Here is a 57,054-nt window from a genome sequence, read left to right as displayed (position 1 = left end):
TGATCGCAGGCTTTCCGCTGGCATTGGCGCGCTCGAAGGCGGGCGCGAAGGCATCCGTCGTCTCCACCGTCTCGCCATGGCCGCCATAGGCGCGGGCAAGTGCGGCGAAGTCGGGGTTGCGCAGGTCGGTTCCCTCGACGCGGCCGGGGTATTCGCGCTCCTGGTGCATGCGGATCGTGCCGTAGATGCCGTTGTTCACGACCACGACAATGATCGGCAGGTCGTACTGCACGGCGGTGGCGAATTCCTGACCGTTCATCAGGAAGCAGCCGTCGCCGGCAAACGCAACCACTGTGCGCTCGGGGAAAGTGGCCTTGGCGGCGACCGCCGCTGGCGTGCCGTAGCCCATCGAGCCCGAGGTCGGCGCCCCTTGCGTGGCGAAGCGGCGGAAGCGGTGGAAGCGATGCACCCAGGTGGCGTAGTTGCCCGCGCCATTGGTGAGGATCGCGTCCTCAGGCAGAACGCTTTCCAGATAGTCCATGATCGGGCCCATCTGCACCGCGCCGGGGCCGGTTTTCGGCGGCGTCGACCAGGCAAGATAGCTTTCGTGCAGCGCGGCCGTGTCGTCGGCCCATGCAGGCGTATTGCCCGGCTTGCGGGCGGCGAAGGCTTCCGCAAACGCGGCCGGCGAGGCGTTGATGGCGACCGTGGGGCGGTAGACGCGGCCGAGCTCGCCCGAATCCGGATGCACATGCACCAGCGTCTGGTCCGGATAGGGGCTCTTCATCAGCGTGTAGTCGGACGAGGGCATTTCGCCGAAGCGGCCACCGACCAGCAGGATGAGATCCGCCTCCTTTATGCGGGTGGCGAGCTTGGGATTGATGCCGATGCCCACGTCGCCGGCATAATTCGGATGCAGGTGATCGAAAAGCATCTGGCGGCGGAACGAACAGCCGACCGGCAGAGACCAGGCTTCGGCAATGGCGCGGAAATCGGCCACCGCTTTCTCGTCCCAGCGCGAGCCGCCAAGAATGGCGAAGGGCCGCTTGGCGCCGGCAAGCAGCCTTTCCAGCTCGGCCAGCTCCGCTTCGCCCGGACGTGCTTCTACCGGCGTGAAGGGCAGGGCTTGCGGTGCCTCGACCAGCGAGGTCAGCATGTCTTCCGGCAGCGAGATCACCACCGGGCCGGGGCGGCCGGAAGTGGCCACCGAGAAGGCGCGGGTGAGAATTTCGGGAATGCGCGCCGCGTCGTCGATCTCGGTCGCCCATTTGGCGATGGGGCCGAAGAAGGCGCGGTAGTCGACCTCCTGGAACGCCTCCCGCTCCTTGGCGTGGCTGGCGACCTGGCCGATGAACATGATGAGCGGGATGGAATCCTGCCTGGCGATGTGGATGCCGGGCGAGGCATTGGTGGCGCCGGGCCCGCGCGTGACGAAGCAGATGCCGGGCTTGCCCGTGAGCCGGCCGGCGCAGTCGGCCATCATCGCAGCGCCGCCTTCCTGGCGGCAGACGATGGTCTGGATGGGCGAGTCATGCAGCGCGTCCAGCACAGCGAGGTAGGACTCGCCCGGCACGCAATAGACACGCTCGACGCCATTGGCCTCGAGTGCTTCGACGATCAGCTTGCCGCCGGTTATCATGATCCCGTTTTCTCCAGTTCCCTGAGTATCTCTTCTGTGTGCTCGCCAAGGCGCGGCGAGGGCCGTTCGTAAGTCAGCGGTGTTTCGGAAAGCACCATCGGCGCGCGCACCGAAGGCAGCATGTTGCCGTGGCCGTCGTCGAGGTCGAGACGCATGCCGCGCGCGATGACCTGCGGGTCGGCGAAGGCCTGGCCGATATTGTTGATCGGGCTTGCCGGCACGTGCGACTTTTCCAGCGCGTCCAGAAGCGGCGCGCGCTCGAAGGCGGCAAGGGCCGCCACGATCTTCTCGCGCAGCGTCACGCGGTTGGCCACGCGCGCCGAATTGGTGGCGTAGAGCGGATCGTCGGCCAGTTCCTCGAGGCCAATGACGGCGCAGAATTTCCGGAACTGTCCGTCATTGCCGACAGCGAGGATGAAGTGGCCATCCTTCACCGGCAGTACCTCATAGGGTGCGATGTTGGGGTGGGCATTGCCCATCTGCACCGGCGGCACGCCGGAGACCAGATAATTCAGGTTCTGGTTGGCGAGCACCGAAACCTGCGCGTCGAACAGCGCCATGTCGATGTGCTGGCCCTGGCCGGTGGCTTCGGCGTGGCGAAGTGCTGCCTGGATCGCGATCACCGAATAGAGGCCGGTGAAGATGTCGGTGACGGCCACGCCAACCTTCTGCGGCTCGCCGCCGGCAGGCCCGGTGATCGACATCAGGCCCGACATGCCCTGCACGATGAAGTCGTAGCCCGCGCGCGGCGCGTAGGGGCCGTCCTGGCCGAAGCCGGTGATCGAGCAATAGACGAGCTTCGGATTGATTGCGCGCAGGCTCTCATAGTCGAGCCCGTATTTCTTCAGGCCGCCGAGCTTGAAATTCTCGATCAGCACGTCGGCGGTGGCAACGAGCTTGCGGATGGTCTCCGCGCCTTCCGGTGTCGAAAAATCGATGGCGATGGAGCGCTTGCCGCGATTGCAGGAATGGTAATAGGCGGCCGAAAGGTTCTCGCCGTCATGGCCTTCCACAAAGGGCGGGCCCCATTTGCGGGTGTCGTCGCCGCCGTTCGGGCTCTCGACCTTGATAACGTCGGCGCCCAGATCGGCCAGCAACTGCCCGGCCCAGGGCCCGGCGAGAATGCGGGCAAGCTCGATGACCCGGATGCCGTGAAGTGGAGGATTAGCCATGAAACGCCCTGGAGAGAATTGAGGGGATGCAGATGCTCTAGCAACATTCGGCCCGGCGTGTCACGGGCGATGCGCTGTGCCAGCTTTCGGTTGGGCTCAATTTGCCACAGTTCGTTCCGCCCAGTCGGCGAATTGCGCCATGATGATGTGGCGATTCACCTCGTTCAAGCTTTCGTGGCGGGTATCGGCGTAAACCTTTGCAAACAGATTCGAAAACCCTTGCCGGTCGAGTCGGATCGCGAGATCGGTGATGGCCTTGCCGCCATTGGTTGCCGGGTCCTTCTGGCCGCCCACGAGGTGGAAGGGAAGGTCGCGGCGAAGCCCGGCGAAGTTGCGGTCATCGGCGCCGTAGAAGATCATCTCGAAAACGTCCTGCCACATCGACACCGAGGCATCCCAGCCGCAGAGCGGGTCGGCGACATATTTGTCGACCTCGGCCTCGTCGCGCGACAGCCAGTCGAAGTCGGTGCGGTGGTTTGGCACCTTCTTCGCCCAGTCCTGGAAGGTCAGTTTTGGCAGGATGCGCGACGGCACGTCGGAGCCCATGCGGAAGCGCTCATAGGCCAGCAGGGCCTGCGCCAGCCGGCCGAGCATGCCGGCGGAGAAATTGGCGTTCCAGATCGCGGCGGCGCGCACGCCTTCGGGGTAGCGCAGCAGATAGTTCAGCGCAACGACGCCGCCCATCGAGTGGCCGAACACGATGACGGGCTGGCCGGGGGTTTCCTCCGCGATCAGCCGATGGATGGCGGCGACATCTGCGATCACGTTTGCCACGCTGTCCGTTGCTCCGAACACGCCGCGCGGCGCATCCGGCGCGGAGGAAAAGCCATGGCCGCGATGGTCGTGGGCGTAAACGTGGAAGCCGCGCCCGGCGAGGAAGTCGGCGAAACGCGCATAGCGCGCGGCGTGCTCGGCCAGGCCATGATTGATCTGGACCACGCCCAACGGCCGTCCCTCGGCGCGGCGCGTATAGAGGTTGATCTTCGCGCCGGTCGGCGACTGGAAAAGCAATTGTCTGTCGAACGGCATGGCCTTCTTCCCCCAGCCGACTGTGGCGATGGCCGGGGAGGGCGTCAAGGGAGGCATGCCTTACGGGCTGGCTGTCAGGAGGCGGCCGGGCCGCTCTTGTGTGTCACGAGGCTGCCCATATACTGCGCTGACTTCCGTCTCGGCTCGGAGACTTTCGCCGCGTTTTCACGAAAGCGCCACCGCCAACCGCACCGCAAGTCGTCGCCATGCAGCCGATCATTTCCGTCTCGAACCTGTCCAAGACCTATGCGTCCGGCTTCCAGGCGCTGAAGAACATCAATCTCGATATTCGGCGGGGCGAAATCTTCGCGCTGCTCGGCCCCAACGGCGCCGGCAAGACCACGCTGATCAGCATCATCTGCGGCATCGTCAATCCGTCCGAGGGCAGGGTGCTGGCCGACGGCCACGACATCGTCAGGGACTTCCGCGCCGCCCGCTCGCGCATTGGCCTGGTGCCGCAGGAGCTGGCGACTGACGCGTTCGAGACCGTCTGGAACACCGTCAGCTTCAGCCGCGGCCTGTTCGGCAAGCCGCGAAACCCGGCCCACATCGAGAAGGTGCTGAAGGAGCTCTCACTCTGGGACAAGAGAAACAACCAGATCATCACGCTTTCCGGCGGCATGAAGCGCCGCGTCATGATCGCCAAGGCGCTTTCGCATGAGCCGCAGATCCTGTTCCTCGACGAGCCGACGGCAGGCGTCGACGTCGAGCTTCGCCGCGACATGTGGGAGGTGGTGCGCGCGCTGCGTGACACCGGCGTCACCATCATCCTCACCACGCATTACATCGAGGAGGCCGAGCAGATGGCCGACCGGGTGGGCGTCATCAGCCATGGCGAGATCATCTTGGTCGAGGAGAAGGCCGAGCTCATGCGCAAGCTCGGCCGCAAACAGCTCACGCTGCAGCTCCAGGGCCAGCTCGAGCGGGTGCCGCCAGCGCTGGCCAACCACGGGCTGGAGCTGGCCGATGGCGGGCACGAGCTCGTCTACACCTATGACACGCAGGGCGAGCGAACCGGCATCACCTCGCTGCTCAAGGACCTCAACGATGCTGGCATCCGGTTCAAGGACCTGCAGACCCGGCAGAGTTCGCTGGAAGACATCTTCGTCAATCTGGTGAGGGAACGGCGATGAATTTTTACGCGATCCGCGCGATCTACCTGTTCGAAATGTCGCGCACCTGGCGCACGCTTTTGCAAAGCATCGTCTCGCCGGTCATCTCCACCTCGCTCTATTTCGTGGTCTTCGGCGCCGCCATCGGCTCGCGCATCAGCGAGATCAACGGGATCAGCTACGGCGCCTTCATCGTGCCGGGCCTCATCATGCTCTCGCTGCTTACGCAAAGTATCTCCAACGCCTCCTTCGGCATCTATTTCCCGAAATTCGTCGGCACGATCTACGAGATCCTCTCGGCGCCGGTGTCCTATCTGGAGATCGTCATCGCCTATGTCGGTGCGGCGGCCTCAAAATCCACGATCCTCGGCCTGATCATCCTGGCAACCGCCTCGCTGTTCGTGCCGCTGCACATCGAGCACCCGTTCTGGATGGTTCTGTTCCTGGTGCTGACGGCAGTGACCTTCAGCCTGTTCGGCTTCATCATCGGCATCTGGGCCGACAATTTCGAGAAGCTGCAACTGGTGCCGCTGCTCATCGTCACCCCGCTGACCTTCCTTGGCGGCAGCTTCTATTCCATCGAGATGCTGCCACCGTTCTGGCAGAAGGTCACGCTGTTCAACCCGGTGGTTTATCTGGTCAGCGGCTTCCGCTGGAGCTTCTTCGGCATCGCCGACGTGAATGTCGGCATCAGCCTAGGCATGACGCTGGTGTTTCTTGCCATCTGCCTGACAACGGTGTGGTGGATTTTCAGGACCGGCTGGCGGATCAAGGCGTAGCTTGCTCGCCACCCTTGAGGCCGCGAGATCGGGGGCGTCCCATTGCCTCAGCAGGCCGGAAAAGCCGAAAGCATTTGCCGTTTGGGCCCGTATCGCCTACATAGCGCTCAACCTGAAGAACCCAATCCTCACAATCGATTCATGGGATAAGCGCGCGTGGCACGCCAGTTCATCTATCACATGGCCGGGCTGAACAAGGCCTATGGCACCAAGAAAGTCCTCGAAAACATCCACCTGTCCTTCTACCCCGACGCCAAGATCGGCATCCTGGGCCCCAACGGCGCCGGTAAGTCGACGATCCTCAAGATCATGGCGGGCATAGACAAGGAATACACCGGCGAAGCCTGGCTCGCCGAGGGCGCGACCGTCGGCTACCTCGCGCAGGAGCCGCATCTCGACCCGACCAAGACCGTGTTCGAAAACGTCATGGACGGCGTGAAGAAGAAGACGGCCATCATCGAGCGCTACAACGAGCTGATGATGAACTACTCCGACGAGACTGCCGATGAATCGGCGCATCTCCAGGACGAGATGGACCGCCTGAACCTGTGGGATCTCGAACAGCAGGTCGAGATGGCGATGGAGGCGCTGGCCTGTCCGCCCAAGGACGCCGACGTGACCAACCTTTCGGGCGGTGAGCGCCGCCGCGTGGCGCTGTGCCGTCTGCTGCTCGAAGAGCCCGACCTGCTGCTGCTCGACGAACCGACCAACCACCTCGACGCCGAGACCACGGCCTGGCTTGAAAAGCACCTGCGCGCCTACAAGGGCTCGGTGCTGCTCATCACCCACGACCGCTACTTCCTCGACAATGTCACCGGCTGGATCCTTGAGCTCGACCGTGGTCGCGGCATCCCCTACGAGGGCAACTACACCGCCTATCTGGAAGCCAAGGCCAAGCGTCTCAAGCAGGAAGGCCGCGAGGACGATGCCCGCCAGCGCGCCATCAGCCGCGAGCGCGAGTGGATCGCGTCTTCGCCCAAGGCGCGCCAGACCAAGTCCAAAGCCCGTATCAAGGCCTTCGAGGATCTGCTGGAGGCCGCCGACAGCCGCCGCCCGAGCGACACGCAGATCGTCATCCCGCATAGCGAGCGCCTCGGCAATGTGGTCATCGAGGTCGATGGCATCAGCAAGGGCTTCGGCGACGAGCTGCTGATCGATGACCTGTCCTTCAAGTTGCCGCCCGGCGGCATCGTCGGCGTCATCGGCCCGAACGGCGCCGGCAAGACCACGCTGTTCAAGATGATCACCGGACAGGAAAAGCCCGATTCCGGCACCATCCGCGTCGGCGAGACCGTCAAGCTCGGCTATGTCGACCAGAGCCGCGACGCGCTCGACCCGAACAAGACCGTCTGGGAAGAGATTTCCGGCGGCGCCGAAGTGGTCAAGCTCGGCAAGTTCGAGGCCAACACGCGCGCCTACTGCTCGTCGTTCAACTTCCGCGGCGGCGACCAGCAGCAGAAGGTCGGCAACCTCTCCGGCGGCCAGCGCAACCGCGTGCACCTGGCCAAGATGCTGAAGACCGGCGGCAACGTGCTGCTGCTCGACGAACCGACCAACGACCTCGACACCGAGACGCTGGCGGCACTTGAGGACGCGCTGGAAAACTACGCCGGCTGCGCCGTCATCATCTCGCACGATCGTATGTTCCTCGACCGTCTGGCCACGCACATCCTGGCCTTCGAGGGCGATAGCCATGTGGAGTGGTTCGAGGGCAACTTCGAGGACTACGAGAAGGACAAGGTCCGTCGTCTCGGGCCCGATGCGCTGACCCCGCACCGGATGACCTACAAGCGCCTCACCCGCTAAGGCGGTTTCACCAGCGCCCCGCCCACAAAGGCGGGGCGTTTCGTTTGGAGGTTTGCGCGATGAAAGACTGGTCCGCCTCGCAATATCTGAAGTTCGAGGACGAGCGCACGCGCCCGGCGCGGGACCTGCTGGCGCAGATTCCGCTCGACGCGCCGCGTCATGTGGTCGACATCGGCTGCGGGCCGGGCAACTCCACTGAGCTTCTTGCCGCACGCTGGCCCGGCGCAAAAATCTCCGGCTTCGACACCTCGCCGGCGATGATCGAGGAGGCGAAGAAGCGGCTGCCTTCGCTCGATTTCCGCATCGCCGATGCCGAAAGCTGGACGCCGGACGAGCCGGTCGACGTCATCTTCGCCAACGCCGTGTTCCAGTGGCTGCCCGATCATCAGGCGGTTCTGGCGCGCCTGCTGAGCCTGCTTGCGCCGGGCGGCTTTCTTGCCGTGCAGATGCCCGACAATATCGGCGAACCCTCGCATGTGGCCATGCGCGAGACGGCCGCCGCCATGCCGTTTGCCGAAAGGATCGCCGGCGCGGCGCGGGCGCCGCTGCCGGCGGTCTCCTCCTATTACGACCTCCTGGCGCCGCTTTCGGCTCGGCTCGACATCTGGCACACGATCTACAATCACCCGCTGGCCGATGCTTCCGCGATCGTGGAATGGGTGAAGGGAACCGGGCTGAAGCCTTTTGTCGATCCGCTCGAGGAGAACGAGAGGCAGGCGTTTCTGGAAGCCTACACCGCGCGCATCGCCGTGGCCTATCCGCCAGCGGCAAACGGCAAGGTGCTGCTGCCCTTCCCGCGCCTGTTCATCGTGGCCCAGCGAAACTAGGCATCAACCTGCTTGGCGCGGCAAGTTAATCTGGCGTAAACTGCCGCACTGCAACAATATTGGCTGACGATCTTGAAGACGTGCGCACAAAGATCGTTGAGGGAATGCGCACGGGACAATCAAAAGCATGCATCGCGTAATCATCAGCGGCATCGGCGTCGAAATCCCCGAGGCTTCCATTACCAATGAAGAGCTGGTCGCAAGCTTCAACAGCTGGGTCGATTTCGAAAATTCTGACCGTGCCGCGCGGGGACTGGAGCTGCTTTCGAAATCGGATGCCGATTTCATCGTCCAGGCCTCGGGCGTGAAGAAGCGGCATGTGATCGAACGCGAGGGCATTCTGGATCCGGCCCGCATGGCGCCACGCATTCCCGCCCGTGCCGACGAGGAGCTTTCGCTCGAAGCCGAGTTCGGCATCGCCTCGGCGCGCAAGGCGCTGGCCCATGCCGGCGTGGAGCCTGGCGAGGTCGATCTTGTCATCTGCTCGGCCTCGCACCACCAGCGGCCCTATCCGGCGATTGCCATCGAGATGCAGCAGGCCATGGGCACGCAAGGCGCGGGCTTCGACATGGGGCTTGGCTGCTCCTCCGCCGCCGCAGGGCTGCACGTGGCCGCCGGCCTGGTGCGCTCCGGCGTGCAGAAGCGGGTGCTGGTCTCGACGCCGGAGATCATTACCGGGCATCTGAACTTTCGCGACCGCCAGACGCATTTCATCTTCGGCGATGCCTCCGCCTCCATGGTCGTGGAAGCGATCGGCGAAGACGAGGTGCGCCCCGGCTGCTTCGAGGTGCTGGACACGCGGCTTTGGACGCATCTTTCCAGCAACATCCGCACAAATCTCGGCTATCTCACCCGCACGGCCCAGGACGATCCCTACATGATCGAGCTTGAGGGCAACATGATCAAGCAGGTGGGCAACCGGGTGTTCAAGGATGTCACCGTGGCCGGCCACCGCTTCATCGTCGACTTCCTGGCCGAGCACGGCCAGACGCCCGACGACATCCGCCGCTTCTGGCTGCATCAGGCCAATGCGCGCATGAACGCCATGATCCTCAAGCTCTCCTTCGGCCACGAGGTCGGCCACGATCGCGCGCCAATGGTGCTGGAGCGGCTGGGCAACACGGCAGGCGCCGGCGCGGTTATTGCGCTTGAGGAAAACCATGCCGACATGAAGCCCGGCGACTACGGTCTGCTCTGCGCCTTCGGCGCCGGCTATTCCATCGGCGGCGCGCTGCTCAGGATGATGTAGGGGCCTCGAGGGGCCCTGCGCTCGGCACCTCGCTCCGCTAGCAGGTGATCGCATAGGGCACGACTTACCCCCACTCCGCCTCGCTTCGCTCGGCACCTCTCCCCCTCAAAAGGGGAGAGGAAGGGCGCCAGGCTCGCGGACGGCGTTTCCTCTCCCCCGTCGAGCGGGGGAGAGGTGGTTTGCGAAGCAAACCGGAGTGGGGGTCGAATTCTATGTGCCGATCGTCCTGCTCTTGCCGGCGAGGGCGCATTTTAACGGGCGCAATCACTCTAGCCGTTCGCCACCAATCATCTTCGCTCATCCACCGATCAGGCTTTTTGGCTGGACGCGGGGCGGTCGGGGCGGCATGTTCGCGCCGAATCCCGAGGACATCCCATGCTCGACCTGCTGACACCTGCCCAAGACATCGAAATCCTGCCCGCCCGCAAGCTCGCCGCCAGGGTGGCCGGCGTCTACATCGCCGAGAACGATGACTTCGAAACGCGCGCGACCGAGGCGCTGGAGCTGGATTTCCGGGGCATCCTCAATGACTATCATGCCGGACACACGCGCCGCTCTGGCGGGCGCGAGCCTTGGTATCCGCGCGGCACCGAGATGCGCAACGAGCGCCAGCTCTCCATCCTCGCGCCGGACGAACTGGCCCTGGCGGCGCACGGGATGGGCCTTGCCGAGATCAAGCCGGAATGGATCGGCGCCAATCTCGTCCTCGACGGCCTGCCCCACCTTTCCATGTTGCCGTCCGGCACGCTGCTGTTCTTCAAGGGCGGCGTGACGCTGAAGGTAGACTCGCAGAACGGCCCGTGCCGCATCGCCGGCCGCCGCATCGCCGAGCGCGCCGACATGGCCGACCTCGATGCCGGGGCGCTGCTGTTCCCCAAGGTGGCAAAACGCCTGCGCGGGCTTGTCGCCTGGGTGGAAAAGCCCGGCCGCATCGAAACCGGCGAGGAGGTCTCGGTGCGCGTGCCCGAACAGTGGCTCTATCGGGCGTGAGCCCGGCGCCGCACCGCGCGCTCGCGCCTCAAGGATAGCGCACGGGGCTCGACCACGCCGGGTCTTCGTGCCTTTGCCAGTAGAGACCCTTCAGGCGCTTGGTCATCGGGCCGACCTTGCCGTCGGCTATCGCCACGCCATCGATCCTTGTCACCGGCATGATGCCGCCGGCGGTTGACGTGATGAATACCTCGTCGGCCCCGCGCAGGGCCCCGACGCTGACGGCCGTGGCGGCAGCTTCGATCCCCAATTCCGCGCAGAGGTCGAATACGGTGCGCCGCGTGATGCCCGGCAGCACGCCGGCCGCGGGCGTCGCAAGCCGGCCGTCCTTCACGGTGAACACGTTGAAGCCGGGGCCCTCGGCGACATTGCCATCGAAATCGAGCAGCAGCGCCGTCTCGGCGTTGTTGTCATAGGCGTCATAAAGGCCGCGCACGAGATCGAGCCAGTGATAGTTCTTGATCGCCGGGTCGACCGACGCCGGCGGAATGCGCACTCGGTGGCTGATGGCCACATGCAGGCCGCGCTCCATCTGCTCGGCATTGGCGACCGAGCCGAGGGGAATGGCAAACGCCATGAAGCGGTTCACCGCATCGCGTGGGTCGCGGCTGAAGGTGGGCGAGGCGCCGCGCGTGCACAGCATCTCGACATAGGCCGAGCGGTGGCCGGAAAGCGCGACGCAGTTGTGCAGGATCTCGGCCACGGCGTCCCGGTCGTAGGGGATGCTCATGCGCAGCCGCTCCAGCCCGCCGAAGAAGCGCTCGATATGCAGGTCGAGGCGGAAGAAGCGGCCGTTCCACACATGCACCGTGTCGTAGGTGGCATCGGAGTGCAGGAAGCCGTAATCCAGCACCGAGACCTTGGCCTCCGACATCGGCACATACTGGCCGTCGAGATAGGCGACGCCGCTTGGATAGCTGTGCGGGTCCACATGGCGGCTGCCAACTTCCGGCAGCGCAGAAACCTGTCGGTCCATTTCCGTCCTCCTCTGTTTTGGCCCGATGCTGTCGGGCGAGGAGGGATCAGGCCATATTCCATCGGCCACGGACTATGGGGCCAGCCGAGGCCCGGAAAAACCTATTCTTCCTCCTCGTCCGGGTCGAGCAGGCGCGTCGCGCGCCAGCCGGTCAGCACGCCATTGACCTGGTCGATGACGAAGAAGCGTGCGGAGTCGCGGTCATAGCCTTCCTCCAGCAGCTTCTCATAGTCGGTGTGCTGGTGGCGCACATGCGCCACCGTCGCCAGCCACACGGCGATTGACGGCGGCAGGGTCTTCAGGTGCGGCGCGCCGGCGTCGGCGCGGATGCGCTCGGTGTCGGCATAGGGCGCCATCGGCAGCAGCGCCGTCAGCGCCTTGGCGATGGCGCGCTGGCGGCGGGTGGAGGGTTTCATTGGCAGGACCGCTCGAACACCGCGTCGGGATAGGCGTCGACGTTCGGGATATATGGCTTCAGGTCTATGACAGGGGTTCCGTCGAGCACGTCGATCGCCTCCAGCGTGAGCACGCCGGCCTCGATGTCCAGCCCGACCATGCGCACGACATGCAGGCCCACGGGGTTCGGCCGGGCCGGCGAGCGCAACGCGAAAACGCCTCTGGCTTCGGAGGCATGGCGCGGCTTCTGGATAATCAGATTGCGCGGCGCGTGCTGCAGCCAGGTCAGGATCACGACATGGCTGGCGCGGTCGAGCCCTGCCAGCCCCGGCCGGTAGGGCGCGTCGATCTCGATTGTCGCGCCGCCGCCCTTTTCGCGCGCCGCGCCCATGTTCTTCGGGCAGTCCTCGCGCGTGGTCCAGGGCGAGCGGATGCGGCCGATGAACACGATGTGGTCGTCTCCCGACATTGCGGCGGGGTCCTCGGGCAGCGCCTGCTCGCCCTCGCGTGTTTCGAACATGCCCATTTTTCCGACCATCCTGCTGTTGAGCCGCCTTTGCCGTTGCAAAACGGATCGACATCACATAAAGATATGTTTATGTCTTTCTGCAAGGGGCCAGCATGCGTGTAACCCTCGATATTCTCGTTGATACATTGAAGGCGGCGGCCGAATCCAGCCGCCTGCGCATTCTGGCGCTGTTGTCGCACGGCGATCTCACCGTGTCCGACCTTACCGAAATCCTCAACCAGTCGCAGCCGCGCGTTTCGCGCCACCTGAAGCTGCTGCTGGAGGCGGGGCTGATCGAGCGCTATCAGGAAGGTTCCTGGGCGTTCTTTCGGGTCACGGATTCCGATGGCGGCCGCGAATTCGTGCAAGGGCTGGTCTCGCGCGTGCATGACGGCGACCCGCAGATCGAGCGCGACCTGGAGCGGCTGGCCGCCGTGAAGCGGCGGCGGCAGGAGAGGGCGCGCGAATATTTCAACGAGAACGCCGCGAGCTGGGACGAGATCCGCTCGCTGCACGTGCCCGACAAGGCGGTGGAGACCGCGCTGCTGAAGCTGGTCGGCAAGCGCCCGTTCCAGACCATGCTCGACCTTGGCACCGGCACCGGGCGCCTGCTGGAGATCTTCGCGCCGCTCTACCGGCGCGGCATCGGCATCGACATGTCGCGCGAGATGCTGACGGTGGCACGCGCCAATCTCGACAAGGCCGGCATTTCCAATGCGCAGGTGCGGCTGGGCGATATCTATGCGCCGCCGGTCGAGCGCGATTCCTTCGACCTCATTACCATTCACCAGGTGCTGCACTATCTAGATGATCCGGCACTGGCGATCCGCGAGGCCGCGCGGCTGCTGAGGCCCGCCGGCCGGCTGGTGATCGTCGATTTCGCTGCGCACGCGCTGGAATTCCTACGCGAGGAGCATGCGCATATGCGGCTCGGCTTCTCCGACCGCCAGATCGCCGACTGGTTCACCGAGGCCGGGCTCGACCTGGAGGAGACCCAGGATTTCGAACCGCGCGGCGGCGCGGAAGCCAAGCTCACCGTCAAACTCTGGCTCGGCCGAGATCGCCGCCTGCTGATTGCCGATCCTACCCCAAGTACCGCAAGGGAAACTGCCTGATGAACAATTTCGGATTTTCGCGTCGACCGGGTATAGGGGGCAAGATCAGCGTTTCCTTCGAATTCTTCCCCCCGAAGACCGAGGAGATGGAGGCGCGGCTGTGGGATACGGTGACGCGGCTTGAGCCGCTGCAGCCGGAATTCGTCTCGGTGACCTATGGCGCCGGCGGCTCGACGCGCGAGCGCACGGCGCGCACCGTCAGGCGCATCCTGACCGAGACGACGCTGACGCCCGCCGCGCACCTGACCTGCGTCGATGCCGTGCGCGGCGAGATCGACAAGGTCATCGGCGAATTCGTCGAGATGGGTGTGACCCGCTTCGTGGCATTGCGCGGCGACCCGGTGGAAGGCGTGGGGGCGTGCTACCGGCCGCATCCGGGCGGCTATGCCAATGGTGCCGAACTGGTGGGCGCGCTGAAGAGCGTCGGCGATTTCGACATCTCGGTCTCGGCCTATCCCGAAAAGCACCCCGAGAGCCCCGATTTTGCCACCGACATCGACATGCTGAAGCGCAAGGTCGACAATGGCGCCACGCGCGCCATCACCCAGTTCTTCTTCGACAACGATCTCTATGAACGCTACGTCGAGCGTGTGCGCCGGGCCGGCATCTACATTCCCATCGTGCCGGGCGTGCTGCCGGTGCACAACTTCGCGCAGGTGGCCAATTTCTCGGCGCGCGCTGGCGCGCATGTGCCGGCGTGGCTGGTCGAACGCTTCGACGGGCTGCAGAGCGACCCGCAGACCCATGCGCTGGTGGCCGCGGCGGTGGCGGCCGAGCAGGTGCTGGACCTAGTGGAACGCGGCGTGGACGACTTCCACTTCTACACCATGAACCGGGCAGAACTTTCTCTGGCCATATGCCATATGATCGGCATTCGCGCCCAGGCGCCGGCGGTTGTTCCAAGTTCGGCCGCGGCCTGAGGGCTGTCGTCGCGAAGCCTCAAAAGGAAAGGCCGGGCGCGCTTGGCCCGGCCTTTCGAATGTTGCCGGCGGTGCCGGCCCCCAACAGCTCTGGGCCTAGGGAAGAACTCCCATGATCAGGGCGCCTATAACAGCGAATGCAGCGCAAATCATCAATGCGTTGATCGGCCGTGCAAGTCCCATAACTAGCCTCCTGTTTGAGCTAATGGGGCCGGAGTCTAGGGGACTTTGAGCCACAGGCAAGCACAAATCATGCTGCAATGCGACACATATGGCCCGAATGCGACCCCACCTGTCGGCCTTAGCCTTTGAAAAAATTGATCAAAAGCCGCCTTTGGACTTGTGAATAAATTGTGGCGGAGTGTCGTCTTTTTTGCGTCGAATCCGCTCCAGAACCCTGCCATCGATCGTCAGCAGGCCGATGCCGATCAGCGCCATGCCGGCCAGTTCGACTGCTTCCAGCCGCTCCCCGAGGAACATCATGCCGAGCAGGGCAGCACTTACCGGCACGACCAGCGTGACCAGCGAGGCGTTGGTGGCGCCGGCGGAGGCCACGAGATTGAAGAACAGGATGTAGGCGAATGCGGTGGACAGCAGCGCCAGCGCCAGCACCGCGGCCCACACCGGGGGGCTGGCAGCGAACAGGCCGGAAGTGCCGTGTACCAGCGCCACCACCGGGACCATGATGACGGCCGAGGCGGCAAGTTGGCCTGTGGCGACCACCGGCGGAGGTAGCACGCGGAAGCGCCGCGCCACGATCAGCGCCACGGCATAGGAAAGGGCGGCGCCGATCAGCGCGAATTTCGCCCACACCGGGCCGCCCAGCCCAGCCAGCAGGCCGGGGCCGATCATCACCGCTGTGCCGGCAATGCCAAGCAGAATGCCGGCCAGCTTGTTGCGCGTCAGCTTCTCGTCGTCGGTGAACAGGTTGGCGACGATCAGCGTCCAGAACGGCGTAGTGGCGTTGAGAACCGCAGCGAGCCCGGCGCCGAGCTCTGTCTGGCCGAGGAAGATCAGCGAGAAGGGGATGATGTTGTTGAGCAGCGCCAGCGCGAAGAACGGGGCGATGTAGGGCAGCGCGAGCCGGATCGAAGGCCCGCGCAGGCCCAGATAGACGAGCAGCGCAACAGCGGCGATCGTCACGCGGAACAGCACCAGCACCAGCGGCTGGATTTCGGCGACCGCGATGCGGGCGAAGAAGAACGAGCCGCCCCAGATCGCGCCGAGCAGCAGCAGCTGCCCCCAGTCGCTTGCGTTCATCGTCGTCCGCGCCCTGCCGGCGATGGAACCTGTGCCCATTAAAAATCCCCTCGGAGCTGCGCCGGTGCAATGAAACTCGCTCATCCCGATGCAATTGGGATGGAGCAGGCGCCACTTTCTGCCGGACCAGAATCCCGGTCTCGCTTCAGCGCGCCGGGCTGGGCGAGGTCTAGGTGGCTGGGGTCTTGCCCGCCACCCGTTTCTTGCCCGCCGGCGCTTCCTTCCCGATCAGGTCCAGAAACTCGGCCTGGGCGCGGGTCAGGTGCCGCTCCTTGTGGCGTATGGCCAAAAAGCGCCGCTTCGGGAAGCAAAGCGGCATCTGCACCAGCCGCCCTGCGGCCACCGCCGCCTCGGTGACGAAGCGCGACATGGCCGTCGCGCCCGCGCCAGCGATGACGGCGGTGCGCACCGCCTCGTTGGAGGAAAGCTCCAGCGCCACGTCGAGTTCGCCCGGTGCGATGCCGAGCCCCTCCAGCGCCTCCTCGAACGCGGCGCGCGTGCCCGAGCCCGGCTCGCGCAGCACCCAGCGGGTAGCCGTCAGGTCGGCGGGGGCGATTTCCGCGCGCTTTGCCCAGGCATGGCCCGCACCGACCACCAGCACCATCTCGTCCTCGGCAGCCGGCATGACCGAAAGGGCAGGGTCGTCGATCTCGCCTTCCACGAAGCCGAGATCCGCAAAACCATCGCGCACGCTTGCCGCCACCTGCTCGGTATTGCCGATGGTCAGTTTCAGGGAGATGCCGGGATATTGCGTCTGGAAGCGATGCATGAAGGGCGGCAGCCAGTAGTTTGCCACAGTCTGGCTGGCGGCCAGATGCAGCGAGCCGCGCTTCAGCCCGGCGAGATCGGCCAGCACGGCTTCGGCGGAGGCAGCGCGTGCCAGCACCGCGCGGGCCTCGACCAGAAACAGCCGCCCTGCCTCGGTGAGCTCGATGCGGCGGCCGACCCGGTCGAACAGTCTTGTCGCGTGCCGCGCCTCGAGTGCCGCGATGGCCGCGCTGGTGGCCGACTGGGTCAGGTTCAGGTCGCACGCGGCGCGGGTCACATGCTCGCGCTCGGCCACGGCAACAAAGATGCGGAGCTGCTCCAGTGTCATGGGCGCAGCTCCGGGTGGATCACCCCACCAGCTTGATCAGCGTCAGGCTGAAGCCGGCGATGAAGATGAAGGCAGCCAGACCCAGCAGCAGCGGGCGCAGACCTTTTGCCCGTAGCTTGCGGATGTCGGTCTCCAGCCCCATGGCGGCCAGCGCCACGCTGAGCATGAAGGTCGTGGCCATCACGATGACGCTCCTGGCCTCGGCCGGGATGGATACCACGCTGTTGATGCCGACCAGCGCGATGAAGCCCAGCACGAACCACGGCACCGGCGCCTTGGCGGCTGCATGGTCCTGGCCAAGCTTGGCCGCGCGGCGCGTGGCCATGAAGCCGAGCGACAGCACGACGGGCGCAAGCAGCATCACGCGGCTGAGCTTTGCCACCGTGCCGAACTCGCCGGCAGACTGGCCGCCCTGGAAACTTGCCGCCACCACCTGCGCGATCTCGTGGATCGAGGCGCCGGCCCACAGGCCATATGCGTGGGCGTCCAGCCCCAACAGCGCCGGCAGCAGCGGGTAGGCGAACATGGCGATCGAGCCGAATACGGTCACGCAGGCCACCGCATAGGCCACGTCCTCGTCCGGCGCGCGCGTCACCGTGTTGGTCGCGATCACCGCCGAGGCGCCGCAGATCGACGTGCCGGCGGCGATGAGTTCGGCAAGCTTCGGCTCCACACCCATCGCCCGGCCGAGCCGCACGGTGAAGGCGAAGGTGGCGACCAGCGTCGCCACGATGATGGTGATGCCGGCAGCGCCCACTTCCGCGACCTGCGCCGCCGTGAGCTGCAGGCCAAGCAGGATGATGGCCAGCCGCAGCACGCGACGCAGCGAGAACACCACGCCAGCCTTGGCGCGTGCCGGCGTGCCGACGAGATTGTGAAACGCGATGCCGATGAGAATGGCGAGGATCATGGGGCTGAATAGGGCCACGCCCGGCACCTGCCGCAGTCCGAAGGCGGCCGCTGCGATTGCCACCGTCAGTGCCAGCCCCGGCACTACGCCCAACGCTCGCTGCCCCATGCCTGGTGCAGCTTGGGTCGGCATCAAGGCGGCGGGCGCGGCAATGGGCGTGTCGTGGGTGGAAAGCGCGGTCATGGCTGAAAATCCGGTTTGTTCTGGCCATGGTCTCGCTCAATCCAATCAATCGATCCAACGCATTGTATCGTAGAAACCGTTCGTTAAAAACGAATGATGGTGGCAAGGAAGTGGTTTCCCTTCACTGGACGCATGCTCTAAGTTTTCACCCGGGGGCGATCCGGGAGGACGCATGCAGCAATTCGAGAATGCGAAGGCCGCCGCTCTGGCCCTTCGTCCCGACGATCCGGTCTATTGCTTCCGGCCGGAGGTGCTGAAGGCCGACGCGCGCGGCTTCATGGGCATGTTTCCCGGCAAGACCGCCTATGCGGTCAAGACAAATGGCGAGCAGCTGGTGCTGAAGACACTTGTGGAGGCGGGCGTCACCGCCTTCGACGTCGCATCGCCCGGCGAGTTCGCTGCCGTGCGCGCGGTCTCAGCCGACGCCGAGATGTTCTACATGCATCCGGTCAAGGCGCAGTCCGACATCAGGCTGGCGCTGGAAAAGTACGGCATCCGCTCAATCGCTGTCGATCACGAGGACGAGGTCACCAAGCTTGGCCGCATCGTGCAGGCGCTCGACATCGATCCGGGCACGCTCACCGTCTTCGTGCGCATCCAGACCAAGGGGCAGGCGGCCTATGAGCTGTCGAAGAAATTCGGCGCCGGCCCGGCCTATGCGGTCGAGCTCGGCCACCGCCTGCACCGCCACGGCTACCGGGTCGGGCTCTGCTTCCATGTCGGAAGCCAGATCGAGGACCCGGACGTGTACGAGCGGGCGCTGGCCTCCGCCGACTGGGTGCGCAACCGGCTGGGCTTCGAGATCGCCGCGCTCGACGTCGGCGGCGGCTTTCCGGCCGAATACGGCGAAGACCCTCGCCGCAAGAAGCGCGAAATGCCCTCGCTCGGGCAGATCATGTCACGCCTGCGGGGCGATCTGCGCGAATATGGTTTTGACGAGGTGCAGCTGGTGGCCGAGCCGGGCCGGGTGATCGTGGCGCGCGCCTTCTCGCTCATCGTGCGGGTGCTGTTGCGCAAGGGCCGTCGGCTCTACATCAACGACGGCATTTGGGCTTCGCTGTCGGACAGTTGGACCGGCAAGATCACCCTGCCGGCGCGTTTCATACCGGATCCGGCCATCCGCTCGCGCAACGGGCTGGAGCAGAACATCGTGCCATTCAAGGTCTGCGGCGCGACCTGCGATTCCGTCGACATACTGTCGCGGCCGTTCTGGCTGCCGGAAACCATCGACACCGGAGACTGGATCGAGATTGGCCATATCGGCGCCTATTCGCTGTCGCTGCGCACGCGCTTCAACGGTTTTTATCCCGACACTTTCGTGGAAGTGACCACACCCTTCGAAGAGGGCGAGGCGCCGCAGGGCCTCGCCAGCCTCGAAACCATGGCGGATTAGCGCACCGCGCCTCCGCCGTTGGGATCAGTCCATGTCGTCCTTGTCGGGTGCGGCGGCGTGGTCGCGCCGGCCCAGCAGGATCTCGCGCTTGCCGACATGGTTGGGCGCGCCGACGATGCCTTCCTTCTCCATGCGCTCGACCAGCGAGGCGGCGCGGTTGTAGCCGATGCCCAGGCGGCGCTGGATGTAGGAGGTGGAGCACTTCTTGTCGCGCAGCACCACCTTCACCGCTTCGTCATAGGTGGAATCGCCGTCCTCGGCCGCCACCGATCCCTTGTCGAAGACGGCCTGGTCGGCCTCGGCCTCTTCCTCTTCCTCGTCCGCCGTCACGGTCTCGAGATATTCGGGGCGGCCCTGCGTCTTCAGATGCGCCACCACCTGCTCGACCTCGTCGTCGGAAACGAAGGGGCCGTGCACACGGGCGATGCGGCCGCCGCCGGCCATGTGGAGCATGTCGCCCTGGCCGAGCAGCTGTTCGGCGCCCTGTTCGCCCAGGATGGTGCGGCTGTCGATCTTCGATGTCACCTGGAAGGAGATGCGGGTGGGGAAGTTGGCCTTGATCGTGCCGGTGATGACGTCGACCGACGGGCGCTGCGTGGCCATGATCAGGTGGATGCCGGCCGCGCGCGCCATCTGCGCCAGGCGCTGGATGGCGCCTTCGATCTCCTTGCCGGCGACCATCATCAGGTCGGCCATCTCATCGACGATGACGACGATGTAGGGCATCGGCGCCAGGTCGATTTCCTGCTCCTCGAACAGCGGCGCGCCGGTGCCCTTTTCGAAGCCGGTCTGCACCTGCATCACCACCGTCTCGCCCTTGTCGCGGGCAACGGCTGCGCGCTGGTTGTAGCCGTCGATGTTGCGCACGCCCAGCCGTGCCATCTTGCGATAGCGGTCTTCCATTTCGCGCACGGCCCATTTCAGCGCCGTCACAGCCTTCTTGGGGTCGGTCACCACGGGCGTCAGCAGGTGCGGGATGCCGTCATAGACCGACAGCTCCAGCATCTTGGGGTCGACCATGATCAGCCGGCATTCCTGAGGCGTCATGCGGTAGAGCAGCGACAGGATCATGGTGTTGATCGCCACCGACTTGCCCGAGCCCGTGGTGCCGGCCACCAGCAGGTGGGGCATCTTCGCCAGCTCGGCGATCACCGGCTCGCCGCCGATGGTCTTGCCCAGGCACAGCGCCAGCTTGCAGCCGGTCTCACGGAAGTCGTGGGATTCGATCAGCTCGCGGAAATAGACCGTCTCGCGCGTCTCGTTCGGCAGTTCGATGCCGATGACGTTGCGGCCGGGCACCACTGCAACGCGTGCGGAGATGGCGGACATCGAGCGGGCGATGTCGTCGGCCAGGCCGATAACGCGGGAAGACTTTACGCCCGGCGCCGGCTCGAATTCATAGAGCGTGACGACGGGGCCGGGGCGGACATGGATGATCTCGCCCTTGACGCCGAAATCTTCCAGCACGCTTTCCAGAAGGTCGGCATTCTGCTCCAGCCGCTCCTGCGACATGTAGAAGCCCTGGCCAACAGGCGGCTCCTGCAGCAGTTCCTCGGAAGGGAATTCGTAGCAGTCTTCCGTGCCTGACTGCTCCGCGCCCACGGTGATGGTCCGGGGCGAAGTCGCGCGGGCGACTGGAACCGGCATGGTCACGCTCGCCTTTTTGGCGGGCTCGAATGCGACGACATTCGCGTTTGCCGCCACCGGCGCCACGACGTACTTCGGGGCTGGGGCTGCACCAGCGGTCACGGCTGGCGTCGCAACTTCCGCTGCGGGAGCGGCAACGACAGCCTCGGCCACCGGAGCAGCAGCATCCGCGGCGGGGGCAGCCGCGGCATCCGCTGGCGAGGCGGCAACGGCGATTGCTTCCGCGGGCGTGCTGGCAGTTTCAGCTGCTGGGGCGGTGGCGACCGCCTCCACAACGGGTGCCGCTGCAACGATTTCCTCTGTCCGAATCGCAGCGGCGACCTGCGTCTCCTGCACCGTGGCGTTCGTGGAAACCTCGACGTTCTTCTCGCCCTCGGCCGGAATGGCTGCGGCGACCGCCGCCTCCGGCAGGGCAGGGGAGGCCTGCGCGGCGGGGGTGCATTCGATGATGCGGAACAGCGAGGTGATTTCCGCCACCTGAGCCGGGCGCGTTTGCTGCGGCAGTGGGGTCGCTGGAGCCGCGGCGACAGCAAAACGGCTCGGTTCGATGGTCGGCAAGGGCGTAAGTTCCACCATGCCTTCCGGCGGCAGGAACTCGAAGAAGGCGTGGTCCGACAAGCAGGACCAGAACGCGCCGTTGCTGTCCGCCTGGATTTCCACCTCGACAGGCTGCGAGACGGGCGCTTCCTCGGCTACCTGCGGCGCAACAGGCACTGCTACATTGGCTGCGGAAGACAGCACCTGCGCCTTTTCCACGACGCGCTCCAGCGAAGGGGTCTTGGCGGCTGGCATCGTGCGCGTTTCACGCCTTGCCGCCGCGTCCGCAGCCGCGGGCTGAACGGTTGCCGCGCGGGGAGCCAGTCCATTCGTCGGCGCCGCGGTCCGGGCGACGCTCGGCGCAGGCGAGGCGGCCTGTGCTGCCGGCCGCTGGGCTGCGGCCATATTCGCTGTCGATTCGCGCTGTCCGGCATTCTCCTCGCTACCCTGCTGCTCTGCGCGGCGCTTCGGCATTTCGCGCTCGGGCGTGCGAGTGAAGCGCACATTGGGCGCCAGGAAGAAATGGTCCTGCAGCGGCGAGCGGGTGAAGAATTCGTCCGTTCCAGGTTTTGAATGGGTCTGCGTGGCCTGCCACGCCGCGCCCCACGAATCCCGGCCGGGTGCCGCAGCCGGGTGTGGCTGCCTGGCAGTGGCCGTGTTGTTGCGCGCGCTTTCGAAGCGATCTGCCTCGCCTTGTTCGTGCGAATTCAGGTTCGAAAAGTTTGTGCGGGGAAAGCTCATGGATCCTGTACTCAAGACTCGGGCGGGGAGACGTCTGAAGAGCAATAGGAACCGAGTGGTTAACAGTTTCTTCTAGTCGGATGCCTGGTCGAGCGAAGGCGGTCATGCACTTCGCTTAGGCCCTCCGGTGTGCGGAAAATGGCACGGTCTTTGACGGGAGCAGCCGGAAACGAAAGAGGCCACGCGTTGCACAACGCGTGGCCTCTGGGAAAAGCGATTTCTGCCTTCTGGCCTAGAGATTTGCCAGCAGCTCTTGCGTCGGCCAGCCGTCAACGGGCAGGCCCAGCCGAATCTGTTCCTGGCGGATCGCTTCGCGGGTGTTGGTGCCCAGAATGCCGTCGATGCCGCCGACGTCGTAGCCCTTGTCGTGCAGCTTCTGCTGCAGCGCCTTCATCGCCTCGCCCGTTAGGCCTTCCTGCGGGGTACGCTTGTCGAAGGGAGGCTCCCCGGCCAGCCGGGCGGCCAGGTGCGCGGCCGTCAGCGTGTAGGTGATCGACTGGTTCCACTCGATGTAGATGTCGAAATTGTCGTAGCCGATGAAGGCCGGGCCCTTGTGGCCCATGGGCAGGATCACGCCGGCTTTCAGCCCGTTGTCCTCGAGCGGGTTGCCATCGCGGTCGGTCACGCCCCAGGCAGTCAGCTGCGAGATCGGCAGCTTGTTGGTGCGGCCGGTTTCTTCCCAAGGCATGTTGTCGGGCACGCGCACTTCCTGCAGCCAGGGCTCGCCGCGCTTCCAGCCGCGCGCCTGGATTTTCTTGGCTGTGGTCATGATCACATCGGGCGCGCTGTTGCGCAGGTCGACGATGCCGTCGCCATCGCCGTCGACGCCGTTCTCCAGATAGTCGATGGGCAGGCTCTGGGTCTGGCCGATCTCGCCTGCCCATGCGCCCTTGACGTCGGCCGGCACCACGCCGCGCTCGATCAGCGTCAGCAGCGGCACGATCTGCTTGCGGAAGAGTTCCGGCCGGCGGCAATCATGCGCCAGCGTCACCAGCGCGTTCAGCGTCGGAAAATCGCCCTGCACGGCGCCGAAGTCGGTCTCCAGCGCCCAGAAGGCGGCGATCACCGGACCCGGCACACCGAACTCCTGCTCCGCGCGGGCAAAGACATCGGCATATTTCTGCAGGTTGGCCGCGCCGTGCTTGAGCCGGTAGTCCGAGATCATGCGGGCGGAAAATTCCAGGAAGGTCTGGGTGAAGACGCCCTGGGCGCGGTCGCGCTGCAGCACCTTCGGGTTGAGCTCGGCCTGTTCGAGCGCCGCCAGCCCCTTGCCGCCGATGCCGGCCGCAACCGCTTCGGCGCGCATGGCGCTTTTCCAGGCATTGAAGTCGCCGCCGCATTCCTGCGCCATGGCCGGCCCCGCCGCAAATGCGACCAGCGCCACAGCCAGCGCCTTCATCCGCACCATCATCATGACCACTCCATTCATGCCCATGATTTCGCGTCATTGTGTGCCCGATGGACATGGCAAAATGCGGGCAGCCGGGCCATACCTCCGGTTGCGCGCGGAGGGAAGCGGGATTTCGCGGATCCGTAGGCTCGAGGCCGCATTTTCGCAGCCTAGCGGGCGTTTTCCCTCAGCCACTTCTTCCAGGCGGCCTCGGAGCCGTTGAAGACGTTGACGTCGGCCTTGCCACGAATGCCGGGAACCACCCCTGTGCCGGTGTACTGCCAGAAGGTGAAGGGGTGGCTGCCATAGCGCTCGCTGGGGTGCCCGGCCACCGAACGCAGCCAGTAGGGATAGCCGCGGAAGCCGGCCAGCTGGTTGTCATCGAAGAAGTCGATCGAGGTGTAGATGATCGGCTTCTTGCCGTAGTGCTTCTCCACGATCTCGAGGAAGGCCCTCATCTCGCTGCGCACCGTGGCCGGGTCGGGCCTCAGCTTGCAGGTGGGCGATTGCGGGTTCCATTCCATGTCCAGAACCGGCGGCAGGGAAGAGCGCTCGCGCGGGACGTTGCGGATGAACCAGGCCGCCTGCTCCGTCGCGGGGCGGCAGAAATAGTAGAAATGATAGGCCGCGCGTGGCACGCCGGCCGCCTTGGTGGCGTTCCAGTGCTCCTCGAAATAGTCGTCCACGCGGTCGCCGCCCTCCGTCGCCTTGATGAAGGCAAAGGAGATGCCACTGGCCTTGGCCTGCCGCCAGTCGACCGAGGTCTGGTATTTCGACACGTCGGTGCCGTGCACCGGGTGCTCCCACGGCGTGCGCCCGCTCCAGTCGTGCGGCTTGATGTCGTCGAAGCGCGGATAGCGCACCATCACCTCGCCTTGCGTGATGGTCTGCGAGGTGAGGCGCTGGTTGCCGACTGGCGCAAGATCGTCGACCGAGGTGCATGCGCCGAGCGCGCCAAGCAGGATGAGGGCCGCAAGACGGCGCATCGCTTCTCCTTCGGGCCCGGCGGGCAAATGTGCCCGCGGCCTGGCAATTGATGATTTGGCTTGCCGGGTGCGCGCGCATGCGCGTGGCCGGCCTTGTGCCGTTTTCGCGCAACATGGTTGATTATTGGTTGATGGCGCTCGACAGGCCGCGCGATTTGCGTGACGAATGGCGGCCGGCTAGGGTCGGCAACTGCGTGGGAGGGCAGGAGAATGGGCGGGCTCGCAAGATTTCTGAAATGGCTGCTCGGGCTTGTCGTCCTGGCGGTGGTGGCGCTTGCCGTCTGGCTTGCCGTGGCGCCGCCGGCGCTGATCCGCGTGGCCGCGGGCTACACGGCCAAGATCGTCTGCTCCAACGTCTTCGTCGCCGGGCGCGACCCTGAAGAGGTGCTGCGGGTCGACGTGCAGGCGCCCGGCCACCCGATCCTCCGGCTGATTTCGGTGGATGTCGACAACGAGACCGGCACCGTCTCGGCCGCCTTGTTCGGCTGGTTCGGCGAGGGGCTCGCTGTCGCGCGCGACAATGGCGGCTGCGCCACCGTGCCCGATGGCAATGTGCAGACGGCCAAGGCGTTTTCGCTCGTGCCGCCCTCGCAGGGCACCAAGCCCGACGAATTGTGGCCGGTGGGCGAGCGTGTGGAACCGTCGCAGAACCCGATCGTCGCCACCGTACTCGACGACGAAGGCGCGACCGGTCCCGGCATGCGCGCCGTGGTGGTGGTCAAGGACGGCCGCATCGTCGGCGAGCGCTACGGCACCGGCTTTTCGCAAAACACCCCGCTGCTCGGCTGGTCGATGACCAAGACAGTCAATGCCGCGCTCATCGGCACGCTGGTGAAGGCCGGCAAGATGTCCATGGATGCAACAGGCCTGTTCGAGGGGTGGAAGGGCGACGCGCGCGAAAAGATCAGCCTGGCCGACCTGATGGCGATGTCCTCCGGTCTCGAGTTCAACGAGGATTACGGCGATGTCACCGACGTGACGCGCATGCTCTATCTGGAGCCCGACATGGCCGGCTTCGCCGAGGCCAAGCCGCTAACCGGGGAGGTGGGCAAGGTCTGGAGCTATTCCAGCGGCACTTCCGTGGTGCTGTCGCGCCTTTGGCAGCAGGCCCTGGGCGACAAGGCGCAGGCGCTGGCATGGCCGCGCAAGGCGCTGTTCGATCCGCTGGGCATGCCCAGCGCCATCCTTGAAACCGATGCGCGCGGCACCTTCGTCGGCTCGTCCTATCTCTACGCCACCGCGCGCGACTGGGCGCGCTTCGGCCAGTTCCTGGTCGACGATGGCGTCTGGAACGGCGTGCCACTGCTGCCCGCCGGCTTCGTGTCATGGATGCGCGAGCCTGCTCCCGCCTCCGGCGGACGATACGGCCGCGGCCAGGTCTGGCTGCAGGGCCCGGATGGCGGGGACGACGCCGGCGACGAGCCCGAAACGGGGCTCGACCTGCCTGCCGACACGTTTTGGCTGCTCGGCCATGACGGCCAGTCCATGGCCATCATTCCGTCGCAGAAGCTCGTGGTACTGCGCCTCGGCCTGACGCCTTCCCGGCTCGGCTACCGGCCGCAGGCCATGGTGGCCGCGCTGGCCAGGGCGCTGGAGCAGGGGCTCTAAGCCCCCACCACCGCCTTCACCGCATAGCCGCGATAGAGCGCCTCGAAAAACACGCTCGAGGCGCGTTTTCCCGCCTCCGCTTCCAGTTCCTTGCGCAGGGTCGCCCGTGGCTCGACATGGAATTTTGCCAGCCACGCCCGCAGCATCGCGCGAAACCAGCGCGGCAGGCGCTCCTGCTCGCCGAAATCCACGACATGCAGCGAGCCCCCGGGCCTAAGCACCGCCATCGCCGCGCTGAGGGTCTTTTCCCAGCCGGGGATCATCGACAGCGAGTAGGAGACGAAAACCCGGTCGAATTTTTCGACCCCGAACAGCGTTTCGGCATCGAAATCCGTGGCGTCGCCACGCGCCAGCGTCACGCGGGCGGCAATGCCCTCGCGGTCGATCGCGGCCTTCGCCGTCTCCAGCATCTCCGCCGAAATATCGAGGCCGTAGAAGCGCGCTTCCGGATAGCGCCGGGCCGCCAGCACGATGTTGCGGCCGGTGCCGCAGCCGAGCTCCAGCACGGTGCCGCCGGGCGGAACGCCCAGCCCGTCGATCATGCGGTCGCGGCCCAGCAGGTAATATTTGCGCGTCACGTCGTAGATGTGGCGCTGGTGCCGGTAAATGCGGTCCATCAGGCCGGAATGGTCCGTCGCGCTCATCGCCAAAACCTCTCAGTTCTTCACATAGAGGTGGAAGCCGCCATAGATCGCCGAGCGGTCGCGGGCCGTGAACTCGCGCGACTGCTCCGCTTCGTAGCGCCACTGGTCGAGCAGGGCGGGCGAGAGGCGACCGGGCAGCAAGCTCGGCTCGGCGGCAGTGCGGAAGATCACGCGCGCGCCGCTCGCGGCAGTGCGGCTGATCTCGCTCCAGAGCGCGTTCAGCTGCTCGTCGCTCATCCAGTCCTGCGCGTCGAGCAGCACGAAGCGGTCGACGGAGCCGGCGGCCTTGCCTGCCAGAAGCTCGGTGAAATTGGCGTGGTGCACGCTCACGCGGTCGAGGTTTTGACGGATCGCGCCGTAGTTCTCCGCTTCCAGATAGGCGGGCAGCGCCGCCTCGCCGGGGGCGGGATAACGGCGGGCCAGCGCCTGCCAGGCGAAATAATTGTCCTTGAGCGCAAAGTGGCAGGTCAGCTTTTCCAGCCGTGCTGAAAGCACGTTCGCCATGGTGCCGTCGCCGGAGGTGATCAGCTTGTCATATTGCGCCGGCGGAATGCCGAGGCCGAACAGCGACGATTTGCGCGAGGTCGCCCAGCGCACCAGCCGACGGCGGAAGATCGGCTCCAGCCGCTCCTCGAAGAAGCGGCGCTGCTCGGCGATCGTCTTGGCCGACATTATGTCGGAAACATTTACGCCATAGAGGCGGGCGGTGCGGTGGCCGGCAGCAATGAACAGGCCGAGCAGACCCTTGCGATAGAAATTGTCATCGAAGGCGGCGATGCGGCGCTTTCCGCGCCAGTTGCGCTTTTCCCAATAGGCGCGGCTGGTCCTGTCGAGATGCGGCGCCACGAACTGGTCGTAGGCGGCGGAATTATGCCGGTTGCCGGGGCTGCCGAAAAATCGGAACAGGTCGGCCTGCGAGGGCAGGTGGGCCACCGCGGCCAGCTTCATGCGGTTCAGCGCGATGTGGGCGGTGTTGAGGTCGACGGCATCGATATGCGCCGGCGAGCGGGTGAGATAGGCCAGCACGTTGCAGCCGCCCGAGGCGATGGTGACGACGCGATGGCCTTCGCCCAGGGCCATGGCCTCCATGTCGACGTCCGGGTCTTCCCAGATCTGCGGATAGACGAGACCGGAAAACAGCAGGGTGAACAGGCGCTCCGAAATCCCTTCCTTCGACAGCGGGCGGTTGCGATGCACCGCCTTACCAAGGCGCTTGTTGCGGGCGAAACCGATTTCCGAGGACAGGTCGGTCATGGCAAGGCGATTCCCCGTTTGCTTTGCTGCAAGCGGGTAACGCAGGGGCATGACATGCCGGTGACAGTTGGGTGCGGAGCGCTTGGAACGGGCTCGGCGCTCTTGATTGGATGGCGGCGCGGCCGCCCCACCTCGTCATCCTCGGGCCGGAGCACGAGCGACAGCGAAGTGCGAAGGTTCCGGGGACCCATGCCGGTCGGTCAAAACTGCCGCTGCGGTAAAGGTCGATCCGCGCAAATCGCTGCGCTCCCTCCGCCGGGATGGCGCTTGGAAAAGCCGCGATCAAAGCCGGGATAGTTTGCTGACGCCGAACCTGCCTCGGACTGCCGGTTGCGAGTCCGAGGCCTGGGTCCCCGGAACCTCCGCACTTCGCTACGCTCGTGCTCCGGCCCGAGGACGACGGGGTTGAAAGGCTCCGGCAAACCCTCAACGCCTTCTCCAGCAACCTTAAACGAGTCGAGACCAAGGTACCCGGCAAACCCTCAATGCGGCGCGTTCGCGCCGGCCGTCCCACTTCGTCATCCTCGGGCCGAAGCACGAGCGACAGCGAAGTGCGGAGGTTCCGGGGACCCATGCCGGTCGGCCAAAACTGCCGCAGCGGTGCAGAAAGGGGGAGGGAAAGGCCCTCACGCCCCTCCAAACCCTCCCGCCGTCGGCGTGGTCACGATCACCGCCTCGCCGGGTTCCAGCACCGTCTGGTCGCAGGCCTTGAGCGTCTCAATGGTGCCGTCGTTGCGGCGCACCTGGGTCGAGCCGACCTGGCCGTCGCCGCCGCCTTCCAGCCCGCGCGGCGGATGCGAGCGGTGCGACGACAGGATCGCGCATTCCATCTTCTCCAGGAAGCGGATGGTGCGGCGCGTGCCGTCGCCGGCGTGCCATTTGCCCTTGCCGCCCGAGCCATCGCGGATATGGAAATCCTCCAGCAGGACGGGGAAGCGCAGTTCGAGGATTTCCGGGTCGGTCAGGCGCGAGTTCGTCATATGCGTGTGCACGCCCGACGTGCCGTTGAAGCCGCGGCCGCTGTTCATCTGGCCAGCCGGCGAGCCGGAGCAGATCGTTTCGTAATACTGGTACTGCTTGTTGCCGTAAGTGAGGTTGTTCATCGTGCCTTGCGCGTTGGCCAGCGCGCCCATGGCGCCGAACAGGGCGTTGGTGACATGCTGCGAGGTTTCGACATTGCCGGCCACCACGGCGGCCGGATAGCTCGGCCGCAGCATGCAGCCCTCCGGAATGATGATGTTGATCGGCCGCAGGCAGCCGGCATTCATCGGGATCTGGTCCTCGACCATGACGCGGAAGGCGTAGAGCACTGCCGCACGCGCCACGGGCTCGGGGGCATTGAAATTGTTCTTCATCACCGGCGACGTGCCGGTGAAGTCCACCGTCGCCTCGCGCTTGTCGCGGTCGACGGTGATCTTCACCTTGATGACCTGGCCGGTGTCGGTCGGGTATTCGTACTCGGCGGTGTCGGGCAGGCGCTCCAGCACACGGCGCACGCTTTCGGCGGCGTTGTCCTGCACATGGCCCATATAGGCGTTGACCACGTCGAGCCCGAAATGCGCCACCATCTTGCGCAGCTCGGCTACGCCCTTTTCGTTGGCGGCGATCTGCGCCTTGAGGTCGGCGATGTTCTGGTGCGGGTTGCGGGCCGGGTAGGGGTGGTCGGTCAGGAGCCGCAGCAGCTCCGCCTCGCGGAAGCGGCCGCGTTCGACGATGCGGAAGTTGTCGAACAGCACGCCTTCCTCATCGACCGTGGTGGCCAGCGGCGTCATCGAGCCGGGTGCCGTGCCGCCGACATCGGCGTGGTGACCGCGCGAGGCGACCCAGAAGAGGATTTGTCTTGCCTGCCCTCCGCTATGGCTCCGGGCGTTCGTCGCTTCAATCGACAAATCGTTGTCGATTGATCGGCCTTCGGCCGATCGCTCCTCACCGTCGAACACCGGCGTCACCACGGTGATGTCGGGCAGGTGCGTGCCGCCATTATAAGGAGCGTTCAGCGCAAAGACGTCGCCCGGATGGATGTCGCCTTCGTTGAGGCGGATAATCGTCTCCACCGAGCGGTCCATGGAGCCCAGGTGCACCGGCATGTGCGGAGCGTTGGCGACGAGCGCGCCGGTGCGGTCGAAGACGGCGCAGGAGAAGTCCAGCCGCTCCTTGATGTTGACTGAGTAGGCGGTGTTCTGCAGCGTCACGCCCATCTGCTCGGCGATCGACATGAACAGGTTGTTGAACACCTCGAGCATGACCGGATCGGCCTCGGTGCCTAGGGCCGCCTTGCGGCGCTTCTTCTGCGTGCGGCGCATCAGCACGTGGTCCTTGGCCGTGATCTCGGCCCGCCAGCCCGGCTCGACCACGATGGTCTGGTGGCTCTCGATGATCAGCGCCGGCCCGTCGATCTTGTTGCCGGGCGAAAGCGCCTCGCGGCGGAAAACGCCGGCGTCGTGCCAGGCGCCTTCGCCATAGATCCTGCGCGTTTCGCCGGGCTGCGGCGTGGCTTCGACAACGGGCCGGTCGCGCTCGTCGCGGCCGCGCCCGCTGGTGTCGGTGCCCTCGACGCCGACGGCTTCGACGATCATCGGCTTGTTGTCGTAGATGAAGCCGAACTGGGCCTTGTGCGCGGCTTCGAAGTCGGCAATCGCCTGCGTCACCGAGCCGGCTTCGAAGTTGACGGGCAGGGCGGTGTCGGTGCCGTCATAGCGCACCTGCAGAACCGGGCGCGAGGCGACGTGGGCTTCGGCGATGCCCTGGCTGGCGAGTTCGGCGAGCACGTCCTTGCGCAGCGCCGCGATCATCTCGTTGACCGCGTCGAGCGAAGCTTCGGCCAGAGGCTTCAAGAGCGCCTGCTGGCGCGAGGCGAAGACTGACGAGAGCCCGATGCCATAGGCCGAGAGCAGGCCGGAGAAGGGATGGATCAGCACCGCCTCCATGCCGAGCGCATCGGCCACCAGGCAGGCGTGCTGCCCGCCCGCGCCGCCGAAGCAGTTCAGCAGATATTCGGTGACGTCATAGCCACGCTGGACGGAGATCTTCTTGATGGCGTTGGCCATGTTCTCCACGGCGATGGTGACAAAACCTTCGGCCACCGCCTCCGGGCTGCGGCCATCGCCGATCTCGGCGGCCAGCGCTTCGAATTTCTTACGCACAATCTCAGTGTCGAGCGGCTGGTCCTGGTGTGGACCAAAAATCGCCGGGAAGAAGTCGGGCTGCAGCTTGCCCAGCATGACGTTGGCGTCGGTGACGGCCAGCGGCCCGCCGCGGCGATAGCAGGCGGGGCCGGGATTGGCGCCGGCCGAATCCGGCCCGGCGCGGAAGCGGCCGGCCTCGAAGTGCAGGATGGAACCGCCGCCGGCGGCGACGGTATGGATGCGCATCATCGGCGCGCGCACGCGAACGCCCGCCACTTCGGTATCAAAGGCGCGCTCATATTCGCCGTCATAATGGGCAACGTCGGTGGAGGTGCCGCCCATGTCGAAGCCGATCACCTTGTCGAAGCCGGCAAGCCTGGCCGTCTCGACCATGCCGACCACGCCGCCGGCCGGGCCGGACAGAAGCGCATCCTTGCCCTGGAACATGTCGGCGGCGGTGAGGCCGCCCGACGACATCATGAACATCAGGCGTGGAGTTTCCCTCCCCCTTGAGGGGAGGGTGGCGACGAAGTCGCCGGGTGGGGTCATCGCCGCGGTGCTCGGCGTCGTTTGCTTAGGGTCGCGGTGGGCAGGACCGCCCCCCTCTGTCGCCTGCGGCGCCGTCTCCCCCTCAAGGGGGGAGATCTCCAGCTCGCCAGCCACCTGGCTCACATAGCGTGACAAGATCGGCGACAGATAGGCGTCCACGACGGTGGTGTCGCCGCGCCCGACCAGCTTGACCAGCGGGGAGACCTCGTGGCTGACCGAGACCTGGCCAAAGCCGAGATGGCGGCAAAGCCTGGCTACGGCCTGTTCGTGCTCGGGGAACTTCCAGGCGTGCATGAAGACGATCGCGACGGCGTCGATGCCATCCCGCATCGCCTGTTCGATTTCAGCTTGCACAGAGGCGATGTCGAGCAGCTTTTCCACGCAGCCGTCGGCGCGCACGCGCTCCCCAACTTCGATGACACGTTCGTAGAGCTGCTCGGGAAGGATGATCTCCTTGGCAAAAATGTCCGGCCGCGCCTGGTAGGCGATGCGCAGGGCATCGCGAAAACCCTTGGTGATGAGCAGCAGCACCCGGTCGCCCTTACGCTCCAAAAGCGCGTTGGTGGCAACGGTGGTGCCCATCTTGATGTCGCCGATGCGCTCTGAGGGGATCGGCTGGCCGGCCTTGACTCCGAGCAGGTCGCGGATGCCCTGGATCGCGGCATCGCGATAGGCCTCGGGGTTTTCGGAGAGAAGCTTGCGCGGATGCAGCCCGCCCTCGGGATCGCGGCCGATGATGTCGGTGAAGGTGCCGCCGCGATCGATCCAGAAATCCCATTTGGCCGCGTTCATGATCTTCCTCGACAGACGTTTGCTCACGAGCAGCTTATTGCAGCGATGTCACGGCAACTTCAATGCCGCAGCACGGGACGCGGCGCTCCTGAGCCCGCAGCGCAGGCCGGTTCTGACAAAATGTTTCCTTGCGTCAGCGTAAGTGACGCAACCCGCATGGGAGCTTTCTCATTCTAGCCAGGACAGCCCGGCAGACCGGGCTTTGCCCGCGAAGGAGATTTGTAAATGAAGAAACTCATCCTTGCATCCGTAGGAGCGGTTGCATTGTTCGGTATTGCCGCCTGCAGCGAGAGTTCGGACAAGACCACGACCCAGAGCACCAAGCCGCCGGCAACCCAGCAGACCACCCCTCCCGCAGCGGCGCCGACGACGCCTGCACCACCGCCCGGCGGTACCACGGAGCAGAAGCCGGCCGCGCCTGCCCAGTAAGATTTGCCGTGTAGAGTACGCGTAACCACGAGTAGGCTGCTTCGGGCCCAAGAGGCCGGGTTTTGCCCGGCCTCTTGCCCGGGCTTTGCCCCACGGCTTCTTTAGATTGTCCCTCGCGTCGCGACAGGTTTCGTCCTATGAAGCACCCATGTCGATTTGGGACCGCATAGGCGACTTCGTCATCCGTATTTCCAGTTCCGCCAGGGCCGGCGTTGCCGACCTGGTGGAAGGCCTGCGCACGGTCTTCGAAGGAGACGCGGAGCTCCGGCGTCGCGTAGCCTTTTCCGTCGCTATGATTGCGCTTTCGGCCAAGATGGCGAAGGCCGACGGCGTGGTGACGCAGGACGAGATAAGGGCGTTTCGGGAAATATTCTCGGTCCCGCCGGAAGAAGCCCGCAACGTGGCGCGGCTCTACGACATCGCCAAGCAGGACGTCGCCGGCTTCGAAATATACGCGGAGCGGATGGCCAAGCTGTGCGGCAGCGGGCACAAGAACTGCGCGATGCTGGAAGACATCCTCGATGGCCTGTTCCACATCGCCAAGGCAGACGGCTTGTTGCATGAGCGGGAGTGCGAGTTCCTGAAGCGCGTTTCCGAGATTTTCAGGATAGAGGAAGAGCACTATCAGACGATCCTGGCGCGGCATCTGGATCTCGGCTATGCCGATCCTTACCGGGTGCTCGGCATAGCGCGCGACCGCCCCTTCGCGGAAGTGCGCGCCCACTATCGGCGGCTGGTGGCCAATAGCCATCCCGACCGGATGATCGCCCGCGGGCTGCCGGAGGAATTCATCCGCATCGCGACCACCCGTCTGGCAGCGATCAACGCCGCCTATGCGTCGATCGAGAAGGCAGCGCGGGTGGCATGAGCGGATTTCCGCCAGATCATGCCGGTGCAAAAGTTCGCGTTTCGCCGAACTTCACGGCGCGTCGTGGCACCGATCGGCCGGACATGATCATCCTGCACTACACCGGCATGCCGACCGGCGAGGAGGCCGAAGCCTGGCTGTGCAACCCCGCCAGCGAGGTATCGTCTCATTATATTGTGCACGAGGACGGCCGTATCGTGCAGATGGTGCGCGAAAGCGACCGCGCCTGGCACGCCGGCAAGAGCTTCTGGCATGGAAATGTCGACGTGAATTCCTGGTCCATCGGCATCGAAATCGTCAATCCGGGGCACGATCTTGGCTATCGGCCCTTCCCAAATTGCCAAATTCAGGCCGTAATTGCGCTCTGCCGGGACATAATCGACCGCTACGGCATCCTGCCAGAACGAATTTTAGCACATTCTGATGTGTCACCCGGTCGCAAGGTTGACCCGGGCGAAAAGTTTCCCTGGCGGCAACTGGCGCGCGCCGGAATTGGCCGCTTCGTGGAGCCTGCCCGCAGGCGAAAAGGGCAGGCTCTGCAACCTGGCGATGCAGGCGCCGAGGTCGAAGAAATTCAGTCGATGCTTTCCCTTTACGGCTACGGCATTGAAAAATCGGGAATTTTCGACAGGGCAACGGAAATCGTTGTTGCCGCCTTCCAGCGCCACTTCCGCCCCCGCAAGGTCGACGGCATCGCCGACCCCTCGACTGTGGAGACGTTGAGGCGGCTGCTCGCCTCGTCGCCGTTCGATTCGCGTTAGCCGCGCCTTCCCGGCCCGTCAAGTTACACTCTGTTAACTTTTGTGATTTCGGCGGCCTTCATTGCCGCCCATTCGCTTGGCAAATCCTTCGCCGTGTCACGGGCAATCTCTCCAGAAGATGGCCCCTGTTGAGTAAGGGTTGCTGCGCGAGCACTGTTCGTGCGGCCAAGAATAGACAAGGTACACATGAAAAAAATGACCGCGATGGCGGCGGCGCTTGCTGCCGCGTTCACCAGCTTTGCCGCAAACGCCCAGCCTCTGGCTCCCAAGAGCCCGAAATCGACGGAGAAGCTCTCCGTTGCTTCTGTTGCAGTTAAGGACACTGATGACGCGATCGGCCTTCCGGGCGTGCGGGGCTTCAGCAGCACGCTCGATCTGCAGGCATCCCATGCGGTGAAGGCGCCGCGCAAGGCAACCAAGCGCTCCAAGAAAGTCGCCCGTAACGCGAAAAGGACCAAGGTGGTTCTGAACAAGCGCGGTGGCAAGAAGGTTCAGACCATGTCGGTGGCCGCCAACGCCGCCGCCAAGACGCCGCAGGCTGCCAAGGCGCAGTACAGCAGCATCGTCAACCGCTATGCTGCGGAATATGGCGTTCCGACTGCACTCGCGCATGCCGTTATCAAGGTGGAAAGCAACTACCGCGCCAACGCACGCGGCGGCGCTGGCGAGATCGGTCTCATGCAGATCAAGCCCGCCACTGCCCGCATGATGGGCTACAGCGGTGGTGCCCAGGGGCTGTTCAACCCCGAGACCAACATCAAGTACGGCATGAAGTATCTGGCCAAGGCGCATTCGCTCGGTGGCGGCAGCACCTGCGGCACGATCCTGAAGTACAATGCCGGCCACGGCGCCAAGCGCATGAACCCGGTCTCGGCCGCCTACTGCAGCAAGGTCAAGCAGCATCTTGCGATGAACTGATGCAGCGCGGGGGACAAATGCGCCTAACCTGGCCGCTGGCAGGCTTTTTCGTTTGCGTTTTGCCGCGCGAATGCCTTTATACGCACTGCCAGCTGGCCGGGCGGCCGCACCTTCGAGAGCCGAAAGGCTGAAGGTGAGGAAAGTCCGGGCTCCATGGAAACACGGTGCCGGATAACGACCGGCGGGGGCGACCCCAGGGATAGTGCCACAGAAAGCAAACCGCCGCGGACCCGTCTGCGGTAAGGGTGAAAGGGTGGGGTAAGAGCCCACCGCGCGACTGGCAACAGGAGCGGCACGGTAAACCCCACCGGGAGCAAGACCGAATAGGGATGACAGAGGGGCGACCCTCAGGGCTGTTTCCGGCCTGGTCATCCGGGTAGGTTGCGTGAGGCGTATGGCGACATGCGCCCAAGACGAATGGTCGCCACGCTTCCGTGCCGCAAGGCGCGGGGGCCATACAGAACCCGGCTTATAGGCCGGCTGGCATTTTTCCACTTCCATATTGAGAGCATCCACTGCCCGTATGCTTGCGGCAGTGGAGGACGGTTCGGGTTCAAGTCCCGGGCCCGTGGCTGCGTTGGCTCGTGGCAGCGGGTATCCGCCAGCAAGGCCGGCAGCCGCTTCTAAACGGTTCGTTAGTCTTAATGGAGGATAAAAACGGCGATGCCGCCAGTTCCGTCCGAACAACGGGCGAGGCTGGCGTCGTGTAGCCCGTTCCCGTTGACGCCCATATTGGCCCATGTTATCCCACTCGGACAATCAAGATCTTGTTTCGGTCCCGGATAAAGCGTTCCGCAAGCGGGCGGTCTGTTTGGCTGCGCGAGGCGCCTTCGTTGCAGGCAAGGGCAAGGGTTTTGGGGCAGGCGACCGGCCTTGCGTCGACGCGGCAGGCCTGGCGAGAGACAACGCGACGGAGGCGGCTGACGCGAACGATGGACCGGTTTCTGTCCAATGCGGTGAACAGGATCGACGCCAAGGGGCGCGTCTCCGTTCCCGCACATTTTCGTTCCGTGGTCCAGAAGCGAGGCTACAGCGAGCTCTATGCGCTGCGGGCGCTGGAGACGCCCGCGCTGGACGTGGGCGGGCTCGACCTGCTCGATCGCTACGAACAGCGGATCGCGCAGGAGGATCCTTTCCATCGCACGGCAGACGACATGTCATTTTTCTGCCATGGCGACGGGATGTTCCTGAAGCTGGATCAGGACGGTCGCATCACAGTTACGGATTTCATGCGCGAGCACACCGGCATCTCCTTGGAGGTGGCGTTTGTCGGGCGTGGCAGCTTCTTCCAGATGTGGGAGCCCGAACGGCTCCGGGCTCATGGTTCGGAAGTGCGCGCGCGGCTTTTGAAGCTTCGGCAGGGGACAGTTACCAAAGCAGCAGGAGAAACGGAGTGATGGCGGGCAGCGGCGAAGACGATCATGCCGTTGGCGGACCGGCCCGCCACATTCCGGTTCTTCTGAACGAAGTACTGGCGGCACTGGCGCCGGAGCTGGGCGAGACCATCGTCGACGGCACCTTCGGCGCCGGCGGCTACACCCGCGCCATACTGGCAGCGGGCGCGAACGTGATCGCCATCGACCGCGATCCCGACGCGATTGCGGCCGGCCGCGAACTGGAGGAGAAATCCGCCGGCCGCCTGCGGCTCGTGCAGGCGCCGTTTTCCAGCCTGGATCAGCATGCGGCACAAGTCGACGGCGTGGTGCTCGACATCGGCGTGTCTTCCATGCAGCTTGACCAGGCCGATCGCGGCTTTTCCTTTCGCGCCGACGGGCCGCTGGACATGCGCATGGCGCAAGCGGGATTGAGCGCGGCCGATGTCGTCAATCGCTTCAAGTCGGGCGATCTCGCCCGCATCTTCGGTTTTCTGGGCGAGGAGCGCCATGCCGGCCGCATCGCCCGCATGATCGAGAAGCGCCGCGCCGAGCGCCCGTTTGAGCGCACGCGAGACCTGGCCGAGTCGATAGCCGATCTCGTCGGTCGCAACCCGAAGGACAAGATCCACCCCGCGACCCGCGTGTTCCAGGCGCTGCGCATCTTCGTCAATGACGAACTCGGCGAACTGGCGCGTGCGCTGTTCGCGGCCGAGCGGGCGCTCAAGCCCGGGGGCCGGCTGGTGGTGGTCACCTTCCATTCGCTCGAAGATCGCATCGTCAAACGTTTCATCGCCGACAGGTCCGGCACGGTGGCGGGTTCACGCTATCTGCCTGAAACGCACACGAAATCGGCGACGTTCGCGAAGGCTGGCGGCGCGGTGGGGCCGACCGAGGACGAGATCGCGGGCAATCCGCGCGCACGCTCGGCCAAGCTTCGGGCTGCGGTTCGGACCGAGGCGCCGGCGCGCGCGGCGGATTTTTCGATCTTCGGCCTGCCGAAGCTTCCTGAAGTCCGCTCGGCCGGGGAAGAAAGGTAGGGGCATGTTTCGTACAACCGACATCCTTCTCATCGCCGCAATGGTTTCGGCGGCCGCCTTTACCTACAAGGTCAAGCACGAGGCCGAGGAACAGCTTGCCGCTGTGCGCAAGATCGAGCAGCAGATCAGGTTCGAGGAAGACTCCATCGACCTCTTGAAGGCCGACTGGAGCCTTCTGACCCAGCCATCGCGGCTGCAGAAACTGGCCGAAACCTACCAGTCCGAGCTTCAGCTCGAACCCGTCGAGGCGCGGCAGGTCGTCGAGCTGAACGAGATTCCGATGCGCCCCGTGGAGGATTTCTCCACCGATCCAGTCGGCGCCATGGCCCAAAGCGGCACCGACAAGGTGGTGACGGGGGCAGTGCGATGATGAGGCTCTGGCGCAAGCGTCTTTCGAGGGGCCAGGGTTCCACCGCATCCATCGTCGTCGACGGCGCCCGCAAGGCGACGGGCGGCCGGACCAAGAACCGTGTCGTCATGACCATGGCCGTGTTCTTCGGCATCTATGCCACGATCGCCGGCCGACTGGTTTATCTGGGCATGCTGGAGCCGGACGAGGGCGGCGGCCCGGCATCTCGCGTTACGGCCTCGCGCCCCGACATCGTCGACCGCAACGGCGAAGTCCTGGCCACCGACATCAAGACTGCTTCCCTGTTTGCCGAGCCGCGCCGCGTCGTCGATGCGGACGAGGTGATCGAAAAGCTGTCCACCGTCTTGCCGGACATCGATGTCGAGCAGACCTACAAGAAGCTCAAGAGCGGCACGGGCTTCGTCTGGCTCAAGCGCCAACTCACGCCCAAACAGCAGCACGACATCATGCAACTCGGATTGCCGGGCATCGGCTTCCGCACCGAAAAGCGTCGTTTCTATCCCGGCGGCCCCACCGCCTCGCACATCCTCGGCCTGACCAATATCGATAACCAGGGCATCGCCGGGATGGAGAAGTACATCGACGACCAGGGTCTTGCCGATCTCCAGGCTTCCGGACTGGCGGTGGCCAAGGACCTGAAGCCGGTGCGCCTGTCGATCGACCTCCGCGTGCAGCACATCGTGCGCGACGAGATCGCCCGGGCGATGGAGAAGTATAACGCAATCGCCGCCGGCGCCGTGGTGCTCAACGTCAAGACGGGCGAAGTTCTGGCGATGGCATCGGTGCCGGATTTCGACCCCAACAATCCGCACAATGCCCTCGACAAGGACAGGCTGAACCGCATGTCGGCGGGCGTCTACGAAATGGGGTCGACCATCAAGACCTTCACCACGGCGATGGCGCTCGATTCCGGCAAGGTCAACCTCAACAGCACATTCGACGCGACGAAACCAATCACCATCGGGCGCCAGACCATCCGTGACTTCCACGGAAAAGGCCGGGTGCTGACGGTGCCGGAAGTTTTCATCTATTCGTCGAACATCGGTTCGGCACGCGAGGCCGACGTGGTCGGCATCGAGGGGCATCGCGATTTCCTGAAGCGCATCGGCCTGCTTGACCGGCTGCAGACCGAGTTGCCGGAAGTGGCGCGGCCGACCGAGCCGAAGGTCTGGAAGAAAGTTCACTCCATCACGATTTCCTTCGGCCACGGCATGTCGACGACGCCGCTGCAGACAGCAGTCGGTACCGCGGCCCTGATGAACGGCGGCCGCCTGATGAATCCGACCTTCCTGCCGCGCACGGAAGAAGAGGCGATGGCCGCGTCACGGCAGGTCGTCAACGCAAGGACCAGCGAGGATATGCGTTACCTCTATCGCCTCAACGCCGAAAAGGGCTCCGGCAGGAGGGCGGAGGTGCCCGGATACCGCGTCGGCGGCAAGACAGGCACGGCCGAAAAGGTGGTCAACGGCCGCTATGCGCCGAATGTCCGTTTCAACGCTTTCCTCGCGGCTTTCCCGATGGATGATCCGCAATATGTAGTGCTGAGCATCGTCGACGAACCGAAGCCGGAGAAGCCGGGAATGTCTGCGACAGCAGGCCTCAACGCGGCCCCCGTTGTTGCCAACATCATACGGCGGTCTGCATCATTTCTTGGCGTGAAGCCAGATTTCAGCCATGAAACTCAGGCAACGCTGGTCTCGTACGATTGATTCTAGGGGCGCGCCGGCTGGCGCGCCATTTGTTTGTGACGGAAGTCGATGAAACTGAAAAATCTCGCCGCGTTCCTGCCCGTCAATGCCCTTCCCGACGATCTGGAGATCGGCGGGATTTCTTCTGATTCGCGGCGCATCAGGCCGGGCGATCTGTTCGTCGCGGTTCCAGGCACGAAGGCCGATGGCGCTGCCTATGCCGCCGATGCTGCAGCGCGTGGCGCGGTGGGGATCGTGGCCGGAAAGGAGGCGTCGACTGGGTCGCTCTCCATACCCGTCATCACGGTTGAAGACCCCCGGCATGCGTTGGCCATGATTGCAGCGGAACTTGCCGGCCGCCAGCCCGAAACAATGGTGGCGGTGACCGGCACCAGCGGCAAGACTTCGGTGGCCGCCTTCACCCGGCAGGTCTGGGAGCAGGTCGGTTTCGCGTCCGCGAGCATCGGCACCACCGGCGTCATTGCGCCGGGCCGCAACGAATACGGCTCGCTGACGACGCCGGACCCGGTCGAATTGCATCGCCTGCTGGCGGAACTGGCGGAAGCCGGTGTTACACACGCCGCCATGGAGGCTTCCAGCCACGGCCTCGACCAGCGGCGGCTCGACGGCGTGCGGCTCTCTGCCGGCGCATTCACCAATCTCGGCCGCGACCATATGGACTATCATCCGACGGTCGAGGAGTATCACCGCGCCAAGCTGCGCCTGTTCAACGAGCTGTTGCCCAAGGGCGCGCCGGCCGTGATCTTCGCCGATGATCCATGGTCGTCGCCGACGATCGAGGCCGCCCGTGCCGCGGGGCTCAAAGTGCTGACCGTCGGCCGCCATGGCGATTTCCTGCAGCTGAAGCGTGTCGAGCATGAGCGCTTCCGCCAGCGCGCGGAAATCGAGGTAGACGGCGTCATCTACGAGATCGACCTGCCGCTCGCCGGCGATTTCCAGATTTTCAACGCCCTGGTTGCTGCCGGCCTCGCAATCTCCACGGGCACGCCGGCCGCGAAGGCGCTGGCCGCGCTCGAGAAGCTGAAGGGTGCGCCCGGGCGGTTGGAACTGGTAGGCACCACGGCGGAGGGCGCGCCGGTCTATGTCGACTACGCCCACAAGCCCGATGCGCTGGAGAACGTCCTGGCCTCGGTGCGGCCGTTCACCACCGGCCGCGTCGTGGTGGTGTTCGGCTGCGGCGGTGACCGCGACCGCGGCAAGCGCCCGATCATGGGCGAGATTGCCACCAGGCTTGCCGATGTGGCCATCGTCACCGACGACAATCCGCGTTCGGAAGTGCCTGCCGAGATCCGCGCCGCCGTCATGGCAGCCGCCCCCGGCGCCATCGAGATCGGCGATCGCCGGCAAGCGATCCGCGAGGCCATTGCCATGCTGCATGCGGGCGACACGCTGATCGTGGCCGGCAAGGGTCACGAGGAGGGGCAGACGGTGGGCAGCGAGACGTTTCCGTTCTCGGACCATGAGGAGGTGCGGCGCGCCATCGAGGAGCGTTCGGCATGAACCTTCTATGGACATCCGAGGCGCTTGTTTCCGCCATGGAAGGCCGGCCCTTGGGCCCGTTGCCCGCGGGCGTGAGCGGGATTTCTATCGACACCCGCACGTTGCTGCCCGGCGATGCCTTCTTCGCCATCAAGGGCGAGGCGATGGATGGCCACGACTTCGCGACCGCGGCCATGAAGGCCGGCGCGGGATTGCTGGTGGTGGCCGAAGCCAAGCTTCCGGCACTCGGCCGCCTGACCTCGCCGATGATCGTTGTGCCCGATGTTCTTGAGGCACTGGAAAAGCTGGGCATGGCCGCCCGCGCCCGCAGCGATGCCCGCGTCGTTGCCGTCACGGGCTCGGTCGGCAAGACCAGCACCAAGGAGGCGCTGCGTTGCGGCCTTTCGGCCGTCGGCAAGGTGCACGCCTCGCCGATGTCCTTCAACAATCACTGGGGCGTGCCGCTGACGCTCGCCCGCATGCCGGCCGATTGCGACTATGCCGTCTTCGAGATCGGCATGAACCATGAGAACGAGATCCGCCCGCTGGTGAAGATGGTGCGTCCGCATGTGGCCATCGTCACGTCGATTGCTCCGGCGCATCTCGGCCATTTCAGCAGCCTCGACGACATTGCCAGAGCCAAGGCCGAGATTTTCGAGGGCGTCGAGCCAGGTGGCGCCGCACTCGTCAATCGGGACGATCCGCGCTTCAAGCTTCTCGATCAGCTGGCCCGCGAGGCAGGCGTGGAAAACGTGTGGGGCTACGGCGAGAACGCCAATGCGAAGGTCCGGCTCACCAATTTCGTGCTGCATGCCAGCCACTCGATCCTGACGGCGAATGTGGGCGGCCAGGAAGTGGCCGCCAAGATCGGGGCCCCCGGCCGGCACATCGTCCAGAACGCGCTTGCGGTGCTTGGAGCCGCGCAGCTGGTCGGTGCCGACGTGACCCGCGCGGCGCTCGCGCTGGCCGATCTGGTTCCTGAACGCGGCCGCGGGCGGCGCCACACGCTACGTCATCCGGAGGGAACCTTCATCCTGATCGACGAAAGCTACAACGCCAATCCCGCTTCCATGCAGGCCGCAATGGCTTTGCTGGAGGCGACGCCGGTAGCGCCCGGTTCGCGGCGCATCGCCGTGCTGGGCGACATGCTGGAGCTCGGCGAGCATTCGGCCAGGCTGCACACGGCGCTGGCGGAACTGATCACCGAGACGAGCACCGACCTGGTCTTCCTGGCCGGGCCCGAGATGAAGGCGCTGGCCGAAATCCTGCCGAGCGACTTCCATGCCGAACACCGCGCAACCGGCGACGAGCTCAAGCCCGTGCTGATGCAGGCGATCCGACCGGGCGACGTCGTCATGGTCAAGTCGTCGAAGAGCATCGGCTTTTCGAAGCTGGTCGATGCGCTCTTGGAACGCTTTCCGGATGCAGCCGGAAACACGATGCAAAACTGAAGATGGTCCTGGACAACCGCTAGATGCTCACACTGCTCGTCGAATTCTCGGACCACATCTCGGTCTTCAACGTATTTCGCTACATCACCTTCCGTACCGGCGGCGCGCTGATCACGGCCGCGCTGATCGTGTTCATCTTTGGCCCGACCATCATCGACTCGCTGCGTCTGCGGCAGGGCAAGGGCCAGCCGATCCGCGCCGACGGGCCGCAGACCCATTTCAAGAAGGCCGGTACGCCGACCATGGGCGGATTGATGATCCTCTGCGGCATCGTCGGTTCGTCGTTGCTGTGGGCCAACGTGAAGAGCGTTTATGTCTGGGTGGTGCTTCTGGTCACGCTCGGCTTCGGCGCCATCGGCTTCTATGACGATTATCTCAAGGTGACGAAGCAGTCGCATCTCGGCTTTTCCGGCAAGGCGCGGCTGGCGATCGAGTTCCTCATCGCTGCCATCGCGGCGTGGGCGATCATGCACGCCGGGCAGGAGCCGTTTTCCTCCTCGCTCACCTTCCCCTTCATCAAGGACCTGCTGATCAATCTCGGCTGGTTCTTCATTCCCTTCGCCTGCTTCGTCATCGTGGGCGCGGGCAACGCGGTCAACCTGACCGACGGTCTGGACGGGCTTGCCATAGTGCCGATCATGATCGCCGCGGCGTCCTTCGGCGTCATTGCCTATCTCTCGGGTAACGCTGTGTTCGCCGAATATCTGCAGATCCACTTCGTGCCGGGCACCGGCGAACTGGCCGTCATCCTCGGCGCGGTCATCGGCGCCGGCCTCGGCTTTCTCTGGTTCAACGCTCCGCCCGCCGCCATCTTCATGGGCGACACCGGGTCGCTCGCGCTCGGCGGCCTGATCGGCGCGATCGCCGTCGCCACCAAGCACGAGATCGTGCTGGCGATCATCGGCGGCCTGTTCGTCATGGAGGCGTTGTCGGTCATCATCCAGGTAGGCTTCTTCAAGCTCACCGGCCGGCGCGTGTTCCTGATGGCGCCGATCCACCATCACTTCGAAAAACTCGGCTGGACCGAGAGCCAGGTGGTGATCCGCTTCTGGATCATCGCCGTCATCCTGGCGCTGGTCGGCCTGTCGACCCTCAAGCTGAGGTGAGCATGATCCCGGCGAGTTCCTTCCACGGCAGGCGCGTCGCTCTTTTCGGGCTGGGCGGCTCCGGAATCGCGACAGCGCGCGCACTGATCGAGGGCGGGGCCGAGGTACTGGCCTGGGACGACAATCCGGAAAGCGTGTCGAAAGCCCAGGCCGATGGCATCAGCACTGGCGACCTGCGCCATGCCGACTGGAGCTGCTTCTCCTCCTTTGTCCTTTCGCCCGGCGTGCCGCTGACGCACCCCAAGCCGCACTGGACGGTGGAGCTGGCGCGAGCCGCAGGTGTGGAGGTGATCGGCGACGTCGAACTGTTCGCGCGCGAGCGCACCGCGCGCGCGCCGGATGCGCCCTTCATCGCAATCACCGGCACCAACGGCAAGTCGACCACCACGGCGTTGACGGCGCACATCATCAGTTCTTCCGGCCGCGATGCCCAGATGGGCGGCAATATCGGCCGCGCCGTGCTCACGCTCGAACCGCCGCAGCCCGGCCGGCACTATGTGGTGGAATGCTCTTCATACCAGATCGACCTGGCGCCCTCGATCAACCCCACGGCCGGCGTACTGCTCAACCTTACGCCCGATCATCTCGATCGCCACGGCACCATGCAGCACTACGCGTCGATCAAGGAGCGGCTCGTCGCAGGCAGCGAAACCGCCATTGTGGGCGTCGACGACGTCTACTGCGCCCAGATCGCAGACCGGCTCGAAAAGGCCGGCAAGGATGTCATCCGCATTTCGAAGCGGCTGCCGCTGACCGACGGCTATTTCGCCGACGGCACCGACTTGATGGAGGCCGTGCACGGACGCTACAGCCGCATCGGCTTCCTGGAAGGCATCGGCTCGCTGCGCGGCCAGCACAATGCGCAGAACGCGCTTGCCGCCGTCGCAGCCTGTCTCAAGGTCGGGCTCGACCTGGGTGAGATCCAGGCCGGCCTTGAGAGTTTTCCCGGCCTCGCGCACCGCATGGAGCAGGTGGGCCGCAAGGATCATGTGCTGTTCGTCAACGACTCCAAGGCCACCAATGCCGACGCTTCGGCGCCGGCGCTGTCGAGCTTCCCGCGCATCTACTGGATCGCGGGCGGACTACCGAAGGAGGGCGGCATCGAGCCATTGCGCGGCTTCTTCCCGCGCATCGCCAAGGCCTATCTGATCGGCGAGGCTGCGCCTGCGTTTTCCGCGACGCTGGGCGAGGCTGTGCCCTACGAGATTTCCGGCACGCTGGCGGCCGCCGTGGAACATGCGGCGCATGATGCCGCGCGAGACGATTCCGGCGAGGTGGTCGTGTTGCTTTCGCCGGCTTGTGCAAGTTTCGACCAGTTCAAGAATTTCGAAGTGCGTGGCGACGCCTTCAAGGAGGCGGTGGCCGCGATCGACCGGATCACGCTGATCGGAGGGACGAGATAATGTCTAGCCGCCTCGACAGAAGCCCCGTCGCCGTTTGGTGGCGAACGGTGGACCGCTGGTTCCTTGCCGCGTTCCTGTCGCTGATGGGGCTGGGCATCGTGCTCTCCTTCGCCGCCAGCCCGGCGGTGGCCGAGCGCATCGGGCTCGACAGCTTCCATTTCGCGACCCGCCAGATCTTTTTCACCATTCCGGCTTTGGCCGTGATGATAGCCGTCTCCTTCCTGCAGGCCCGCGAGGTGCGGCGCATGGCGCTGATCATGCTGTGCATCTCGCTGGTCCTCATGGTGGCGGTTCTCTATGTCGGCGTTGAGGTTAAGGGCGCGCGGCGCTGGGTGTCGTTTGCGGGCGTCTCCGTGCAGCCTTCGGAATTCCTCAAGCCGGCTTTCGTCATCGTATGCGCCTGGCTGTTTGCCGAGCATGCCCGCCAGCCCGACATTCCGGGCAACCTGTTTGCCATGATCCTGCTTGTGCTTGTCGTAGCGCTTCTGGTCGCCCAGCCCGACCTCGGCCAGACCATGCTGGCAGCGGGCACATGGGGCGTCATGTTCTTCATGGCCGGAATGCCATGGCTGTGGATCATCGTGCTGGGGGTTCTCGGCGCGGGCGGTCTCGCAGCGGCCTACACCATATTCCCCCACGTTGCCGGCCGTATCGACCGCTTCCTGACCGGCGAGGGCGATACATTCCAGGTCGACATGGGGCGCGACGCGGTCATCAATGGCGGCTGGTTCGGCGTCGGGCCGGGCGAGGGTACGGTCAAGCGCGTCATCCCCGACAGCCATGCAGACTTCGTCTTCGCGGTGGCAGGCGAAGAGTTCGGCATCGTGCTGTGCATCGTCATCATGTCGCTGTTTGCCTTCATCGTGCTGCGCGGACTGTCCATTGCGCTGAAGGAGCATGATGATTTCACCCGCTACGCCGTTGCGGGTCTGGTGGTTGTGTTCGGCCTGCAGTCGGTGATCAACATGGGCGTCAATCTGCAGCTCATGCCGGCCAAGGGCATGACGCTGCCCTTCATCTCCTATGGCGGCTCCTCGCAGATCGCCATTGCGATTTCGATGGGCATGGTGCTGGCCCTGTCGCGCAAGAAGCCCGAAAGGCGCAAGCAACTCGGCCTGCCCGGCGTGTCCGAGCATGCCCTGGCGGCGGAATGACATGGCTGAGAAAACGATCCTGCTCGCTGCCGGGGGCACCGGCGGCCATCTCTTTCCGGCCGAGGCGCTGGCGCATGAGCTGATCTCGCGCGGCTGGGAGGTGCATCTCGCCACCGACGAGCGCGCCGGGCGCTATGCCGGCGATTTCCCGGCCGAGCAAATCCACTCCATCGCGTCGGCCACGATCGGCTCCCGCAATCCGGTGAAGATGCTGGGTGCGTTCTTGTCGATCTGGCGTGGTTTTCGCCAGTCGAACGATGTCATTCGCCGCATCAAGCCTGCCGCGGTGGTTGGCTTCGGCGGCTATCCCACCTTGCCGCCGGTCTTTGCTGCCACGCGCCGGCGGGTGCCGACACTGCTGCACGAACAGAACGCAGTCATGGGCCGCGCCAACAAGGCGCTGGCCACGCGCGTGACGGCAATCGCCGGCGGGTTCCTCGACGATCGGTCGGGCGCCTTCGCCGGCAAGACCATCGCGACCGGAAATCCGGTGCGGCCGGCCGTTCTGGAGGCAGCAGGCGCTCCCTACGGCCCGTCCGGTCCGGGCGAACCGTTCCGCCTGCTCGTTTTCGGCGGCAGCCAGGGTGCGCAGTTCTTCTCCGACGCGGTGCCGCCCGCGGTCGCCGCGCTGCCTGAGGCGCTGCGCAGGCGCCTCAGCGTCGTGCAGCAGGCGCGAGGCCCGGATGTGGAGCGGGTGACCGCGGCCTACGCCGAACTGGGCATAAGGGCCGAGGTGTCGCCCTTCTTCTCCGACATGGCAGCACGCATCGGAGCCGCGCATCTGGTCATCGCCCGTTCCGGCGCATCGACCGTTTCGGAAATCGCGGTGATCGGTCGGCCAGCGCTTTTGGTGCCTTATCCATATGCGCTCGACCACGACCAGGCAGCGAATGCCGCGACCCTCGCAGCCAAGGGCGGGGCCGAGGTGCACCAGCAGTCGACGCTGTCGGTCGACACGCTGTCGCGGCTGCTGGCGGATCTCATCGCCGATCCAGACAGGCTGAATGGGATGGCGGTGGCCGCGAAGGAGGCGGGCAAGCCGGATGCGGTGCGGTTGCTTGCCGACCTCACAGAGGCTATTGCGGCCCGTAAACCTATCGAACGGATCAAGGAAGGGATGCGCCCATGAAGATGCGGCAGACGATCGGCCTCGTGCATTTCATCGGCATCGGCGGCATCGGCATGAGCGGCATTGCCGAGGTGCTGCACAACCTTGGCTACAAGGTACAGGGCTCGGATCAGGCCGACAGCGCCAATGTGCAGCGCCTGCGCGAAAAGGGCATCGAGTGCTTCGTGGGCCACCGCGCCGAGAACCTCGGCGATGCGGAAGTGGTGGTCGTGTCGACCGCGATCAAGAATACCAACCCGGAGCTGGTTGCGGCGCGCGAAAAGCCGCTGCCGATCGTGCGGCGCGCCGAGATGCTGGCAGAGGTGATGCGCTTCAGCCAGGCAATCGCCATCGGCGGCACCCACGGCAAGACCACGACCACCTCGATGGTTGCCGCGCTGCTGGAGGCCGGCGACCTCGACCCGACGGTGATCAATGGCGGCATCATCAACGCCTATGGCACCAATGCACGCATAGGCAAGGGCGACTGGATGGTGGTTGAGGCCGATGAGAGCGACGGCACCTTCCTGAAGCTGCCGGCGGATATCGCGGTCGTCACCAATATCGACCCGGAACACCTCGACCACTACGGCTCCTTCGACAAGGTGCGCGCGGCCTTCCGCCAGTTCGTCGAGAACGTGCCGTTCTATGGCTTCGGCGTGATGTGCACGGACCACCCGGAGGTGCAGGCCCTGGTGTCGCGCATCGAGGACCGTCGCGTCATCACCTACGGCGAGAACGCGCAGGCAGACTTCCGCTTCACCCGGCATCGCATGGACGGAGCCGCCTCGCTTTTCGATGTGGTTATTCGCAACCGCAAGACCGGCGAGCATACCGTCATCGCCGATTTGCGCCTGCCGATGCCCGGCCGTCACAATGTCTCGAACGCCACCGCGGCAGTTGCGATCGCGCACGAGCTCGGCCTGTCGGCCGACGACATCCGGAAGGGGCTTTCCTCCTTCGGCGGCGTCAAGCGGCGCTTTACGCCGACAGGAAGCTGGAACGGCGTGCAGGTGTTCGACGACTACGGGCACCATCCGGTGGAAATCAAGGCGGTGCTCAAGGCCGCGCGCGATGCCTGCCAGGGGCGTGTCATCGCAATTGCCCAACCGCACCGCTTCACCCGGCTGAACGACCTGTTCGACGACTTCTCGGCCTGCTTCAACGACGCCGACACCGTCATGATCGCGCCGGTCTATGCCGCAGGCGAAGAGCCGATCGATGGCGTCAACTCCCAGGCGCTTGCTTCGCGCATCCGGGCCGGCGGCCATCGCGACGCGCGCTATATCGAGGGACCGGAGGCAATTGCGCCCGTGGTGCGTGAACTGGCCAAGTCCGGCGATTTCGTTGTATTCTTGGGAGCGGGCAACATCACGCAATGGGCTTATGCATTGCCCAGGGAGTTGGGTGGGGAAGGGGCATGACGCGGGGCGAAAAGCTACTTGCCGAACTCGGAGACCGGCTGTCGGGACTTCGCGGCCGGATCACCTCAGACGCCGAGATGGAAAAGATCACCTGGTTCCGTGCCGGCGGCACGGCCGACGCGCTTTTCCAGCCGGCCGACGAAGAGGATCTCGCGGCCTTCCTGAAGGCAGTGCCTGAAGAAATTCCGCTCACGATTGTCGGCATCGGCTCCAACCTGCTGGTGAGGGAAGGCGGCATCCGCGGTTTCGTGGTGCGTCTATCGGCCAAGGGGTTCGGCGAGGTCGAGGTCATCTCGCCCACGCGCCTCAAGGCGGGCGCCGCCGCGCCAGACAAGCGCGTCGCGGCCGTGGCCCTCGAGGCAGGCATTGGCGGCTTCCATTTCTATCACGGCATTCCGGGCAGCATCGGCGGGGCGCTGCGCATGAATGCGGGCGCCAATGGCGCCGAGACGCGGGAACGCGTGGTGGAAGTGCGCGCGCTGGACCGGCAGGGCAACCTTCACGTGCTGTCGAACGCCGACATGGGCTACTCGTATCGCCATTCTTCGGTGCCGGCAGACTTCATCTTCACCTCGGCCACGTTCGAGGGCTATCCGGAAGGGCAGGACGAGATCCGCGCTGCGATGGATGCCGTTCAGCATCACCGGGAAACCGTTCAGCCCATCCGCGAGAAGACCGGCGGCTCGACCTTCAAGAACCCGGAGGGCAGTTCTGCCTGGAAGGAGATCGACAGGGCCGGTTGCCGCGGACTGATGATCGGTGGCGCGCAGATGTCGCCGATGCACTGCAACTTCATGATCAACACCGGCAGCGCCTCGGGCTATGACCTCGAGCACCTGGGCGAAACCGTGCGCGCGCGCGTGCTGGAGAATTCCGGCATAAGGCTGCACTGGGAAATAAAGCGCATCGGCGATTTTCGCCAGGGTCGCGAGGTGCAGGAGTTCCTCGGCCGGCTGCTCTAGCGGCGCCGGTTTCGGTAGCCGTGAGCAGGCCGCCGATGGCCTGCTCGAAGCGCTATTTGATCAATTTATGAAAAATTTGATTCATCTTGAATCCTAAGGGCTTGCCACGGAATCAACTCTCTGATTCTTTGGAGAAAAGCGTTTCCTGATTTGAGTCGTTTGGGCGCGTGCGTCGCGTTTTCCGTCTGGAGGGGTGCCTGCCGGAAGACTCGGACTCTTTTCAGTGATGCGTAGTTGGGAAACCCGGTCGGAGAGGGCTGCGGGATTATGACTTCGAAGCATGTGGCCGTCTTGATGGGTGGTTTTTCGTCCGAGCGGCCGGTGTCTCTTTCCTCTGGTAATGCCTGTGCCGATGCGCTCGAGGGCGTGGGCTATCGCGTCACGCGCGTCGATGTCGGGCGCGACGTTTCCTCGGTTCTTTCGGCGCTGAAGCCCGACGTTGTCTTCAATGCTCTGCACGGCCCTTTCGGTGAGGATGGCACCATCCAGGGTATCCTCGAATATCTGGCCATTCCCTATACGCATTCCGGCGTTCTTGCCTCCGCGCTGGCGATGAGCAAGGACAAGGCCAAGCAGGTGGTCAAGTCGGTCGGTGTGCCGGTGGCCGAGTCGAAGGTGATGGATCGCTTTGCGATCGGCAATGCACACCCCATGAAGCCCCCCTATGTCGTGAAGCCGGTCAATGAAGGTTCGAGCTTCGGCGTGGTGATCGTGAAAGAGGATCAGTCGCATCCGCCTCAGGTCGTCGGTTCGCCTGAGTGGCGCTATGGCGATAGGGTTCTCGTCGAGCGCTACATCTATGGGCGTGAATTGACCTGCGCCGTGATGGGCGATGTCGCCCTCGGCGTCTGCGAGATCATCCCGACGGGGCACTCCTTCTACGACTACGATTCAAAATATGTGCCGGGCGGATCACGTCACGAATGCCCGGCGAAAGTTTCACCGAATATTTACCAAAAAATACAGACACTGGCGCTCAAGGCTCATCAAGCAATTGGGTGTCGGGGTGTCTCCCGGTCGGACTTCCGTTTCGATGACCGCCATTCGGAAGATGGCGAGCTCATCTGGCTCGAAGTGAATACCCAGCCGGGCATGACGCCGACGTCTTTGGTGCCGGAAATTGCCGCTCATGCGGGACATTCCTTTGGTGAGCTTTTGAGCTGGATGGTGGAGGACGCTTCGTGTTCGCGTTGAGGTCAGGGCAGATGAAGAGGGTGCGGAGGGCCGGGGGTGGCCTGCTCGGCATGTTCTTTTCGGCCGACGGCTTCGTGCTGCCGCGCTGGCTGCGTAAGCCGGTGCGCGTGCTTGCGCGCCTGTTCAAGGGCGACTTCACCGCGCCGCGCTTCGCTGCGACCGTCTCGTCCGCTGTCCTGCTGGCTTCTGCTGGCCTTTATGGTGCTTACGAGGGCGGGCATATGCCGGCCCTCGTGCAGGCCGTCACGGCGCGCAGCGGGTTTGCTGTCGATGAGGTGCGCGTGGTCGGCCACCACGAGACGTCCGAGATCGACGTTTTGGAAAAGCTGGGGCTCGATGGCTGGACGGCGCTGATCGGCTTCGACGCTGACAAGGCGCGCGAGCGCGTCGGCGAATTGCCTTGGGTCGAGCTTGCCTCGGTTCGAAAGGTCTATCCCGATACGCTGGAAGTGAAGATCGAGGAGCGCAAGCCCTTCGCCGTCTGGCAGCATGAGAACGAGCTTTCGGTGGTGGAGCAGGACGGCAAGGTGATTGCGCCATTCGCCGGCGGCCGTCACGTCTCTTTGCCGCTTGTCGTGGGTGTCGGTGCTGCTGAAAGGGCCTCCGGGTTCCTGGCCAAGGTGAACCGCTTTCCCGAGCTTGCTTCGCGTGTGAAGGGCTATATCCGCGTCGCCGAGCGGCGTTGGGATCTGTGGCTGGAGAACGGCGTCACCGTCAAGCTGCCGGAGAATGGCGAGGATTCTGCGCTCGCGGATCTCGCCAGGATGGATCGCGAGATGGGGCTGCTTTCGCGCGATATCGCTGCCATCGACATGCGGCTGAGCGACCGTCTGGTCGTCCAGCTCACTCCGGAGGCGGCGGAGCGCAGGGATGCCGCGCTTAAGCAGCGCAAGGGCAGCAAGCCGGAGAAGAGAATATGAGCCTGCTGGGCGGTCGAAAGGATAGTCAGTCGCGCCGTTCCGGTGTCGTTACTGTTCTCGATGTCGGGTCGAGCAAGGTCTGCTGCATTGTCGCCAGCCTCAAGCCTGCCGCCGAGAGCCAGATCCTGCGCGGGCGCACGCACCAGGCGCGGGTGATCGGCATCGGTCATCAGAAGTCCCAGGGTGTGAAGTCCGGCGTGGTCGTGGATCTCGACCGTGCCGAGCATGCGGTGCGGCTTGCGGTCGACGCGGCTGAGCGCATGGCGGGCCTGACGGTGGATTCGCTGATCGTCAACCTGACCGCAGGCCGGCTGAAGAGCCAGACCTTTTCGGCCACCGTCAATCTGGGTGGCCATGAGGCGTCGGCGGGCGACATCAAGCGTGTTCTGGCCGCCGGAGCAAAGCAGGCATTGCGGGCTGAGCGCGAGGTGGTGCATGCGCTGCCGGTCGCCTTTTCGCTGGATGCCGAGCGCGGCGTGCGTGATCCGAGCGGCATGGTGGGCGAGACGCTGGGCGTCGACATGCATGTGCTGACCGGCGATGCCGCGCCGCTGCGCAATCTCGAACTGTGCATCAACCGCTCGCACCTGTCGGTCGAGCGCATGGTGGCGACGCCCTATGCCAGCGGCCTGGCCGCGCTGGTGGACGACGAGCTGGAGATGGGAGCCGCCTGCATCGACATGGGTGGCGGCACCACGACGATTTCCGTTTTTGCCGATGGCAAGTTCGTCCACGCGGACGCCATACCGATCGGCGGCAATCACGTCACGCTGGACATGGCCAAGGGCCTTTCGACCCGGCTGGAAGATGCCGAGCGGCTGAAGGTCATGCACGGCTCGGCACTGCCTGGCGGGTCCGACGATCGCGACCTCGTCACCGTGCAGCCGATCGGCGCCGACGAAGGCGACGTTCCGCTGCAGATTCCCCGTTCGGTGATGACGCGCATCATCCGCGCGCGGATCGAAGAGACGCTGGAGATCCTGCGCGATCGCCTCAACAAGTCCGGATATGGCAACGCGGTGGGCAAGCGCGTGGTGCTGACTGGCGGCGCCAGCCAGCTCGCAGGTCTGCCCGAGGCCGCGCGCCGCATTCTCGGACGCAATGTGCGCATCGGGCGCCCGCTCGGCGTTGCCGGCCTGCCCGAGGCAGCGAAGGGCCCGGCGTTCGCGGCGGCGGTAGGTCTGCTGATCTATCCGCAGGTGGCAAGCTTCGAGATCAATCAGTTCAACAGTATCTCCCGGTTCCGCATGACCGGGACAGGCGGGAAACTGCATCGCGTAAGTCAGTGGTTCCGAGACAGTTTCTAGAATTTGACGTGGACACCCCAATAGGCGGCCGCAGCGGCGCAGCGGCGGGAAAGGCAAAAGGACGAGGACAATGACGATCAATCTGAAAAAGCCGGACATTACCGAGCTCAAGCCACGCATCACCGTGTTCGGTGTGGGCGGCGGCGGTGGCAACGCCGTGAACAACATGATCACGGCGGGTCTTCGCGGCGTGGAATTCGTGGTGGCGAACACCGACGCACAGGCCCTGGCCACGTCCAAGGCTGAGCAACTGATCCAGCTCGGCGCGAACATCACAGAGGGCCTGGGTGCCGGCTCGCAGCCTGAGGTCGGTCGCGCCGCCGCCGAGGAATGCATCGACGAGATCGTCGACTACCTGTCCAACACGCACATGTGCTTCGTCACCGCCGGAATGGGCGGCGGAACCGGCACGGGTGCAGCCCCCGTCGTTGCCCGCGCCGCCCGTGAAAAGGGCATCCTCACCGTTGGCGTCGTCACCAAGCCTTTCCACTTCGAAGGCCAGCGCCGCATGAAGACGGCCGACCTGGGCATCGAGGAACTGCAGAAGTGCGTCGATACCCTGATCGTCATTCCGAACCAGAACCTGTTCCGCCTCGCCAACGACAAGACCACCTTCGCCGACGCCTTCGCGATGGCCGACCAGGTGCTCTACTCCGGCGTTGCCTGCATCACCGACCTGATGGTCAAGGAAGGCCTGATCAACCTCGACTTCGCCGACGTTCGTTCGGTGATGCGCGAGATGGGCAAGGCCATGATGGGCACCGGCGAGGCTTCGGGCGAGGGCCGTGCCATGGCTGCCGCCGAGGCCGCGATCGCCAACCCGCTGCTTGACGAAACCTCGATGAAGGGCGCGAGGGGCCTGCTGATCTCCATCACTGGCGGCCGCGACCTGACCCTGTTCGAGGTCGACGAGGCGGCTACCCGTATTCGCGAGGAAGTGGATCCGGACGCCAACATCATCCTGGGCGCCACCTTCGACGAGGAACTCGAAGGCGTCATCCGCGTCTCCGTGGTTGCGACCGGCATCGACAAGTCGGCCGCCGACATGGCGACTGCGCCCATCGCTATCCGCGCTCCCGTGAAGCCGGCCGCACGCCCCGCAGGCATGCCTGAAGCGCGCCCGGTTGCCATGGCGCCGGTGCAGGAGGCGCCGCGCCTTGAGCCTCGCGCTGCCGATCCGGTGGCCGACGCTATCCGCTTGGCCGAGGCGAACGCTGCCGCAGCCGCCATGGCGGCGCCGCGTCAGGTCCCGGTCGCTGGTGGCGAGGAATTCCGCCCGCAGAGCAAGCTGTTCCAGGCTCCTCCGCAGGCCATGCAGCCGCAGCCGGTCATGCAGCAGCCGCAGCCGATGATGGCTCCGCAGCCTGCGCCGGCTCCGTTGCAGCCGCGCGAAATGCCCCAGCCGGTTGCCGCCCAGCCGCGGATGCCGCGCGTCGAGGACTTCCCGCCGATGGTACAGGCCGAGGTGCAGGCCAAGGCTCGCCCTGCCGAGCAGCATGAGGACCGTGGGCCTATGGGCCTGCTGAAGCGCCTGACCAATGGTCTGACCCGCCGTGAGGAAGAGCCGGCACGCCTTCAGCCGGCCCAGCCGCGCGAGCCGAAGCTTCGCCAGCCCGCGCCTGAGGCGCGCCGCCAGGACGCGCAGCTCTACGCTCCGCGCCGCGGCCAGCTGGACGACCAGGGCCGCCTGGCTCCCCAGGCACGGACTCACCATGAAGAGGATCAGCTGGAAATCCCGGCGTTCCTGCGCCGCCAGGCAAACTGATCCGGTACCGCCATGTAACGGCTTTGAGCGGGCGGGCACATGAGTGCCTGCCCGTTTGTCTTGAAAGCAGAATTAAAACAGATAGTTGTGCGTGTGCTGATGTGGCTCGACTGCCGTTACACGGAGTTAAAAACCGTGATTTGGCGTCTCACACCGGGGCCACTATCTTCGCCCCGATGACGGAGTCGGCACACTGGCTGTGGTGAAGTTTCCTGCCAGCCGACCGAAGCGAGAGCCGTGCTCCCTAGGGCTGGTTTGGGGCCTTAGGCCAAACGGGCGCAAGGGGATATTTACTTGTACGACTATCAAACGACGCTGAAGTCGCGCGCCATGCTTTCGGGCGTTGGCGTTCATAGCGGCAAGCCGGTTTCCCTGCACTTCCTGCCCGCCGATGGGGACACCGGAATCGTCTTCCATGTGATTGGTGAGAACGGGCGCGAACTGCGAGCTCTGTCCTCCGAGGTCGGGTCCACCGACTTGTGCACGCTGCTGGGCGATCCCGCGGGCGTGCATGTCGGCACTGTCGAGCACATCATGGGTGCGCTGTCCGGCCTCGGCATCGACAATCTGGTTATCGAGATCGACGGCCGCGAGGTGCCGATCCTGGACGGCAGCGCCATCCGATTCGTCGAGGCGATCGAGCAGGCTGGCGTCGAGACGCTTTCGGCCAAGCGCCGATACATCCGCATTCTAAAGCCCGTGCGCATCGAATCGGGTGCCTCCTGGGCGGAATTCCGTCCGCATTCGGGAACTCGCTTCGAGGTCGAAATCGACTTCGAGAGCGCGGCCATCGGCCGTCAGTCCTTTGCGGCCGATATGAGCGCCGAAGTGTTCCGTAACGAGATCGCCCGCGCGCGCACCTTCGGCTTCATGAAGGACGTCGAGCGCCTGTGGGCCGCCGGCTATGCGCTTGGCTCATCGCTGGAGAATTCCGTGGTGATCGGCGACGACGGCCGGGTCATCAATATGGAAGGCCTGCGCTATCCCGACGAGTTCGTCCGTCACAAGACGCTCGATGCCATGGGCGACCTGGCGCTCGCCGGCGCCCGTTTCATCGGCTGTTTCCGTTCCTATCGTGGTGGCCACCGCCTGAACGCCGCCGCGCTGCGGCACCTGCTGTCGGATCACTCGGCGTTTGAAATTGTCGAGGCGAGCCGGCGCGAGCGCGGCCGGTCGGCAGAAATGATCGCGATCAACGCTCCTGTTTACGCGCCCTGGGTGGTTTGAGGGCCCTGTGTGGCTGGTGGCGACCTGGCCCGGCATCTCGATGCGCGCTGGCTTGCAAGCTGCCACAAAAATGCACGATTGACCGGCGATAGCGTTGCCGTTCAGGGGCAGTTGTGATCTATGACTGCGGGGCTATTGAGTATAGTTACGCCGAGAGGGGCAGAATCAGACCATGGTTTTTGAGCGAGCTGCACAGTCGAAGCCGACGCGCGCTGCCCTTCTGGCGCTTTCGCTGATTTCGGCGCCGCTTCTTCTTTCTGCCTGCATGTCGTCGGAGAAGGACATCGACCTGTCGACCTATGTCGACCAGACCGAGCCGGCCGATGTGCTTTACAATCAAGGCCTTGCCAATTTGAATGCCGGCCGCCTGAAGGAAGCCAGCCGCAAGTTCGACGCCGTCGATCGCCAGCATCCCTATTCGGAGTATGCCCGCAAATCGATGGTCATGGGTGCCTTCGCGAACTATCGCCAGGGCAACTATGACGACGCCGTCAACGCGGCAAAGCGCTATCT

The 57,054-nt window shown here is 65.0% G+C and carries 47 protein-coding genes and 1 other RNA gene (2 of these 48 cut by a window edge); 33 read left to right on the top strand and 15 right to left on the bottom strand.

Annotation, left to right across the window (positions count from 1 at the left end; translation table 11 throughout):
- From ABLE86_RS02895 to ABLE86_RS02885, 3 genes are all read right to left on the bottom strand, one after another.
- Positions 1–1,579, bottom strand: the 5' portion of a protein-coding gene (locus ABLE86_RS02895) for a thiamine pyrophosphate-binding protein (RefSeq protein ID WP_348777399.1). It extends 71 nt beyond the left edge of the window; only the first 1,579 of its 1,650 coding nucleotides appear in the window; its start codon is at positions 1,577–1,579; its stop codon lies beyond the left edge, outside the window.
- Positions 1,576–2,751 carry a CaiB/BaiF CoA-transferase family protein gene (locus tag ABLE86_RS02890; RefSeq protein WP_348777398.1) on the bottom strand — a complete coding sequence of 392 codons (1,176 nt, stop codon included), beginning with the start codon at positions 2,749–2,751 and terminating at the stop codon, positions 1,576–1,578. The genes ABLE86_RS02895 and ABLE86_RS02890 overlap by 4 nt, the downstream gene beginning before the upstream one ends.
- Before the next feature lie 96 nt (positions 2,752–2,847).
- The gene (locus tag ABLE86_RS02885; RefSeq protein WP_348777397.1) at positions 2,848–3,780 is read right to left on the bottom strand and encodes an alpha/beta hydrolase; all 933 of its coding nucleotides are present in this window, start codon (positions 3,778–3,780) and stop codon (positions 2,848–2,850) included.
- Positions 3,781–3,986: 206 nt separating this feature from the next.
- On the opposite strand from ABLE86_RS02885, the gene ABLE86_RS02880 reads away from it, so the two are divergent.
- From ABLE86_RS02880 to ABLE86_RS02855, 6 genes are all read left to right on the top strand, one after another.
- Positions 3,987–4,913: an ABC transporter ATP-binding protein gene (locus tag ABLE86_RS02880; protein ID WP_348777396.1), complete on the top strand. Its 927-nt coding sequence runs from the start codon at positions 3,987–3,989 to the stop codon at positions 4,911–4,913.
- Positions 4,910–5,671 (top strand): ABC transporter permease, encoded by a 762-nt coding sequence (locus ABLE86_RS02875; protein ID WP_348777395.1) that lies wholly within the window; start codon positions 4,910–4,912, stop codon positions 5,669–5,671. The genes ABLE86_RS02880 and ABLE86_RS02875 overlap by 4 nt, the downstream gene beginning before the upstream one ends.
- A gap of 156 nt (positions 5,672–5,827) precedes the next feature.
- Complete coding sequence (gene ettA, locus ABLE86_RS02870; RefSeq protein ID WP_348777394.1) at positions 5,828–7,477, top strand: energy-dependent translational throttle protein EttA; 1,650 nt, start codon at positions 5,828–5,830, stop codon at positions 7,475–7,477.
- Between the two features lie 59 nt (positions 7,478–7,536).
- Positions 7,537–8,304: a trans-aconitate 2-methyltransferase gene (gene tam, locus ABLE86_RS02865; RefSeq protein ID WP_348777393.1), complete on the top strand. Its 768-nt coding sequence runs from the start codon at positions 7,537–7,539 to the stop codon at positions 8,302–8,304.
- 127 nt (positions 8,305–8,431) lie between these two features.
- Positions 8,432–9,553 (top strand): beta-ketoacyl-ACP synthase III, encoded by a 1,122-nt coding sequence (locus ABLE86_RS02860; protein ID WP_348777392.1) that lies wholly within the window; start codon positions 8,432–8,434, stop codon positions 9,551–9,553.
- 375 nt (positions 9,554–9,928) lie between these two features.
- Positions 9,929–10,543 carry a molybdenum cofactor sulfurase gene (locus ABLE86_RS02855; protein ID WP_348777391.1) on the top strand — a complete coding sequence of 205 codons (615 nt, stop codon included), beginning with the start codon at positions 9,929–9,931 and terminating at the stop codon, positions 10,541–10,543.
- Between the two features lie 28 nt (positions 10,544–10,571).
- On the opposite strand, the gene ABLE86_RS02850 is transcribed toward ABLE86_RS02855, so the two are convergent.
- The 3 genes from ABLE86_RS02850 to tsaA form a co-directional block, all read right to left on the bottom strand.
- Positions 10,572–11,519 carry a D-amino acid aminotransferase gene (locus ABLE86_RS02850; RefSeq protein ID WP_348777390.1) on the bottom strand — a complete coding sequence of 316 codons (948 nt, stop codon included), beginning with the start codon at positions 11,517–11,519 and terminating at the stop codon, positions 10,572–10,574.
- Positions 11,520–11,620: 101 nt separating this feature from the next.
- Positions 11,621–11,935 (bottom strand): DUF2293 domain-containing protein, encoded by a 315-nt coding sequence (locus ABLE86_RS02845; protein WP_348777389.1) that lies wholly within the window; start codon positions 11,933–11,935, stop codon positions 11,621–11,623.
- Complete coding sequence (gene tsaA / locus ABLE86_RS02840; RefSeq protein ID WP_348777388.1) at positions 11,932–12,435, bottom strand: tRNA (N6-threonylcarbamoyladenosine(37)-N6)-methyltransferase TrmO; 504 nt, start codon at positions 12,433–12,435, stop codon at positions 11,932–11,934. The genes ABLE86_RS02845 and tsaA overlap by 4 nt, the downstream gene beginning before the upstream one ends.
- Before the next feature lie 101 nt (positions 12,436–12,536).
- Here tsaA and ABLE86_RS02835 point away from each other — a divergent pair, with 101 nt between their 5' ends.
- Both ABLE86_RS02835 and metF read left to right on the top strand, forming a co-directional pair.
- A complete protein-coding gene (locus ABLE86_RS02835; protein WP_348777387.1) occupies positions 12,537–13,538 on the top strand; it encodes a metalloregulator ArsR/SmtB family transcription factor in 1,002 nt (333 codons plus the stop codon).
- A complete protein-coding gene (gene metF, locus ABLE86_RS02830; protein ID WP_348777386.1) occupies positions 13,538–14,458 on the top strand; it encodes a methylenetetrahydrofolate reductase [NAD(P)H] in 921 nt (306 codons plus the stop codon). Before ABLE86_RS02835 ends, metF begins: the two co-directional genes overlap by 1 nt.
- 321 nt (positions 14,459–14,779) lie before the next feature.
- Here metF and ABLE86_RS02825 read toward each other — a convergent pair whose 3' ends face one another.
- From ABLE86_RS02825 to ABLE86_RS02815, 3 genes are all read right to left on the bottom strand, one after another.
- Positions 14,780–15,757, bottom strand: coding sequence for a DMT family transporter (locus ABLE86_RS02825; RefSeq protein ID WP_348777385.1), 978 nt, complete (start codon positions 15,755–15,757; stop codon positions 14,780–14,782).
- A 130-nt stretch (positions 15,758–15,887) separates the two neighbouring features.
- A complete protein-coding gene (locus tag ABLE86_RS02820; protein ID WP_348777384.1) occupies positions 15,888–16,814 on the bottom strand; it encodes a LysR family transcriptional regulator in 927 nt (308 codons plus the stop codon).
- A 19-nt stretch (positions 16,815–16,833) separates the two neighbouring features.
- Positions 16,834–17,856: a YeiH family protein gene (locus ABLE86_RS02815; RefSeq protein WP_348777732.1), complete on the bottom strand. Its 1,023-nt coding sequence runs from the start codon at positions 17,854–17,856 to the stop codon at positions 16,834–16,836.
- A gap of 223 nt (positions 17,857–18,079) precedes the next feature.
- Here ABLE86_RS02815 and ABLE86_RS02810 point away from each other — a divergent pair, with 223 nt between their 5' ends.
- Positions 18,080–19,300 (top strand): alanine racemase, encoded by a 1,221-nt coding sequence (locus ABLE86_RS02810; protein WP_348777383.1) that lies wholly within the window; start codon positions 18,080–18,082, stop codon positions 19,298–19,300.
- A 24-nt stretch (positions 19,301–19,324) separates the two neighbouring features.
- Here the strand turns inward: ABLE86_RS02810 and ABLE86_RS02805 are convergent, their stop codons facing one another.
- From ABLE86_RS02805 to ABLE86_RS02795, 3 genes are all read right to left on the bottom strand, one after another.
- Positions 19,325–22,225 (bottom strand): DNA translocase FtsK, encoded by a 2,901-nt coding sequence (locus ABLE86_RS02805; protein WP_348777382.1) that lies wholly within the window; start codon positions 22,223–22,225, stop codon positions 19,325–19,327.
- Positions 22,226–22,457: 232 nt separating this feature from the next.
- Positions 22,458–23,636, bottom strand: a complete 1,179-nt coding sequence (locus ABLE86_RS02800) for a lytic murein transglycosylase (protein ID WP_348777731.1) — start codon at positions 23,634–23,636, stop codon at positions 22,458–22,460.
- Positions 23,637–23,785: 149 nt separating this feature from the next.
- Positions 23,786–24,601 (bottom strand): GH25 family lysozyme, encoded by an 816-nt coding sequence (locus ABLE86_RS02795; RefSeq protein WP_348777381.1) that lies wholly within the window; start codon positions 24,599–24,601, stop codon positions 23,786–23,788.
- 210 nt (positions 24,602–24,811) lie between these two features.
- Here ABLE86_RS02795 and ABLE86_RS02790 point away from each other — a divergent pair, with 210 nt between their 5' ends.
- Entirely contained in the window at positions 24,812–26,209 is a 1,398-nt protein-coding gene (locus ABLE86_RS02790) for a serine hydrolase (protein WP_348777380.1), read from the top strand.
- Here ABLE86_RS02790 and ABLE86_RS02785 read toward each other — a convergent pair.
- From ABLE86_RS02785 to ABLE86_RS02775, 3 genes are all read right to left on the bottom strand, one after another.
- Positions 26,206–26,853, bottom strand: a complete 648-nt coding sequence (locus ABLE86_RS02785) for a class I SAM-dependent methyltransferase (protein WP_348777379.1) — start codon at positions 26,851–26,853, stop codon at positions 26,206–26,208. The two genes, ABLE86_RS02790 and ABLE86_RS02785, sit on opposite strands and share 4 nt — an antisense overlap.
- A gap of 12 nt (positions 26,854–26,865) precedes the next feature.
- Positions 26,866–28,158 (bottom strand): DUF3419 family protein, encoded by a 1,293-nt coding sequence (locus tag ABLE86_RS02780; protein WP_348777378.1) that lies wholly within the window; start codon positions 28,156–28,158, stop codon positions 26,866–26,868.
- A gap of 575 nt (positions 28,159–28,733) precedes the next feature.
- A complete protein-coding gene (locus ABLE86_RS02775; protein WP_348777377.1) occupies positions 28,734–32,573 on the bottom strand; it encodes a hydantoinase B/oxoprolinase family protein in 3,840 nt (1,279 codons plus the stop codon).
- 225 nt (positions 32,574–32,798) lie between these two features.
- On the opposite strand from ABLE86_RS02775, the gene ABLE86_RS02770 reads away from it, so the two are divergent.
- The 23 genes from ABLE86_RS02770 to ABLE86_RS02660 all read left to right on the top strand — a co-directional run.
- Complete coding sequence (locus ABLE86_RS02770) at positions 32,799–33,002, top strand: hypothetical protein (protein WP_348777376.1); 204 nt, start codon at positions 32,799–32,801, stop codon at positions 33,000–33,002.
- A gap of 148 nt (positions 33,003–33,150) precedes the next feature.
- A complete protein-coding gene (locus tag ABLE86_RS02765) occupies positions 33,151–33,870 on the top strand; it encodes a DnaJ family molecular chaperone (protein ID WP_348777375.1) in 720 nt (239 codons plus the stop codon).
- Positions 33,867–34,631 (top strand): N-acetylmuramoyl-L-alanine amidase, encoded by a 765-nt coding sequence (locus ABLE86_RS02760; RefSeq protein WP_348777374.1) that lies wholly within the window; start codon positions 33,867–33,869, stop codon positions 34,629–34,631. Before ABLE86_RS02765 ends, ABLE86_RS02760 begins: the two co-directional genes overlap by 4 nt.
- A gap of 186 nt (positions 34,632–34,817) precedes the next feature.
- Positions 34,818–35,549 carry a lytic transglycosylase domain-containing protein gene (locus ABLE86_RS02755; RefSeq protein WP_348777373.1) on the top strand — a complete coding sequence of 244 codons (732 nt, stop codon included), beginning with the start codon at positions 34,818–34,820 and terminating at the stop codon, positions 35,547–35,549.
- Between the two features lie 88 nt (positions 35,550–35,637).
- Positions 35,638–36,037, top strand: an RNA gene (rnpB, locus tag ABLE86_RS02750) — RNase P RNA component class A.
- 444 nt (positions 36,038–36,481) lie between these two features.
- Positions 36,482–36,946, top strand: a complete 465-nt coding sequence (gene mraZ, locus ABLE86_RS02745; RefSeq protein ID WP_348777730.1) for a division/cell wall cluster transcriptional repressor MraZ — start codon at positions 36,482–36,484, stop codon at positions 36,944–36,946.
- Complete coding sequence (gene rsmH / locus ABLE86_RS02740; RefSeq protein WP_348777372.1) at positions 36,943–37,962, top strand: 16S rRNA (cytosine(1402)-N(4))-methyltransferase RsmH; 1,020 nt, start codon at positions 36,943–36,945, stop codon at positions 37,960–37,962. The genes mraZ and rsmH overlap by 4 nt, the downstream gene beginning before the upstream one ends.
- Positions 37,963–37,966: 4 nt before the next feature.
- The gene (locus ABLE86_RS02735; protein WP_348777371.1) at positions 37,967–38,332 is read left to right on the top strand and encodes a hypothetical protein; all 366 of its coding nucleotides are present in this window, start codon (positions 37,967–37,969) and stop codon (positions 38,330–38,332) included.
- Entirely contained in the window at positions 38,329–40,041 is a 1,713-nt protein-coding gene (locus ABLE86_RS02730; protein ID WP_348777370.1) for a penicillin-binding protein 2, read from the top strand. Before ABLE86_RS02735 ends, ABLE86_RS02730 begins: the two co-directional genes overlap by 4 nt.
- A 48-nt stretch (positions 40,042–40,089) precedes the next feature.
- The gene (locus ABLE86_RS02725) at positions 40,090–41,541 is read left to right on the top strand and encodes a UDP-N-acetylmuramoyl-L-alanyl-D-glutamate--2,6-diaminopimelate ligase (RefSeq protein WP_348777369.1); all 1,452 of its coding nucleotides are present in this window, start codon (positions 40,090–40,092) and stop codon (positions 41,539–41,541) included.
- Positions 41,538–42,971, top strand: a complete 1,434-nt coding sequence (locus tag ABLE86_RS02720) for a UDP-N-acetylmuramoylalanyl-D-glutamyl-2,6-diaminopimelate--D-alanyl-D-alanine ligase (protein ID WP_348777368.1) — start codon at positions 41,538–41,540, stop codon at positions 42,969–42,971. The genes ABLE86_RS02725 and ABLE86_RS02720 overlap by 4 nt, the downstream gene beginning before the upstream one ends.
- A 23-nt stretch (positions 42,972–42,994) precedes the next feature.
- The gene (gene mraY, locus ABLE86_RS02715) at positions 42,995–44,077 is read left to right on the top strand and encodes a phospho-N-acetylmuramoyl-pentapeptide-transferase (protein ID WP_348777367.1); all 1,083 of its coding nucleotides are present in this window, start codon (positions 42,995–42,997) and stop codon (positions 44,075–44,077) included.
- Between the two features lie 2 nt (positions 44,078–44,079).
- Positions 44,080–45,480 carry a UDP-N-acetylmuramoyl-L-alanine--D-glutamate ligase gene (gene murD, locus ABLE86_RS02710; RefSeq protein ID WP_348777366.1) on the top strand — a complete coding sequence of 467 codons (1,401 nt, stop codon included), beginning with the start codon at positions 44,080–44,082 and terminating at the stop codon, positions 45,478–45,480.
- Entirely contained in the window at positions 45,480–46,634 is a 1,155-nt protein-coding gene (gene ftsW / locus ABLE86_RS02705) for a putative lipid II flippase FtsW (RefSeq protein WP_348777365.1), read from the top strand. The genes murD and ftsW overlap by 1 nt, the downstream gene beginning before the upstream one ends.
- A 1-nt stretch (position 46,635) precedes the next feature.
- On the top strand, positions 46,636–47,763 hold the full coding sequence (gene murG, locus ABLE86_RS02700) for an undecaprenyldiphospho-muramoylpentapeptide beta-N-acetylglucosaminyltransferase (protein WP_348777364.1): 1,128 nt from the start codon (positions 46,636–46,638) through the stop codon (positions 47,761–47,763).
- Entirely contained in the window at positions 47,760–49,166 is a 1,407-nt protein-coding gene (gene murC, locus ABLE86_RS02695) for a UDP-N-acetylmuramate--L-alanine ligase (protein ID WP_348777363.1), read from the top strand. The genes murG and murC overlap by 4 nt, the downstream gene beginning before the upstream one ends.
- Positions 49,163–50,128, top strand: a complete 966-nt coding sequence (gene murB, locus ABLE86_RS02690) for a UDP-N-acetylmuramate dehydrogenase (RefSeq protein WP_348777362.1) — start codon at positions 49,163–49,165, stop codon at positions 50,126–50,128. The genes murC and murB overlap by 4 nt, the downstream gene beginning before the upstream one ends.
- A 267-nt stretch (positions 50,129–50,395) precedes the next feature.
- Positions 50,396–51,322 carry a D-alanine--D-alanine ligase gene (locus ABLE86_RS02685; RefSeq protein ID WP_348777361.1) on the top strand — a complete coding sequence of 309 codons (927 nt, stop codon included), beginning with the start codon at positions 50,396–50,398 and terminating at the stop codon, positions 51,320–51,322.
- On the top strand, positions 51,310–52,242 hold the full coding sequence (locus tag ABLE86_RS02680) for a cell division protein FtsQ/DivIB (RefSeq protein WP_348777360.1): 933 nt from the start codon (positions 51,310–51,312) through the stop codon (positions 52,240–52,242). Before ABLE86_RS02685 ends, ABLE86_RS02680 begins: the two co-directional genes overlap by 13 nt.
- Positions 52,239–53,549, top strand: a complete 1,311-nt coding sequence (ftsA, locus tag ABLE86_RS02675) for a cell division protein FtsA (RefSeq protein ID WP_348777359.1) — start codon at positions 52,239–52,241, stop codon at positions 53,547–53,549. The genes ABLE86_RS02680 and ftsA overlap by 4 nt, the downstream gene beginning before the upstream one ends.
- 70 nt (positions 53,550–53,619) lie before the next feature.
- Positions 53,620–55,314: a cell division protein FtsZ gene (ftsZ, locus tag ABLE86_RS02670; RefSeq protein ID WP_348777358.1), complete on the top strand. Its 1,695-nt coding sequence runs from the start codon at positions 53,620–53,622 to the stop codon at positions 55,312–55,314.
- A 294-nt stretch (positions 55,315–55,608) separates the two neighbouring features.
- Positions 55,609–56,541: a UDP-3-O-acyl-N-acetylglucosamine deacetylase gene (lpxC, locus tag ABLE86_RS02665; RefSeq protein WP_348777357.1), complete on the top strand. Its 933-nt coding sequence runs from the start codon at positions 55,609–55,611 to the stop codon at positions 56,539–56,541.
- A gap of 172 nt (positions 56,542–56,713) precedes the next feature.
- Positions 56,714–57,054, top strand: the 5' portion of a protein-coding gene (locus tag ABLE86_RS02660; protein ID WP_348777356.1) for an outer membrane protein assembly factor BamD. It continues 526 nt past the right edge of the window; 341 of the gene's 867 nt are visible here — the first part of the coding sequence; its start codon is at positions 56,714–56,716; its stop codon lies beyond the right edge, outside the window.

The organism is Mesorhizobium sp. KR2-14, assembly GCF_040049255.1.
Lineage (GTDB): Bacteria > Pseudomonadota > Alphaproteobacteria > Rhizobiales > Rhizobiaceae > Pseudaminobacter.
This window is presented reverse-complemented; position numbering and strand designations above follow the sequence as displayed.

What these genes read in the sequence shown, in the direction of transcription:
- ABLE86_RS02890 (WP_348777398.1), bottom strand. Translation starts at nt 2,751, where the DNA reads ATGGCTAATCCTCCACTTCACGGCATCCGGGTCATCGAGCTTGCCCGC.
- ABLE86_RS02885 (WP_348777397.1), bottom strand. Translation starts at nt 3,780, where the DNA reads ATGCCGTTCGACAGACAATTGCTTTTCCAGTCGCCGACCGGCGCGAAG.
- ABLE86_RS02880 (WP_348777396.1), top strand. Translation starts at nt 3,987, where the DNA reads ATGCAGCCGATCATTTCCGTCTCGAACCTGTCCAAGACCTATGCGTCC.
- ABLE86_RS02875 (WP_348777395.1), top strand. Translation starts at nt 4,910, where the DNA reads ATGAATTTTTACGCGATCCGCGCGATCTACCTGTTCGAAATGTCGCGC.
- tam (WP_348777393.1), top strand. Translation starts at nt 7,537, where the DNA reads ATGAAAGACTGGTCCGCCTCGCAATATCTGAAGTTCGAGGACGAGCGC.
- ABLE86_RS02860 (WP_348777392.1), top strand. Translation starts at nt 8,432, where the DNA reads ATGCATCGCGTAATCATCAGCGGCATCGGCGTCGAAATCCCCGAGGCT.
- ABLE86_RS02855 (WP_348777391.1), top strand. Translation starts at nt 9,929, where the DNA reads ATGCTCGACCTGCTGACACCTGCCCAAGACATCGAAATCCTGCCCGCC.
- ABLE86_RS02850 (WP_348777390.1), bottom strand. Translation starts at nt 11,519, where the DNA reads ATGGACCGACAGGTTTCTGCGCTGCCGGAAGTTGGCAGCCGCCATGTG.
- ABLE86_RS02845 (WP_348777389.1), bottom strand. Translation starts at nt 11,935, where the DNA reads ATGAAACCCTCCACCCGCCGCCAGCGCGCCATCGCCAAGGCGCTGACG.
- tsaA (WP_348777388.1), bottom strand. Translation starts at nt 12,435, where the DNA reads ATGTTCGAAACACGCGAGGGCGAGCAGGCGCTGCCCGAGGACCCCGCC.
- ABLE86_RS02835 (WP_348777387.1), top strand. Translation starts at nt 12,537, where the DNA reads ATGCGTGTAACCCTCGATATTCTCGTTGATACATTGAAGGCGGCGGCC.
- metF (WP_348777386.1), top strand. Translation starts at nt 13,538, where the DNA reads ATGAACAATTTCGGATTTTCGCGTCGACCGGGTATAGGGGGCAAGATC.
- ABLE86_RS02825 (WP_348777385.1), bottom strand. Translation starts at nt 15,757, where the DNA reads ATGGGCACAGGTTCCATCGCCGGCAGGGCGCGGACGACGATGAACGCA.
- ABLE86_RS02820 (WP_348777384.1), bottom strand. Translation starts at nt 16,814, where the DNA reads ATGACACTGGAGCAGCTCCGCATCTTTGTTGCCGTGGCCGAGCGCGAG.
- ABLE86_RS02815 (WP_348777732.1), bottom strand. Translation starts at nt 17,856, where the DNA reads ATGCCGACCCAAGCTGCACCAGGCATGGGGCAGCGAGCGTTGGGCGTA.
- ABLE86_RS02810 (WP_348777383.1), top strand. Translation starts at nt 18,080, where the DNA reads ATGCAGCAATTCGAGAATGCGAAGGCCGCCGCTCTGGCCCTTCGTCCC.
- ABLE86_RS02805 (WP_348777382.1), bottom strand. Translation starts at nt 22,225, where the DNA reads ATGAGCTTTCCCCGCACAAACTTTTCGAACCTGAATTCGCACGAACAA.
- ABLE86_RS02800 (WP_348777731.1), bottom strand. Translation starts at nt 23,636, where the DNA reads ATGATGGTGCGGATGAAGGCGCTGGCTGTGGCGCTGGTCGCATTTGCG.
- ABLE86_RS02795 (WP_348777381.1), bottom strand. Translation starts at nt 24,601, where the DNA reads ATGCGCCGTCTTGCGGCCCTCATCCTGCTTGGCGCGCTCGGCGCATGC.
- ABLE86_RS02790 (WP_348777380.1), top strand. Translation starts at nt 24,812, where the DNA reads ATGGGCGGGCTCGCAAGATTTCTGAAATGGCTGCTCGGGCTTGTCGTC.
- ABLE86_RS02785 (WP_348777379.1), bottom strand. Translation starts at nt 26,853, where the DNA reads ATGAGCGCGACGGACCATTCCGGCCTGATGGACCGCATTTACCGGCAC.
- ABLE86_RS02780 (WP_348777378.1), bottom strand. Translation starts at nt 28,158, where the DNA reads ATGCCCCTGCGTTACCCGCTTGCAGCAAAGCAAACGGGGAATCGCCTT.
- ABLE86_RS02775 (WP_348777377.1), bottom strand. Translation starts at nt 32,573, where the DNA reads ATGAACGCGGCCAAATGGGATTTCTGGATCGATCGCGGCGGCACCTTC.
- ABLE86_RS02770 (WP_348777376.1), top strand. Translation starts at nt 32,799, where the DNA reads ATGAAGAAACTCATCCTTGCATCCGTAGGAGCGGTTGCATTGTTCGGT.
- ABLE86_RS02765 (WP_348777375.1), top strand. Translation starts at nt 33,151, where the DNA reads ATGTCGATTTGGGACCGCATAGGCGACTTCGTCATCCGTATTTCCAGT.
- ABLE86_RS02760 (WP_348777374.1), top strand. Translation starts at nt 33,867, where the DNA reads ATGAGCGGATTTCCGCCAGATCATGCCGGTGCAAAAGTTCGCGTTTCG.
- ABLE86_RS02755 (WP_348777373.1), top strand. Translation starts at nt 34,818, where the DNA reads ATGAAAAAAATGACCGCGATGGCGGCGGCGCTTGCTGCCGCGTTCACC.
- mraZ (WP_348777730.1), top strand. Translation starts at nt 36,482, where the DNA reads ATGGACCGGTTTCTGTCCAATGCGGTGAACAGGATCGACGCCAAGGGG.
- ABLE86_RS02735 (WP_348777371.1), top strand. Translation starts at nt 37,967, where the DNA reads ATGTTTCGTACAACCGACATCCTTCTCATCGCCGCAATGGTTTCGGCG.
- ABLE86_RS02730 (WP_348777370.1), top strand. Translation starts at nt 38,329, where the DNA reads ATGATGAGGCTCTGGCGCAAGCGTCTTTCGAGGGGCCAGGGTTCCACC.
- ABLE86_RS02725 (WP_348777369.1), top strand. Translation starts at nt 40,090, where the DNA reads ATGAAACTGAAAAATCTCGCCGCGTTCCTGCCCGTCAATGCCCTTCCC.
- ABLE86_RS02720 (WP_348777368.1), top strand. Translation starts at nt 41,538, where the DNA reads ATGAACCTTCTATGGACATCCGAGGCGCTTGTTTCCGCCATGGAAGGC.
- mraY (WP_348777367.1), top strand. Translation starts at nt 42,995, where the DNA reads ATGCTCACACTGCTCGTCGAATTCTCGGACCACATCTCGGTCTTCAAC.
- murD (WP_348777366.1), top strand. Translation starts at nt 44,080, where the DNA reads ATGATCCCGGCGAGTTCCTTCCACGGCAGGCGCGTCGCTCTTTTCGGG.
- ftsW (WP_348777365.1), top strand. Translation starts at nt 45,480, where the DNA reads ATGTCTAGCCGCCTCGACAGAAGCCCCGTCGCCGTTTGGTGGCGAACG.
- murG (WP_348777364.1), top strand. Translation starts at nt 46,636, where the DNA reads ATGGCTGAGAAAACGATCCTGCTCGCTGCCGGGGGCACCGGCGGCCAT.
- murC (WP_348777363.1), top strand. Translation starts at nt 47,760, where the DNA reads ATGAAGATGCGGCAGACGATCGGCCTCGTGCATTTCATCGGCATCGGC.
- murB (WP_348777362.1), top strand. Translation starts at nt 49,163, where the DNA reads ATGACGCGGGGCGAAAAGCTACTTGCCGAACTCGGAGACCGGCTGTCG.
- ABLE86_RS02685 (WP_348777361.1), top strand. Translation starts at nt 50,396, where the DNA reads ATGACTTCGAAGCATGTGGCCGTCTTGATGGGTGGTTTTTCGTCCGAG.
- ftsA (WP_348777359.1), top strand. Translation starts at nt 52,239, where the DNA reads ATGAGCCTGCTGGGCGGTCGAAAGGATAGTCAGTCGCGCCGTTCCGGT.
- ftsZ (WP_348777358.1), top strand. Translation starts at nt 53,620, where the DNA reads ATGACGATCAATCTGAAAAAGCCGGACATTACCGAGCTCAAGCCACGC.